The sequence below is a fragment of the Marinobacter nanhaiticus D15-8W genome, from assembly GCF_036511935.1.
In the GTDB taxonomy this organism is placed as follows: Bacteria; Pseudomonadota; Gammaproteobacteria; order Pseudomonadales; family Oleiphilaceae; genus Marinobacter_A; species Marinobacter_A nanhaiticus.
Genome location: NZ_AP028878.1, coordinates 690,689 through 748,359, shown reverse-complemented (window position 1 = coordinate 748,359; position 57,671 = coordinate 690,689). Strand labels below are relative to the sequence as shown.

Sequence of the window (57,671 nt, the reverse complement as noted above, 5' to 3'; positions counted from 1 at the left end):
CGTCCATGCCCTGTTCGCGCACGGTCTGCTGACGCTCGCTCACCGTGCTGAGGCAGAGGAAATCTATACGGCCTGCTGTCGGGCATTGCGCGACAGGCTGGATCCGAGCAATCGTGCGCATCGGGAAATCGTCGACGAGTTGAACGAGAAGCTCGCCGAGAAGCTGTTCATCAACTTTTCGCTGTTCCAGTCCCTGCCAGACGTGTGGGGTATCGATCAGATTTTCCCGGTACTGCCAATCTCCGGGCTGAACCAGCCGATCCGCCGCCGCGCGGTCATCCAGGATATTACCTGTGACTCCGACGGCCGGATCGACCGCTATGTGGACGGCCAGGGGCTGGAGACGACGCTCCCGCTACCAGAAACACCGGAAGGCGAATCCATGCTGATCGGCTTCTTCATGACCGGTGCCTACCAGGAAATCCTCGGCGACATGCACAACCTGTTCGGTGACACCAACTCCGTTGATGTCAGCCAGCGCCAGGACGGCAGTTATCAGATCCGTCACTTGGTGGAAGGCGACACGGTGGCCAAGATCCTGCGCTACGTGAATTTCGACCCGGAGGCCCTGCGCCGCATCTACCGCGCCAAGTTCGAGACCAGCGAATTGCCGGCAGAGGAACAGAACGCGCTCATCGCCGAACTTGAGCAGGGCCTGGAAGGCTACACCTACCTCGAGGACTGACGCGGCGCGGGATCAGCTTCCGCCGTCCTCCCTGCAACGCCCGCCGAATATCCGGCGGGCTTCGAACCTCTCGCCAGCCGCTCCACCATGCCTTTCTGGGCTTTGCTGATACCTGCTCCGAAATTTTTTTGCTTCAGTGATCCGCCGCATCTGGAACCCCGTATTCATCTTCACTGACAAACCGATGGCGAGCGCATAGAATGATGACATCAACAAGTGCCCCGGAAGCCACCACCGAGAGCCGTAAAGTGCCCCCACTGAATCCCAGGACCAATCGGTCGGAAGGAAGAAAGGACGCCTGGAGCCAGCTGCTCGAGAAAGTCGGACGCAATCAGGACAGGCAGGCCTACAAATCGCTGTTCGAACACTTTGGTCCGCAGATCAAGTACTACGCCATGGCCAATGGTTTGGCAGGCCAGGCGGAAGAACTGGTCCAGGAAGTGTTCGTATCCATCTGGCGCCGCTCCTGTCTCTATGACTGGCGTAAAGCCGCCGCCTCCACCTGGATCTTCACCATCGCCCGTAACCAGCGCATCGACATGCTGCGCAAGATGCAGCGCGCCAGTGCTGAAATGACGGTGGAGACCGAGGATCTCTGGCAGATTCCAGGCGAGCATGAGGACGACCCCGTCACCTCCCTGCACAGGCTCATATCCGAACGCCGCATCCGTGACTCCCTGCAGCACCTGCCCGAAGAGCAGGTGACCGTCATCGCCAAGGTCTACATGGAAAACAAGTCCCACCAAATGGTGGCGGACGAACTGAACATTCCGCTGGGCACGGTGAAAAGTCGTGTCCGGCTCGCATTGAACAAGCTCAAAGTAATCCTGCAGGACCAGAACGCATGACCCAGCACCACCCTGACAGTCACAGTCTGATGGAGTACAGCGCAGGGAATCTGAGCGACCCCCACGCCCTGTGCATTCGCCTCCATCTTGACCAGTGCCCCCACTGTCGCAGTCGCGTGGACATGTTGGACAGCCTGGGCGCAGTGATGATGGAACAACAGACAAGCGTGGATGTTTCCGAAGGCATGTTCGACCGCATCCTCGACACGATCGATCAGCAACCCGAAGCCGCGCCAACGCCGAAGAAGCCGGTCGGCAATCCGCTCGAACGCCTGCTGGGCTCGGATATCAATACCCTGCCCTGGAAGCGGCAACTGGCCGATGTCAGTGTGCTCGACATCACACACCTGTTCCCGAGTCAGCCGGAGCAGGTGGTCCTCCAGAAACTGACCGCTGGTGGCAAGGCTCCGGCGCACACGCATCGCGGCAGTGAAACCACAATCGTGCTGCAGGGCGCCTTTTCCGATCACAAGGGTGTATTCAAACAGTGGGATTTTGTAGTGCTCGACCAGAGCGACGAACATAAGCCGGTCGCGCTGGAAGGCGATGACTGCATAACCCTGTCGGTACTGAGCGCCCCGGTTAAGCTCACCGGTACGTTTACACGGTTACTGAACCCGTTCATCCGTTAGGCCGGAGAGAGGCAAGAATACGCGAGCAGGATGCTTAACCGGAAAAGCCCCGTAGCCGCCAGGTACGGGGCTTTTTCATATACGTACTCGTGATTTACCAGGGTAGCGTCGAGCCATCCCAACTCAGGAAGCTGCCGTTGTCGGCTGTATCCAGCTGCTCGAAAATGCGCATGAGGTTGTCAGCGGTGGCTTCGGGCTTATGGACTTCCAATTGGGCGAGGGATTGCTGGAATGGCTCGCTCAGCGCCGTCAGCGTCGTGCCCGGATGGACCGCAGCGCAGGTGACCGGCCGGATCCGGCGCGGCAGTTCGATCGAAAGGTTGCGGACCAGCATATTCAATGCCGCCTTGGATGCCCGGTAGGCATACCAGCCGCCGAAACCATTGTCGCTGATGGAGCCGACCTTGGCCGATATCGCCATTATCCGTTTCAGGTCGCGGTGGCGCATCCAGGGCATCAGCGACCGGACCAATAAGGGGAAGGCAGAGGCATTGATCTGGAAGGCACGCGCCAGGCTGGCCCCATCAAGGTCTTCCAGTCGCTTCTCGGGCGCAAGGCCCTCACCATGAAGCACGCCAGCAGCGTAGATCAGACCATCGACCGAAAACCCCTCCTGTATTTGCCCTGCAAAGGTTTGGTCGAGGCGGGCACGATCCTCCAGGGCGTCCCAAGGCAGGAGTTCGAGGCGGTCGCCCCAGGCTTCGGCCCAACCGCTCTGTTTTTCCGGATTCCGGCACAGACCCAGCACTTGCCAACGACCACCCTCCAACGCATTTTCGGCCAGGGCTCGACCGATTCCGCCGCTGACACCGGCAATAACCATCTATTGCATGCATTACCCCTTGGACGTTGATAGCAGGTTTCAATGCATACGCGCGCCGGTTCGGGGTGGACTCCCGCCTGAAAAGAGAGGCGAAGGATGGTTAGCGGACCGTTGACCGAAAATGACCGATATCTGTCTGATTTTGACCTTCTGTCCAACGCGGGAATCTGGAGAATAAGTGGTGTTGATTAGTGTCTCTGAACTAGTCAGGCTTGCGCCCTCAGGGGGCAAAGGCCTTCTTGCTTGTCCAGCCACGCCTTTTGGCGTGGCTTTTTTATGGCTCACCTCACTTTAGCGGAAATCCGTGTAACGGGAAGCCATTCCGGGAAAGGACAGCCCGGCGGGCTGCACCGAAGCTGAAGCGTCGGCTACATTTCCCAGATAACTCGAGCGTGTAGCAGATGCTTTAGCTTCTGAGGCACCGGAGGTGCCCATGCTCTTACGACTCCTGGCCTCCTGTCCCCCTAATCCGCAATGAACCTTTTTTATTTGCCCTTCCTGTCTCGTACACATCGTCCCGGTTTGCACGTACCCGCCAGCCATGGTTTCAGCCGGCGTGTCAGGTACAATCCGCTCCATCTGAAGACTGCGTGGCGCCAGGTCGCCTGGGGAACCAATGATGGACACCGACGATTACAGCTTCCGCTTTGGCGGCATCGAACGGCTCTACGGTCGACGTGCGCTGAAAGCTTTTCGCCAGGCTCATATGGCAGTGGTTGGCCTGGGCGGCGTCGGTTCCTGGGCGGCTGAAGCCCTGGCGCGCAGTGGCGTTGGCCGGATCACCCTGATCGACATGGACGATGTGTGCGTGTCGAACACTAATCGCCAACTGCATGCGCTGACCGGCGAATACGGCCGGACCAAGACCGATGTCATGGCCCAGCGCCTGAAGAACATCAATCCAGCGATGCAGGTGGATATCCATTTCGGCTTCCTGACCCCCAAGAACGCGGCGGATCTATTGAGCGAGGATCTGGCGGGCGTGGTGGACGCCATCGATAGCGTCAAGGCCAAAGCCGCCCTGATTGCCCACTGTAAACGGCGCAAGATCCCCATGGTCTGTGCCGGCGGCGCCGGTGGACAGATGGATCCCACCCAGATTCAGGTGGCCGACCTGAGCCGCACAACCCAGGATCCTTTGTTGGCGAAAGTCCGCAACCTCTTGCGTCGGGAATATAATTTCTCCCGCAATCCCAAGCGCCGTTTCGGCATCGAGGCCGTATACTCGCTAGAGCAGCTCACGTATCCTGCGGAAGACGGTGAAGTCTGCCTGCAGAAGCCGGATACCGACGGCCCGGTGCGCCTGGATTGCGCCACCGGCTTTGGTGCAGCCAGTCCGGTTACAGCCACATTCGGCTTCGTGGCCGCCTCGCGCCTGCTCAACCGTCTCGCCAGGAAGGCCCGGGATACGGCATCCGAGTAACGCCCTGTAGCGTATGTCGCTGTTGCGGTATGGATACCCACAAGGCGTGGCTGACGCTACGGCAGCCAGACTTGACCCAACGTAAAAACGACTTGATCGATCCATCGGAAATGGACCGCCCCCTCTATGTCAGAGAACATCGTCCTCCTACTCGCGAGCATCGGCGTACTGTCCCTGTTTTGCCAATGGCTGGCCTGGCGAGTGCGTATGCCTGCCATCCTGTTCCTGCTTGCGGGCGGTATTGCCGCCGGTCCACTCCTTAACTGGCTGGAGCCCCAACTCCTTTTCGGTGACTTGTTGTTCCCGCTGGTATCCCTGGCGGTGGCCGTCATTCTATTCGAAGGCAGCCTCACCCTCGACTACGCCGAGATAAAGGGCCATGGCAAGATGGTCCGCAACCTTGTGCCGGTGGGATCGCTTGTCACCTGGGCTGTGGGTACGCTGGCCGCACGCTGGGCGCTCGATATATCGTGGGAGGTCGCCTTGCTGTTCGGCGCCATTTCAGTGGTGACCGGCCCCACGGTCATCGCACCGCTGCTACGCACCGTCAAACCTGCGGCCAAGCTGGCCAACATCCTGCGCTGGGAAGGGATTATCATCGACCCGGTGGGCGCCTTGCTCGCGGTCCTGGTGTTCGAGGGGATCGTCTCCTGGGGCCAGGGCAACGTTTTCGGCCATTCCCTCTACATCTTCGGCAAGACGATCGCCATCGGCACCATCCTGGGAGCCGCCGCCGGCTGGCTCACCGGCATTGCCCTACGCAAGCACCTGGTTCCGCAATACCTGCACAATGCCGGCACACTCACCTTTATGCTTGGCGTCTATGCCCTATCCAACGAGATGGCCCACGAATCCGGTCTGCTGACCGTCACGGTGATGGGGATCTGGATGGCCAATATGAAGCAGGTACCGATCGAGAGTATCCTGGAATTCAAGGAATCCCTGAGCGTCCTTTTGATTTCCGCCCTGTTCATTATCCTTGCCGCACGGGTGGAATTCTCCGCCATTGCCGAACTGGGCTGGGGTCTGGTGGTCGTGCTGATCGCGTTGCTGTTGGTGGCGCGACCGGCGAGTATCTTCCTCTCGGCGATCGGCACGACCCTGAACTGGCGGGAGAAGCTTTTCCTGAGCTGGGTCGCGCCGCGGGGTATCGTTGCTGCTGCAGTGTCCGCGTTGTTTGCCTTCCAGCTGCAAAACATCGGCTACGAAAGCGCCGGCGTGCTGGTACCGCTGGTGTTCATGGTAATCATCACCACCGTCACACTGCAGAGTCTTACGGCACGGCCGGTGGCGCGTCTGCTCAAGGTGGCGGAGCCCGCGGACTATGGCTTCCTGATCCTCGGGGCCAACAGTGTCGCCCGCCAGATCGGCCAGGCACTGCAGAAGGTGGAAGTACCGGTGGTCTTGACCGATACCAACTGGGAAAACGTACGCCAGGCTCGCATGGATAACCTGCAGGTGTACTTCGGCAACCCGGTATCGGAGCATGCCTCCACCCACCTGGATCTGACCGGCATCGGCAACCTGCTTGTGATCTCGCCCTATAAGCAGCTCAACTCACTGGCGACATATCACTTCCTCGACTGGTTCGGCAACGGCAGCGTTTACAGCCTGTCCGAGGGCGATCAGGACCAGAAGGCCCGCCACCAGACTGCGGAGAAGATCCAGCAGACCCGCGGCTTGTTCGGCGACATGAGCTACGCCAAGCTGGCCAGCATGGTGAGCAAAGGTTACACGGTGAAGACCACGCAGCTCAGCGAAGCGTTCACCTACGAGAACTTCCAGAACCAATACGAGCATCAGGCCATCGTGCTGTTCGTGATCGATCCACGGGAACGCATTTACGCCGTGACCGCGGAGAACAATCTCAAGCCGGAGAAGGGTTGGGTACTGGTGAGCCTGGTTCCGCCGCAGAAACCGAAGGAACGTAAAGAGAAAGAAGCCGGGCCAGAACAGCCGACCGGCGCCACGACCGCCCAGGCCTGAAGACGAGCCCCAGGCCTGGGGAGCCTCGTCTATCGTGCCTGGCAGTCCAGCACGAGCTTGCCCCGGACGTGGCCGGCTTCCAGCTTCTGGTGTGCCGCAACCGCATGGGCCAGGGGGAATGTCTCATCAACATGCAGCCGCACGTCGCCATCCTCGATCAGCTCGGCGATTTCCTCCAGGTGGAACACGTCCGGTCGCACGGTCATGCCGTGGGCCCGGAGCCCCATATTTTCCGCAGCGGTAATGATCGGATCGGCAGTGACCGTGGGGATAGTCACCAGCACGCCATGTTCGGCGAGGGTATGCAGGGAGCGATGGCCGGTTTCACCGCCCACCAGATCGAGCACGACATCCAGTCCGTAGCACGCATCCACAAAATCATCACAGGTGTAGTCGATCACTTCGTCGGCGCCCAGGGTTGCCAGGAAATCCGCGTTCGAGGCTGAGGCGGTAGCAATGACATGGGCACCCCTTGCCTTGGCGAACTGGATAGCCAAGTGTCCCACGCCGCCAGCGCCGGCATGGATCAAGACCTTGTCCTCGGGCTTTAGCCCGGCCATCTCGAACAGTCCCTGCCAGGCGGTCAGTGCCGCCAGGGGGAGTCCACCCGCCGAGACCAGGTCCATCTCCTCGGGCACGATGATCAGTTCATCCTCCCGTGCCAAGGCATAATCGGCATAACCGCCACCCGCCCCGGGAAAACCGATCATTCCCATCACCCGATCGCCAGCGGATAGCGTGGTGACGTCATCGCCCACTTCGATCACCGTGCCGGCAAGATCGTAGCCAGGCGTCCACGGTAGCCGATCCTTGATCTGCTGGGCGGCAAACCCGAGACCTTTGCGGGTTTTCCAGTCAATGGGGTTGAGACCGGCGCCCGCCACACGGACACACACCTGGTTCGCCGAGGGCGTCGGCTGGTCGGACTCGACCAGTTTCAGCACGTCGGCCTCACCGAACTGTTCATAGACGATGTGACGCATGATGGCTCTCCACAGCTGATGGCTATCCATGACTGACGGTTGAACGATGTCGGAAATGAACCAGGCCGGCGTATGTGCCGAACCGGGTTTGAAAGAAGACTAGCAGAAATACATGATCCCGGAATAACACCTGGATTGCCTTGCACATCCCAGGTGCTGCGACGGCTGCAAGCGCATCGGACACTAGCACTTGTCCCTGCTTAAGGACTCGTAATCACTGCGTTACCGAGAATTTCACCGTACTCTTTGGGAACCCGCGCCGGACGCTGGGTCCTGAGATCGACGCAGGCATGCGTCGACAGTGCCCGGGCGAGACACTTTCCGTCGTCCTGACGAATCAACTGGAAGCGGCGTGCCGAGCGAAAGCGACCATCGAAATCCACCAGCCAGGTTCCCAGCAAGAGATGGTCACCTTCGTTGGCGGCTGCCAGGTAATCGATTTCGGTGCGGGTGATGGCCATGGCACGGCCGGTTGCCTCGTGGATATCCCAGGTCATACCCAAACTCTCGATATGGGCCCAGCTGACCTCTTCCAACCAGCGCACATACACCACATTGTTGGCGTGCCCCAGCCGGTCCACGTCCTCAGGCTTTACCACAATCGGCATGATGAACGGACCCGGCAGGTCCCAGTCGATCAGGTCTGGCACGTCTGTCACGGTGTTTGCTCCTTTTTTGGTTCCGGTACGGCATTCGGGCCGGATAAATCATCCAGGGCGGGCACCGCGCTCATCGGCAGACGCCCGATACGGTCATTGTGCAGTGAGCCGAAATACAGCATCCCTGCGTGCGGCTCGACGGAGGTGATTTCCTGCAGGTGCGCGCCACCGGGGTCATGCAGGCTGGCGATGATCTTCCCGTCGCGGTCCAGGGCCAGCACCAGCCCGTATTCCTCTGGCGGCGGCTTCAGGCTGTCCGGCAGCTTGGCAATCTGCTCCTTGACCCAGGGATAGGGATGGATGCGATCCATGAACGCATTGCGTGTCGTGGCCAGGGCCAACCAGAAGCGACCTTCGCTGTCCGCAGCAATACCGTCGGGGAAGCCCGGCAGGTTGTCCACGAACACCTCCACCGAGCCCGCCTTGGGGCCACCGAGCCAGTACCTCAGGGTGCGGTATTTCCAGGTTTCGTTCACCAGCACGAATTTACCGTCCCGAGAGACCGCGACACCATTAGCAAAATGGAGATCCCTGAGCAGCACTTCCGTCTTGCGCGTCGCCGGGTTGTACTGCAGCAGTCGACCATGGGGGCGCATTTCCAGGAGGTCGAGCATGTATTCGGACTGATTGAACCGTGAGCTGGCGTCGGTGAAATAGATCATACCCCGGGGACCGATATCCACGTCGTCGGTAAAACGAAAGGGCAGGCCCTCGGCCTCTTTTGACAGGGTGCGGATCGTGCCCGACGGCGGGTCGATGGACAGCAGTCCCTTATAGGCGTCGGCGACGATCAGGTTGCCGTTGCGGTCAAACGCCATACCCAGCGGACGGCCGCCGGTTTCCGCCCAAGTCTCGACCCGTCCGTCGGGCCAGACACGGACGATCTTGCCATCCTGGGTGCCGCCATAGACACGACCGGCGGGGTCCACGTCCACGTCTTCCGGTCCGTAGACATCGCCCACAGCCAGCAGCTCCGCCTGTTGCAGCAGCTCGTTGCGCGCCAGCTCGCCCTCAAGGGGCGGCGGTTCGGGCGGGTTCCATGCTCGGCTATCAACGGGCGACGGCGTAAAGAGAAATCCGCCGATCGCCAGAAAAATCACAACACAGACCGCATAGACCCAGCGCATGGGTGCTCCTTAAGTCAGCTTCGCAAATCCCCGTGATGAAACAGACGCCTGTCCGCCTGAAGGGCATATTCCAACCAATCTACCAAAAGCATAACGGCCCGACGAATGCCCTTGGGCGATCACTTATTGCTCAGCCTGTTGACGTCAAGTATCGTCGGCGCTCATTTTCTGGTCGGTTCGCCTCTTGGTGGCGAATCTCGACCCCCCTATTCCGGAGTGGGTCTCATGCTCTACGAGGTTGCCTCGCCCCTGTTCACAGTTGCGGGTCTGTCAGTGCTGTTCGGCGTTGTCTACAGTGCCAAGTGCTTCTTCGACAACCGCATGGCCGAGCTGGACCAGAAAGACGACGGCAAGACCCCGGCGACGGGCGCCTAATCGAACTCGCCGTCCAGGAAGCGGCGGCACAGCTTGGCAAACAGGTCGGCCTTTTCCGCATGCAGCCAGTGGCCGGTGCCCGGGATGATCCGCAACACTGCGTGGGGGAAGAGACGCGCCACCGTGTCACGGTGGCTGTCCTGGATGTAGTTGGATTCGCCGCCCTTCAGGAAGAGTGTCGGTCCCTCGTAGGGCCCTTGGGCCGTCGGGCCTTCGGCGATCTGCGGGTAGTCCCGCTCGATGGCCTCCAGGTTGATCCGCCAGCCAAAGCCCCCTTCGTCAGTGCGCACCAGGTTCTTTAGCAGAAACTGACGCACCGCTGGAGTCTCCACATACTTTGCCAGCCACTTGTCTGCGTCCCCGCGGGATTTGACGGACGCAAGGTTCAATCCGGTCAGCCCGTCGATAATCGCATCGTGATGCGGTGGGTAGGGCACCGGCGAGATGTCCGCCACGATCAGTCGTCCAACCCGATCCGGGTGCGCCAGCGCCAGCTCCATCGCCGTTTTTCCACCCATGGAATGCCCGAGCACCGCCGCCTGGTCAATGCCCTGACTATCCAGGTAGCGCAAGACGTCATCCGCCATTGCCGGATAGCCCATATCCTCTACGTGGGGCGAGCGGCCGTGGTTGCGAAGATCCAGCGCGTGAACCTGCCAGGTGTCCGACAAGCGTTGGGTAACACCACCCAGGTTCTCCAGGGAACCGAACAGACCGTGCAGCAGGATCAGGGGGTCACCCTCCCCAACCACTCGATGATGGAGATCGAGACTCATGATCGTCTCCTTAAAGCCAGGCGCGGAGTTCACCCAGCGCCGTTGAATTGATCAGGTAGGGAACTTCATGTGTCCGGGCCAGCTGTTGCACTTCGGCCGCGAGGGCATCGAGATCCTCAATCTGCGGACTCAGCGTGGCATGTTCCGACACATAGCCCCACATATGCTGCAGCGAATTGCGAACTCCTCCCTCCGGCGGTGCCACGCGGGAGGCATTGACCATCGCCAGCCAGAGCAGCTCCAGCGGCACCGATCGCGAGGCGACGCGCCGGCCGAAACTCTCGTACGCCTGGCGGTTGCGCGCCAGTAAACTGTATTTGTAGGTGGCCCAGAGTTCGTGGTCGTTCTTTGGTAGACGAATGCGCCCTTTCTTGCCCTCGGCTACCCGGTCGGCAATGTAACGAATCTCGTCTTTCAGCGCCTGATGCGCCAGCGGCGGCCAGATGATCGCTTCGGTAGTCACCTTGACCTCGCCGGGAACGGCCATGCCCCGAAGCGTCATCTCGCCCATCAATTGGTTGAGACGCAGGGTCAGGGCATCTTCGTGCCCCTGCCATTCCAGCGGCAGACGATCACCGGCGCTACGGGCCCGATCAGTACTGACCAACCCGACCAGCAACCGCATCTGGCCAGCCAGCAGCTCGTCATCGAGGAAGCCGGCATCGAGATCGAATATCCTGTTTTTCTGAATCAAGTCACGTCCTCCGGCAATTCATCAAGTCCGCCCCAAACAGAGCTTCACGGACACAGCCCGGCAATATGAGCATACTTTTCCAGTCGATAACAGGGAGATGCCGTGATCCCTTGACTGACACCTGCCGACCATCCGGCAGGACGGCCCGCTCATGCCCGAGGTAGTTTGCTATTGTTGGGCGGAATGTCAGGATAACGAAAGGCCCTGTCCCGGACGCATCGATAAGAGGCGCACCGATAAGAAGAACGCGAAGAAAAAAGGATGACCTATCCATGGAGACACCCAGCAAGAATCAGGAGCGCCGCCGCTTTCGCCGGCTACCCGCGGCAGAGCTGCACGCGGCCTGGCGCCCCCGAAAGGCCCTGTTCGGCGGCTATACGCCGACGCAAAGTCACGACTTTACCCGTGAGGGACTCTCCATTACCGAGAAGGCGGATACCTTCCAGATCGGCGATCGGGTTGAATTGAGGCTGCAACTGACAATGACGGCCAGCAGCATCAGCCTGGAACGCCTGATTGCCGAGGTCGTGAACGAACGTCCGTTGGAGGGAGACAGCAGCCTCACCCGCTTCGGTCTTGCCTTCGACTTCACCGGCAGCCGCCTGATGCGTTCGCAGCAAACCCGCGCTCAATTAGGCCGTATTGAAGGCATTCTCGAGCGGAGCGAAAAACTGCGTCTACGCCTGCAGCCTTTGGAGAACATCCACGGTCTTGCGGAGCAGGTATAAAGCGGCACTGGGAAAGGGACTAAAAAAGGCCGCCTAACGGCGGCCGACGTGCGAAGGGATTCAGCAATAGAAGATGCTGTTGAGATAGTCCTTGAGAGCCTCGCAGTTGCGGCGTTCAAGTTCCGTGCGGGGCACAAAGATTTCAAGTTCCATTCTGCACACCTCCTGACAACGTCAGACAACCCATGAAAGGACGTTCAGGTTAAACGTTCAAGCCATCCAGTGCGTTGACGCTCCGTCCCAACTGTTTGACATTTCGTAACACCCCCGTGAATCTTAAGGGACTGCCGCTTCGGAGGTTCCAATAAAAATATCGATGCCGAATACACCCACACGAACGCCTTCGCAACACACCGAACCCGCTCCGGATGAGCCGTTGGTAGCCGCCTCCACGGCGCTGGGGCTGATTCACTATCTGGACACCCGCGGCAAACTCGACAAATCCCAAGCTGAACACCTGTTGGGCCGCCCCCTGGACACACTCAGCGATCCGGACCTGCGCATTCCCGCCTGCAGCCACTACCGGCTCTGGCAGCACGCCGAGGAAGTCACCGGCGACGCGGCCGTCGGCCTCCATGTGGGCGAGGTGGTGGACCCGGACCGGATGGGCCTGTTGGGCCATGTTTTCTTCAACTGCGACACCCTGGGCGAAGCGGCCACGCAATACGTGCGCCTGCACCGACTGATCAATGAGAGCGTCAACCTGCAGTTCGAGACGGATAATGAACTGGCCATACTCACCTGGCAGGTAGACCAGCCGGACCACTACTGCCGCCAGGACATGGACCGCACGCTATCCGCTGCGATCAACCGGGCCCGGCATTTCATCCACCCACGACTGGATATTGCGTGGGTTCGCGTCAGCCACCCGGAGCCGGACTATGCCGACGAGTATCGGCGCATTCTCGACTGTCCAATCTCCTTCAATGAGCCGGACACGGCCCTGGCCTTCAGTGCGCACTACCTGAGCCGACCGATTCCCCATCGCAACCCCTACCTGCATTCCGCCATGCTACGCCAGGTCAACGCGCTGCTGGCCAAGGTGCAGACCCGCCGGCGCTTCAGCCGCAAGGTACGTCGGCTGATTTCCCAGCAGATGGCCTCGGAGCGGATCGATGCCGATAGTTTGGCCCAACAGCTCCATATGAGCCGCCAGACTCTCTACCGTCGCCTGAAGAAGGAAGGCATGAGCTTCCAGGAACTGGTGGAACACGTGCGTAAGGACAAGGCTTTGCGGTATGTTGCGTCTGACCGTTACGCGCTGGGGGAAATTGCCTTCCTTCTCGGGTTTTCCGAACTGAGCGCCTTCAGCCGGGCCTTCAAGCGCTGGACCGGTGAGTCGCCGGCCCAGTTCCGCGCCCGTCACCACTGATCCGGAGCATCCAGTGTCCCATTTGGTTAGTTCGCTGATCCACGTCGTTTCGCTGACAGCGCCGGCCAAGACGCAATGCCGTAGGCGGTACGATTTGAGAGCGAGCCACCGCAATGCAGCCGACGAGGCCCTCGGAGGCTTGGCAGGGCCGCGAATGAATCAGATGAGGCACTAACATGTGGGATCCGGTCTTACTCACCCTGCTACTCGGGACCGTCTACGGTCTCGCATTGTTCGGGGTGTTTCGCATCCTGCTGAACTACCGGACGACCCAGGGCGCCATTGCGTGGATCATCGCCCTGCTCGCGTTTCCCTACGTCGCTTTGCCGGTGTTTGTGCTGTTCGGTCGCAACCGTTTCGCAGGCTATATTCGCGCCCGACGCTCCGGCGACGAGGCACTCAACCAGCTGTTGACCGTTTTCGAGAACGAGAACGAACTGACCCGCATCCCAAAGACCGACGACCCCAGCCCGGAGCTGCGGGTACTCACGAGCCTGGTGCGCCAACCCTTCACCAGCGGCAACCACTGCACCCTCCTAAAGGACGGCAGGGAAACCTTCGACGCCCTGTTCGATGCCATGGAAAGCGCCCGGCAGTATATCCTGCTGGAGTTCTACATCGTTCGTTCGGACCGTGTGGGGCAGCGCATCAAGTCGATCCTCAAGCGAAAACTGGCTGAAGGGGTCAAGGTCTACTTCATCTATGACGACATCGGCAGCGTGTGGCTGTCGCGCAATTACCTGAAGGAACTGACCAATGCTGGGGCCCGGGTAGCAGCCTTCGGCGATGGCAACGTGCGACGGCGACGATTCCAGATCAACTTCCGCAACCACCGCAAGCTGGTGATCTGCGACGGCACGCTCGGGTTCGTCGGGGGCATCAACCTCGGTGACGAATACCTGGGCACCCAGTCCAACGCGCTCGCCTGGCGCGATACCCACTGCCGTATCGAAGGGCCGGCAGTGATGGGCTTGCAGTTGGCCTTCGTCGAGGACTGGTACTGGGCCGCCAGCGACCTGCCCGCCCTGAATTGGGCGCCCAAGCCTTCACCTCACGGCGACCAAGAGGTGCTGATCGTGCCCACAGGACCGGCAGACCGGTTCGATACCGGCACCCTTTTCTTTCTCAACTGCATCAACAGTGCCCGGGAGCGTATCTGGATCACTTCCCCCTATTTCGTGCCCGACCTGCAAATCGTCAACGCCCTGCAACTGGCCGCGCTGCGGGGCGTGGACGTACGCATCCTGATCCCGGAAAACCCGGATCATCAACTGGTCCGCCTGGCCGCGTACTCCTACCTTGTCCAGGCCCGTAAGGCGGGGATCAGCATCTACCGCTACCAGCCCGGATTCCTGCACGAGAAAGTGGTTTTGGTGGACGACCGCTACGCCGCCGTTGGCACCGCGAACCTGGACAATCGCTCAATGCGACTGAATTTCGAGATTGCAGCCCTGTTCACGGACGAGACCTTCATTGCCGAGGTCCGTCAGATGCTGGAGGAGGATCTGCGTCACTGCCGCCCCATGACCGAGGCCGACTACAGCGAACGCTCCGTCGCCTTCCGCCTGGCCTGCCGGGCGGTCAGACTACTGGCCCCGCTTCTGTAAAGCCGCCCTTGCAGTTATTGCGAAATGTGAGAGCATAACGCCAAGCTACTTTGGCTGCCGGATGACCGTTTCGCGCGGATCCGTCAGGAAGTGAACCGGTTATCAGGAATTATCCGGAAACCCTTGATGAAGCCTTTCAAGCCCCGCGAGACCCTGACTGAGCAGGTCGCCCAGCATATCGAGAACCTGATCGCCTTCGGCCAGCTCCGCTCCGGCGAGCGCATTTATGAAAGCGCCATGGCGAAGCAGCTGGATGTTAGTCACGGTTCGGTGCGCGAAGGGCTATTGCTGCTGGAGAAACGTCACCTGGTACGCAACGTGCCGCGCAAGGGCGCGTTCGTGACAGCGCTCGATAGTTTCTTCGTCCGCAGCCTTTACGAAGTACTGGAACTCTACCTCTGCCATACAGGCCGGCGTTTGGCGCGCCTATGGCAGCCGGAGGACATGGAAAAACTCGAGTCCCTCTATGCCCGCATGGACGAATGCTACAAACGGGGCGACCTGCTGGCGTTCCTCGATCTTGGTATCGAATACACCCAGGCCTCCCTCGCCTACGCCGATAACTACTTTATCCTCGAAGCCATCAAGGATCTCTGGCCTTCGGCCCGTCGCTGCGCCTTCCTCGCCTTCCAGCACGCCAACCAGCGCGTGCTGGAGGACAATCTCGCCCACATGCGCGAATCCATCGAAGCCATCAAGGCGCGGGATGAAGGGCTGCTGGTGGAAATCATGCGACGCTACGCCAACCAACAGTGCGAACAGGTACTTTCCTATATCGGGGATGATCAGCCGCGCAGCGATGTCGCCAATTGAGCGCCTCTGGGGTCGCCCGCTGGCTGTCGCGCTGTTGCTGACCCTCGCTGGCTGTGCATCCTCACCGCCCGAGGCGCCTCGACCCGAACCGGACTTCGACCCCATCCCCACGGTAACGCCGCCCGTTGAGGAGACCGACGCCACCGAAGCCGAGCCGGAACCCGAACCCAAGCCCCGCGATGAAAATGCGCGTGAGACCAGCGACGAGACACCGGCCCTTTGCGCCTGGTCGAAGATCCGCGGCGTTGCCTCGCTGCTGGCACGGGAAAAGGATGTAGGCACCTGGCAGTTCTTCCCAGGTGACGACATCCTTTTCCATCCGGTACCCAGTGACGCTAAAAAAGGGGCGGAGTACCGGGCCATACTGGAACGGCCGCTGAATGGGCCCTGCGAGAAAGAACGGCTGATCCTGGTCGCGCCGATCTAGACCTGTCACGGCGAGATAAACAGACTCTCCAGGGAATAGCCTACCGTCAGGAAGACGGTCACGTGCTCATCATCCGCATAGGCTGTGGAGAGTTGGACTGGGCCGAGGAAGGTATCCACGCCGGCAAAAAGGCTCCAGGAATGGATCAGGTCTCCCCAGCTGGCATCACTGACATCCTGCCAAGCGTTGCCAGCCTCATAGCCGACACCCGCAAAATAAGGAACGAAGGGGCCGCCGAAGCGACGGTAGGCATAAAAGGTCAACAGTCCCGCATCCGGCCCCGTAATCTCGCCCCGCGCGTAGGAAGACAGGCGCCGGAAACCGCCCATGGAAATGTAGTTTTCGACCCCGGCCTCGCCATTGGTGACCGCACTGGCATACGCCTGCCCCACCAGTACGTTGCGAGCTCCGAATTCCATTGCCTTGGCGGCCAGCAATGTGGAACGATCGAAGTGGCGGTCCGATCCCAGACCGGGCCGCTCATAGCGTCCGCTAAGACCGAAAAAAGCACCATCGGTGGGCAGGAATGGATCATTCAGGGTGTCGAAGGTCAATTGCAACGTCCAGGCACCCTGATCGATCTCACTCTCAGAGAGCGAAGAATCGCCAAGGACATCATCGACCGATGCCACCCCCCGTCGGACCCCGGCACGCACCTCTCCCGCTGCGCCAAGCTCCAGACCAATACTCATATCCACGGCGTACTCGTCGACTTCGACCTCCCCCACCCGGTCACCCTGCTCGTTGAATACGGAAAAACTGTCCCGCTGGTAGTCGGCACCGGTCAGCAGGAAGCGCCGATAACCGTAATCCAGTGGCTGGAACCACTCCGTGCGAAGGTAGGGCTCTGTACCTAACTGCAGCCCGGTGGTCCACTCCCCGCCCAACGGATTGAGCTCGGTCAACTGGTAGGAGCCGGCGACATTGAACCGGGTATCGCTCTCGAAATTGTCCTCGTAGCTGAGACCGAAACGCAGGTAGTTCGGCCCCCAGGTTTTTTCCTGCACGTCAATGACGAGGACCGAGCCTTCCTCATTGTTTTCACTTGGGGCCAGCGAATAGGTCACCGTCTCGTAATATCCCAGTCCGTAGATGCGCCGTAGATCATCTTCCAACTGCTCCACGTCCAACGGTTGCCCCGCGTCCTGGCGGATACGCGAGCGCAGGAATTCCCGGGACAGTCGGGAGTCGTGGTCGATCCGGATATCGCTGATCAGGTCCGGGGTGAAGCGGGCATGGTAGCGCTCGCGCTGGTAGTCCGCCCAAGCCACAGGGTCGACCCGCAGGTCGTTGAGGCTGACCGCCTTGTTACGGGCTGCTGTGGCGCCTGCCTCGATAATTTCGGTGGCGTCAAAGAAGTCCGCGGAGGTCAGCCCTTCCAACTTGGGACGGATCAATACGTCCTGGTCGTCCAGGCGATCGAGCTGATCATCCACGTTGCGACGGGTCATCAGGGTCGTCAGCTGCCCCACCACTGAAAAGGCACCGGTGAGTTTTTCTCCCGCCAGAAGCGCATCGCTGATATCGACGGCGATCACCACATCCGCTCCCATTTCCTGGGCGACGCTGATCGGCAGGTTGTTGGCGATGCCACCGTCTACGAGTAGCCGGTTGTCGATTTCCATGGGCGCGTAAACACCGGGGATGCTCATGCTGGCACGAATGGCCTCGGCCAGGGCGCCGTCACGGATCACCACTTCGTCCCCGGTCTCCAGGTCCGTCGCTACTGCACGGAAGCGGATGGGCAACTCGTCGAAATCACGCACCAGGGCTGCGCGGCGGGTCAGCTCGTTGAGGATGAAGCCGAGGTTCTGGCCCGCGACCAGACCGCGGCCAACGGAAATGCCGTTCGGCCCCAAACCGATACCCGGATCGACAGGATAGCGCCAGTCATCGATCTTGCGCCTGACCGGTTTGTAGGCGCGGCCGGGACTGTCCTGGAAGCTCGACAACCAGTCCATTTCGACGAAGCGATCCTCGATATCGTTGACACTCATGCCAAGCGCGTACATGGCGGCTACTGCCGAACCCGCGCTGGTGCCGACGACGATGTCGATCGGAATGCGCATTTCCTCAAGCACCCGCAGTACGCCGACGTGGGCCATCCCCTTGGCCCCGCCGCCACTGAGTACAAGCGCGATGACTGGCCGCGCCCCGGGTTCGGCAACCGATCGGGATTCAGCAGCGGCCGGGGGCTCGGAGGACGACTGAGCCAATGCCTCCAGCGCCAGACAGGACATCAGGATAGCTGCGAGGATTCGAGTCAAACGGCACTCCTTTCCATTATCCGTTTCCATGGGAACCTCTGGTTAAGTCTATTAACAGTTCCGCGAGCCTCAAGGGTCTTCCCAGAAAGGCAAGAATCGCCAATAGACTTAACCGAATGTTCCTTTGCTCGGCACGCTAACGGGTCGGCAAAGGTCTACGTAGACCATCCGGGACGTCGTCGAAACACAAAGGTTAGCGGCCAGAAATGACAGCGCCGTGAGAGGCTCACGGCGCGGCAGGTATTATTTTCGATCCTCGTCGTTGTCGACCAGTGACAAATGGGAAATATCCGGTACCACCGGCGGCACCTCGTCTCGCGTCTCCACCAGCGTGGAGCCCGGCGGCGCAAGGGTCCAGTCATCCAAATGGTCGAATAAGGGCGGTTCCACCTCCCGGGTCTCGCTTAAGCGATCGTGGGCACCATCCAGTTTGAGAGAGGAACCCGCGAGGATGCTATCGACCTTTTCCCCAGCGACCTGCAACCGATCGCCGGGTTCTACGGGAACGCCACCGCCGCTCGCGGCTGGCTCGCTCTCGGCGGTTTCAGGCTGGGCCCGGGATAGCGGTTCGGATCGCGGAGCCGGTTCCGGCCTGGCCGGCTGAGCTGCGGGAGCAGGTGAAGGCGCTGTTGACGTCGGCGCGCCGCCCATGGGTTCGACGTGGACGACCATACCGTGCTTGCGCAGCACGGCCTCGTACTTGGCCGCCTGGGCTTCGTCGAGTTTGTTGCGGATGACAACGCGGTTGCCACTGAACATCCGGTCCACCTGGTCCAGCGTAGCCTTGAACAGCGCCATGGCATTGCGCCGCGCCGTTTGCTCGTCCGTGCCGGGGACGCACTCCCCCTTGAATACCAACTGATACATGACTTCGTCTCCGACAATCACCTAACCGGCCCGAAAATAGACTACCGCCGGTGTTCTCATGTTCCCAATCCTAGCGCATCCATACCATCCGCCATAGGCCCGGAAGACGATGGATATGGATTCCACAACAGCAGCAATTCGCGTAGGATGCGTCAATTTGGTGCAGATAGTGCTAGCACTTCGTGCGCATTGCCCAACAAAGACAACGATAAGAACATCAACAAGGAATGGACGTATGGCGCTGCTGATCATCAAGATCGCCGTTACCCTGGCTACCGTACTGGCGCTGGCCTGGCTTGCAGAACGGCTGAGCACCCGGGTCGCCGGTGTGCTGGCCGGGTTCCCACTGGGCACAGGCGTCGCGTTGTTCTTCCTGGGTTACGAGCAGGGTCCGGCCTTTGCCGCCGATGCAGCCCGGGGGACACTGCTCGGCTTTATCGGAGCCCAGGCATTGGCCCTGGCGTTTGCCGCAAGCGCCGGCCAAAACCGCATCAAGACACTGGTGCTCTCACTGCTTGCGTTTGTCGTCGTAGCCCTGCCCCTGTCGTTGCTCGACCTCCCCCTCTGGGCGGCGCTGCTAGCCAGCATTGCCTTCACGCTGGTAGCCCATCGCCTAATGCGGCACCTGGCGGATACTGCGATCACCCTTAAACGGCGTCCCGGTTGGGGTGTGCATATTGCGCGCGGTGTCATTTCGGGCCTGATCGTGGTTGGCATCACTTCAGCCGGTTATTGGGGTACTGCTGCCTTGAGCGGCGTGCTCGCCGCGTTCCCGGTGACCTTCTTTCCCTTGCTGGCGATCATCTTCTGGCAACATGGCCCGGCACCCGCACAGACCCTGGTCAAACATTACCCTGCGGGCCTGGGGTCGCTGATTACCCACACCGTTGCCGTATTCTGGCTGTATCCGCTGATAGGGGTGTACTGGGGGACTCTGGGCGCGCTGGCGCTGGCCACGCTCTGGTCGTTCGGCTGGCTGGCCTGGCAGCGTAGGAATGCCCTTGCCTGAATGGCGAGTGTCCCGCATTTTATTGCAAAAAATTGAAAAAAAGAGTGAACGAGGCCTAAGCAAACGACTGTCACTCTGCGATAATGCGCCGTAACAACCCATAACGTTCTGTTACATTTCTCTTGGGAGATTCGTGATGGAAGGACAGGTACGGCGCCAGCGGATCGGCCTTCTACGTTTATTCTGTGTACTTGCGCTGCTGCCCATCGCTGCCTGCGTCCAGTCCGCCCGTGCGGAAAACATCGACCTGCTCATGAGCGATCTGTTCACCGGCGAAGGCCCCACCTATATCGGCGCGACCAGCATCAGCCGCGAAGATATCCCCGCAACGGCGAACTATGAGCGCAAATACCTTATCGTCGACTTCCGCTTCGGCAACCAGCCGCCGGAACCGCACCTGCAGAAGAGTATCCACACCATCTGCATGGCGATGGTCCACGATCGCGATCTGATGCGGCGTTTGACCCAGCAGGGTTACGACATGGTGTCCGTCGCATTCGACCGCCGCTCCCAGTACGACTGTCTTTGATCCCTCGGATGTAAGGCCCGGCCTCTCACTCAGGTCGTCGCTGGCTGATCTCCCAGCAATTCCGGGAAGGCTTCGAGCCGGTCGTGCACACTGTCCAGATCGAAGGACTCCACATCGCTGAGCAGCTCCCGACCGTATTCCACCACTTCCAATACTCGATACCGCTTGCCCCACTCCACCAGGCGCCCGGCAAAGTCCGACAGTTGCTCCGGGTCGCCACTACCGCGCATCGATTCCCAGTCATCGGCAAAGGTGGCCTGGAGGTCCTGCGCCAGCCGCCGGCGCTGGTAGCGATTGGTAATAGTGTAGAGTACCGGCTCGTCGTCTTCGTCCAGTTCCTCTTCCTCAAGGTTCAGCTCGTGGTCGAGGAAGCGCGCCAGTTCCTGCATTAACACATGCCGACTCACCGGCTTCTGCAGGAAGCCGTCGAAACCGGCATCCTTGATGCGCGAAGCATCCCCTGGCATCACCGAGGCCGTCAGCGCGACAACCGGAATATGCGCCAGCGCCTCATCGTCGTGCATTGCCTTGCGGCAGGCGAAACCGTCCATAATCGGCATGCGGATGTCCATCAACACGGCATCCGGCTGGCGCTCCCGCGCGACGGTGAGTGCCTGGGCGCCATCACCGGCGTCGATCACGCGGAGGCCGGCTGGTTCCAACATGTCGCGAACCAACTGGCGGTTGATCTGGTTATCGTCCACCACCAGCACCTGCCCGCCGGCAAAGGTGAAGCCCGGACCGCCTTCGCCTTGGGTGTCAGGCCCGGCAGAAGAGGTCTCTACATCATGCAATACCACGCGGAAGCAGGAGCCCTCGCCCGATGTACTGGTCACGCTCAGCTCGCCCCCCATCATGCGCACCAGCTTGCGACTGATGGCCAGACCCAGGCCGGTGCCACCGTACTGCCGGTTACTCTGACCTTCCTGCTGTTCAAAGGCGTCAAAGATACGGGCCTGCTGATCGTCGGGAATGCCGATGCCGGTATCCTGGACCTCGATCACCAGTTGGCAATCGTCTCCGGAGTCATCCGTATGGCAGCGCTCGGTGTGGGCACTCAAGCGAATGCCCCCTTCATGGGTGAACTTGATGGCGTTGCCCACGAGGTTGAACAGCACTTGGCGCAGCCGCGTCTCATCCAACACCATGGCCGCGGGCATATCGTCGGATAGGGTGACCTCAAGCGTCAGACCGCGCGCCTTGGCTCGCATCTCGAATATCCGGCGCACATCTTCCAGCAAGCGCTGCAGATCCAGGGGACCAAACTCGAGACGCATCTTGCCGGCCTCGATGCGTGAGAGATCGAGAATGTCGTTGATTAGCGTCAGCAGGCTGCGGCTACCCGCCTTGATGGATTCGATGTACCCACGCTGGCGCGGGTCGGTGACGCTACCCTCGAGCAACTCGCTATAGCCCATCACCGCATTCATCGGCGTGCGAATCTCGTGGGACATATTGGCCAGGAACTCACTTTTGGCCCGGTTGGCTGATTCCGCCTCACGAGCCAGTTTTTCCGCCTCCAGCTTGGCCGCCCTCAGTTCGTCCTCACTGCGCCGCAGCGCATCCTCGGAGCGGATCCGTTCGTCCACTTCCCGGGACAGCTTGCGGTTCCAATAGAGGAAGATCAGCACCACCACGACCGCGATCAGCACCACGCGGCGCACGACGGTGTAATCGATGTCCTGTTCGATATCCAGGTGGATCCAGCGATTGTAGATGCTGTCGTATTCCTGTTTGCTGATAGCCCCCAGTCCCTTGTTAAGGATACGCAGCAACTCGGGCTCGTCCCGGCGGACGGCCAACCGCAACTCGTACTGATAGGGGGTGATACTGGTGATACGCAGGTTAGAGAGTCCCAGCCGCGCAACGGTGTAACTGACTCCGGGAATATGGGTCACCATAACGTCCAGGTCGCCGTTGGAAAGATCCAGCAACCCCTGCTCCAGGTTATCCACCGGAAACATATTCAGTTCCGGATGGTTGATAAGCAGGTATTCATGGCTGGCGTGCTGGCGCACCACGCCGACACGCTCATCCCGTAGCTCCCGCAAATCACCGACGAAGCGACCGTCTTCACGGATGACCAGGGCGATGGGCAGGCTCAGGTAGGCGCGGGTGAACAGGAACAGGTTCTCGCGACGCGGCGTACGCGGCAATGCCGGGATAACGTCGATCTCGCCCTCCTGCAGCATGGTTTCCGCCCGCGACCAGTCCTCGATGGTGCGGCTGTCAAAACGCACATCCAGGCGTTCGGCCAGATTGTTGGCCAGGTCGGGCACCAAGCCGCTGGGGCGATCGTCTTCAATGAATTCGAAGGGCGGCCAGTCGGTACGGTACGCGATGCGCAAATCCGGATGGCGCCTGAGCCAGCTGCGCTCTTGCGACGAAATCGCCACATCGTTTTCCGTATCGACGCCCGGTAGCTCGAAGGAGATCCACTGCTGCTGGATGTTACGGCTCTCGCTGCCACTGATCGCCTCTACTCCCGCATTGAGGATACGCTGCAGCCGTTCGTCGCCCGCCGCCACGGCAAAGGCAACTTGGGCCGGTTGATTATTGAGCACGGTTACCAGCGACAGCTGGTCGATCAGCCCGGCGCGCAGGTAGTCGGATATTACCGGCATGGGCGCGAAGAAGGCGTCTGCCCTTCCGGAAAGGATAGCGTTTACCGCCTCGCTCACTGACCGGACGGGTGTCGGGCGGAAGGAATCCACCGCATCGAGCAGCATATACTGGTGGGCGTCGCCGGCTATCAGCGCAACGCGCTTATGCTCGAGGTCCGACAGACGCTGGACGGACGCATCCTCCACATTGGCGAACAATCCATAGTTGAGGCTCATCACCGGATCGGTAAACAACAGGTCCGGAGCGCTTACCGGTGGCTGACGGGTGGTGATGATTGCATCCAGCTCACCTTCCTTGAGCCGGGCCTCCAGGGATACCGGTGCTCCCGGCACGAGGGTGACATTGACGCCAAGCTTTCCACCGACCAGGCGCGCGAAAGCAGGGTGGGTACCGGCCATTTCTCCGTCCGGCGCCAGGAATGCCAGTGGCTTGCGCTGGCCGGCGATGCCGATCTTCAGACTGTCCTGCTGCGCCAACCAGTCGAGATCCGCAGCTCCCAGGACAGGCTGCGGAGACTCCAGCCTGGGCTCAGCGATCGAAGGCTCGTTCAGGACGCAGGCAAGCAGCGCAAGGACGAAAAGCGCAAAACGGCGGATCGAGGCAAATCCTTGGAAAGTTCGGGTGTTCACACAACGCTCGGGATCGACTGTTCGTTCAGGATTAACGGTTCAGGACTAACGATCTGTTCATGATTCTGACCGCCCTGAGCCTGGATTTTTCATGGAACGGGCCATTAGACTTCACCTAGGGAAGGCTGCCCGAGAACTGTGCAGGCTTCCAGCCGTTTTTCGTATGACTTTTTTATATGACTTTCTTTCGATTGACTTTCAGGTGATCTAGGCAGAGAGGACTTTAGCACCATGGACACGAGTCAGCACAATTTGCACACGCTTTTCGAACAGCTCGGCTTACCGGCAGACCAGGAAAGCATTGAGACGTTCATCGCCAAGTACGCCCCACTCCCCCAGGAAGTGGCCCTGCCCGACGCCACCTTCTGGACGGCCGCCCAATCCAGCTTCCTGCATCAGGGTATCGAAGACGATTCCGACTGGGCCGAAGTGATCGACGAGCTGGACGCGTTACTACGGCATTAAGGCCCATCCTGCTACGGAACCAGGTCGATCTTCAGGCCCGAACAACCCGGTTCCGTCCTTCGTGCTTGGCCCGGTAGAGCGCCTTGTCACCCAGGTCAAACAGCTCTTCCGGGCTATCGCTGCTGCCAAAAGGCACAATGCCCACAGAGACGGTAATCGTCACTGGCTGGTTCTGGAAATGGAACGGCAAACCGGCGATGTGCATGCGCAAGTCGTCCAGAACCCTGTAAGCCACGTCAATGTCCGTCTCGGGCAACAGCATGACGAATTCCTCACCACCGTAGCGGGCCACGAAATCGGTGGTACGCAGACGATCACAGAGGGCTTTGGCCACCAACTGGATCACCCGGTCGCCGGCCTTATGCCCAAAGGAGTCGTTGACCTTCTTGAAGTGATCGATATCCAGCACCGCCAGGGTGATCGGATGGCGATAGCGCCGCCAGCGGTCGAACTCCAGTTGCAGTCTTTGCTGCCAGGCTTCGCGATTGGGTAGCTGGGAGAGCGTGTCAGTCAGTGCCCGCGAGCGTTCGGTGCGCAGCTGTTCCTGGACCTGCTCGGAGTAGGCTTCCATACCCGCCAGCTTTTCCTGCATGGCGACCAGCTTTTCCTCCAGCACTTTTTCACGCCGACAGTCTTCATCGCGGTAGTCGCGGAAGGAATCGGAAATCGATTGGATATTGCGGGTAACCGACGCCTTCAACTGGTCCAGGCTCGTCGACCGCGAGACCGCGGTACCCATATCCTCAAGCTGGGTGCTCAGCACCTGATCCAGGGCCTCTGTCGCGCTACGGCGATCGGCGCCCGCCTCCGCCTGCGCCTCACAGTTTGCCTTTAGGGCTGCAAGCCGCTCATCGAGACGCTTGAGGAAGTCCTCGAACTCGCTCCGACCACGGCTCACCGCCGCGATGACCAGGTCGACGATCTCGTTGAGGGCATCCCGCAGTTCGCTCCATTCGTAACTCTGATCGAGTAACTGCTTGAGGTGCACGGCTCGGGCATGAGCATTGGGTTCAAGGCTGACCTGCTCGAGCACATGGCCGAGCAATTCCCCGATTCGGCGGGCGATTCGCAGACGCTGCTCCGACTCGGAGTCCTCCGACGCCGTGGGCTGGAGCTGCGCAGTGGGCTGTGGCGCAGCCGACTCGGGCTCGTCTTCATGGCGAGAGAAAAGGCGCCGCCAACCGCGAGCCTCTTGCCTGGAAGTCCCGGCTTCCTCTGACGTGGGCGCGTCGGGATGGCCTGCCAACGCCGCCAGATCCACGAGCCAGGTGGTGATGGCTTCGCCATCCAGTTCCAGTTTGTCGATCTGCTTTTCCAGCGCCCGGTACTGCTTGCGGGAGGTCTCGCCAGTCTCTTCGAATACCGCAAGGAGGCTGGTCAGCGATAGTTTCAGCTGGCGCTCGGTGTGGGCACGCTTACCATCAAGGCGCTCCAGTGCCTCGTCCAGGTCATGCTGGAGCCGGCGCAGGCTATCGAGCTCACAGGATTCGTGGCGCAGGGCGTTACGCAGGTTGTCGAGCAGGGTGTCGATGGTCCCGTCCTGACCCGCCGCGAACAGGCTGGTGCGCACCAGCAAACGCTGCAGCGTATATCGTTCTTCCTGCCAGTCGTGGGGAGCAGCGTCATTGAGATCCATATTTACAGCCTTATGATCTCCGTTGGGTTTTCACGGGCGCCATGTTGTCAGATTAACAGTATAGAAGGATTCGTCGTTGCGACCAGAGGCATACCCGGCGCAGCTAACGTTTACGATTCCGCCGGGCCCTCGGGTTTGCGCCGCTTTGCCCTGGGATGGGCCCTGTCGTATACCCGCGCCAAGTGCTGGTAATCCAGGTGGGTGTACACCTGGGTTGTTGAGATATCCGCATGGCCCAGGAGTTCCTGGACTGCTCGCAGGTCACCGCTGGATTCAAGGAGATGGCTGGCGAAGGAATGCCGGAACAGGTGTGGATGCAACCGCTGGTCCGCACCCTTGTGCAGCCCCCAGCGATGCATACGGGCCTGTACGCTACGCGGACTCAGCCGGTCGCCGTTGCGGCTCAGGAACAGGGCCCGTTGACCGTCTAGCGCCAATTCGCGGCGAACCCGCTGCCATTCCTCCAGGGCCTGCCAAGCCTGACGCCCAACCGGCAGGACCCGCGTCTTGCTGCCTTTACCCAACACCCGGATTTCCCGGTCCACGGGGTCGAGGTTATCCAGGTCCAGCCCGACCAGTTCCGCCAGACGCAGACCCGACGAATAGATCAGCTCGAACATGGCGCGATCGCGCACTTCCAGCGGATCGTCCGGCGACGCATTCAGCAGGTGGTTGAGCTGGTCTACGTCGGCGACGCGCGGAAGCTTCTTGCCGGACTTCGGCGCCCGGACATCCAGGGCCGGGTTGTCCTTCACCTCACGCTCGCGCAAGAGGAACTCGTAAAAACGCCGGATGGACGACAGGTGGCGGGCGACACTCCTTCCCCCAAGGCCCGCGCGGCTAAGGTTGGCCACGTGGCGCCGCAAGCCATGCACATCGAGGTCGGACCAGTGCTTGCGGTCGTCCTCGGCCAGCGCGATGGCAAGGCGCTCGATATCACGCCGGTAGTTGGAGCAGGTATGGGCCGAGTGACGTCGCTCGGAACGCAGGTGTTCGACGAACCGGGCCAGCGGCTCGGTCAAGGTGTCGGGCAACTCGCTCATGGGTGTGGTCCGCTAGCGCAAGGGGTCAGCGTGATTCGGCAACCTTTTCCTCGGCTTCAGCCACTGTGGCGTGGGCACTGTGGCGCGCCATCAGGGGCGGCAGCAAACGGCTCAAGGTGTCGCTGATATAGGTCAGGAACAGCGAGCCCATACTCTCGTCGAAATAGCCCGCCTGCTCACTACCGATGGCGAACAGTCCCAGCAAGTCACCATGCCGCAACGGCACCAGTGCGACCGAAGCAATGGGATTTTCCCGACGTGGGAACAGGAATGCACGCTGATCCATGCGGAACTGGCCGCATACGGCACGCTGACCATCCAGCAGGGCGCCAAGCTGGGACTGTGCAGCATCGCGGGCCACCCGGACCAGGGCACCTTCCGGTTCGGCAGCAGTATCGACATCGTCGAACACGATCAGGGAAGCCGCATCCAGGCCAAAATCGCCGCGGATACTGTCGTCGATGACCGATGCCATCTCATTGAGGGAACGGGCTTCGATTACATGGGTAAGCAGGCGCTTACTCTTTTCGAACAACCGGTCGTTGTGGCGGGCAATCTCAATCAGCTCGCCCAGCTCATGACGCAGCATGTCCCGCTGCTCACGGAACAGGTGTACCTGGCGCTCCACCAGGGAAATCGCCCGGCCACTGTCATGGGGCAATTTCAGGCTGCGCAACAACTCGTCCTGACGCACGAAGAAGTCGGGATTGTCCTTCAGGTACGCCACGACGTCCTGCTCGGTCACGGTTACGGCCGGATTCGTCGACGCCTGGTCAGTCATCCGAGGATACCTCCTGTTGCGACCGCCTTACCTAGTGGAGGCGGCTCTTTTTATCGGCGCCTCCGCTTCGGGAGTACGCACACGCTAGCTCTTTTTCTGTCTCTGACGACCCGACCCACGTCCGGAACGGGCACGGCGGGGCGCTTCTCCCGGCACACGAACCTGACCTTCGAACACTCGGGCGGTCGGTCCTTCCATCATAACAGGGGCCCCTTCCCCCTGCCATTCAAGGCTGAGAGGCCCACCCCGCAGCTCTATTCGCGCCTTCTCGTCCAGCAGTCCCCGCAGCCTTCCGGCCACCATTGCCGCGCAGGCACCGCTGCCGCAGGCCAGGGTTTCACCGGAGCCTCGTTCGAAAACCCGCAAGCGCGCATTCTGCCGATCGACGATTTGCAGGAAACCGATGTTGGCTTTTTTCGGAAACGCTGGATGCACCTCCAGCAAGGGCCCCAGCTGTTCCACGGGTGCGGTGTCCACGTTATCAACCACGAGCACTGCATGGGGATTGCCCATGGAAACGGCGGAAAATACGACGGTATGTTCGGCGACCTCAAGGGTGTAGGTATCGGCACGCTCATCAGCCTGGAAGGGAATCTTCGACGGTTCCAGCTCTGGCACACCCATGTTCACCGTCACCCACCCCTCCTTGCCGGCGCGCAATTCGATCACGCCGCCAGCAGTCTGGACCCGGATAACCTTCTTGTTGGTCAGTCGCTGGTCGCGTACGAACCGGGCAAAACAGCGGGCGCCGTTGCCGCACTGCTCCACTTCGGAGCCGTCGGCATTGAAGATGCGGTAGCGGAAGTCCACGTCCGGGAGGCCAGGCGGCTCCACCACGAGCAACTGGTCGAAACCGATACCGAAATGGCGGTCCGCCAGCCTGCTGATGAAATCCGGGCGCAGGCGGAAGGGCTGGCTAATGGCATCGACCACCATGAAGTCGTTGCCCAGACCGTGCATCTTGGTGAACTGGAGCATGCCGCCGCCCCGGCGTCTGGCATCGGTCATCGCGGTTACTCCGGCAGACAGGCTTCGAGCCGCATCTGGTCGTCAAGGGTTTCCCGCTGGCGCACCACATGGACCTGGTCGCCATCCACCATCAGCTCGGGCGGACGGTTGCGGGAGTTGTAGTTGGAGCTCATGACGAAACCATAGGCACCGGCGGACCGCACGGCCAGCAAGTCACCCGGCGCCAGCGCCAGTTCGCGCTCCTTACCGAGAAAATCGCCGGTTTCGCAGACCGGGCCGACCAGATCCCAGGCCTTGGTCTCGACATCCGTACGCGGCGTTGCCGGAACGATGGCCTGCCAGGCGCTGTAGAGCGCCGGACGGATCAGGTCGTTCATGGCGGCGTCGATGATCGCGAAGTTGCGATGGTCGGTGCACTTGAGGAATTCGACCCGGGTCAGCAGGATGCCGGCATTGGCGGCAATGGAACGACCCGGCTCCAGGATGATTTCCAGCTTGCGGTCGCCCAGGCGCTCTTGCACCTGCGCCATGTATTCGCTGGGCGAGGGGGGCTTCTCCTGGTTATAGGTCACGCCCAGGCCACCACCCAAGTCCAGGTGATGGATATGGATCCCATCGCCGGCGAGCTCGTCGATGAGTGCCAGCACCCGGTCGAGAGCATCGAGGAAGGGCGACACGTTGGTGAGCTGGGAGCCGATATGGCAATCCACACCTATAATGTCGAGATTCGGCAAACGGGCCGCACTCGCGTAGATGCGACGCGCCTCGGCGATATCCACGCCGAACTTGTTCTCTTTCAGGCCCGTGGAAATATAGGGATGCGTGCCGGCGTCCACGTCCGGATTGACCCGCAGGGAGATTGGCGCCTTCTTGCCGAGCTCACCGGCCACCTGGTTGAGGCGGTCCAGCTCGGTCTCGGACTCGACATTGAAACAACGCACACCGGCTTCAAGCGCCCGGCGCATTTCTGCAGGCTGCTTGCCCACGCCGGAGAATACGACCTTGGACGCTTCGCCGCCGGCACGAAGGACACGCTCCAGTTCGCCGACTGAAACGATATCGAACCCGGCGCCCAGGCGCGCCAGCACATTGAGCACCGCCAGGTTACTGTTGGCCTTCACCGCATAGCGCACCAGGTGTGGACGGCCGGCCAGGGCGTCGTCGTAGGCGCGGAAATGGCGTTCCAGCGTCGCACGGGAATAGACGTAGGCCGGCGTGCCAAACTGCTCGGCGATCCGGGTGACAGGCAAATCCTCCGCAAACAGCGTGCCGTCTCGGTAATTGAAATAATCCATCGGCAATCCTGTATCAGTGCGCCCTTACAGCGCGGCGAATCCGATCAGCGGGACTGTTCGTCACCGCCCTCCTCGCTCTGGTCGTTGCCCTGCGCGGTACTACTCTCAACTGTCGCTGGGGGCTCAGGGGCCGGATGGTATAGCGGTCCCTTCTGGCCACAGCCGGCCAGCATGAGGATCAGGCTGACGGTGGCGATCAAACGACCTGTCATATCGGACTCGCTCCGGTGAAATTGATCGCGCCAGTATACCGGCCATGCCGGACCCGTGCGAGACGGAAACGGGTTTCTCGGGGCCCGGTCGGTCAGCGAATTAACCGAACGGCGCGCTAACCCCCAGCGCCTGATTCAGTTCCGCTTCCAGACGGATGCGGTAATGCAGGTACTGGCTGGTCTGCAGATCGTGCTGATAGACCTGCGGGTCGAGGTCATGGGGCAGGTGCAGGTCGGTCAGGTAGAGCGGATAGCCGCCACCCTCGCGCCGGCGGGAGTTGACGTAGTGCACCACCGCCGGAATCAGCTGGTCGCCGTATTCCAGCGCCGTGAACTCCTGCTCCTCGCAGAAGATGTCAAACCGGACGGGCTGATCGCCCTCCTGGACACCGACGGCCTGCAGCTCGAAACCGTCGATCGGCAGTTCGTCGTTGGTGACCAGCCGACGTTCAGCGACCCAGTCGGCGCCCCGACGCACGACCTCGGCACAGGTAATCTCCAGCTCGCCACCCGCCTCGGCCAGGGTGCGCCGTAACTGTCGACGCTCGGAGACGTTCGCCAGGAAGCGCAACACCGGCGCCAGCAGATGGCGGCGGGAGAAGAAAGGCTGCTCCCAGTGACTCAGCGAGCCATGCTCGTCGACGACCCAGACCCGCGCCCGGTCGTCGCGGATATGGAAGAACACCTGGATATTGTCCGGCTGGCTCGCCTGGCAGACCGCATTGAGCGCCGGGTCCTCTCCCAGGGCATGACGGTCGAGGACAATCGGTACATAACCGGGCTGGGGCTTCTGCAAATGATCGAGCAGTGCGGACCAGGATTCCAGGGCGACGAAACCGGGCTGGCCATCATGGAACTGGAGCACGAAATACCGGCGCTCCATCTGGATAATGTAGCGTAACGGATGCGGGCCCCGGTCGCCCACAAAGAAGACACGCTGGACGTCCTGGAACAGGATCTGCAGCCGACGCTCGATGGAGCCGGCGTGACCGGCATCATGGCAGTGCACCGTGAGCACCGGTGGCCGATCCGGCGCGGCGACTCTCGCTGCCAACAGGTTCTTCAGGCACTGGATCAGCGTGTCACCGACTTCGTAGCGATGGACACTGACCTCATGCCAGCTGTTGAGGATGACCTGATCCAGGGTCAACACCAGGTTCTCGCGCCCCCCACTGAAGCCCAGGGAATCGTGGCGCCCACTCAGTTTGTGCAGGCCTTTTTCCGTCAACGGCGCTTGGGGATCCACCGCCACATTGACGAACAACAACACCCGTAGGGGGCGGCTTTCCTCGAGCAGTATTTCCCGGGTGGCCGGGGCCTCGGGCACCGGCAGATGCGACTGCAGGTCTTCGATCATGCCGCGTAGACCGCCCAGGCTCAGAGCACTATCCCCGGCACGCAGGTTAAGGCGCGTCGCCCGGGTTAGCAGGCCGTTGCAGTGACACCAAACCAGCATCTCCACCAGGCTACTCGAACGACGGATAACCGGCTGCCAGAATGCATCGGAGGGCGTTTCCAGGTCCCGGTAAAGCAGCCAACCCTGCCCCGGCACATTGCCGGAAGGATGACTGCTCTGGTGGTGGAACGATAGGTTCTCTTCCGCCAGCGTAGGGGCAATGTTCGGGTTGATCAGCTCAACCTTGCCCGCCTTGCGCTGGAATGCCGCGTACAGCTTGCGCCCGAGCAGACTCATATCCTCGGGGCGGATAGCGGCCTTCACCGCATGGGTGCGCGCCAATCGCGACAGGAAGCGATAGCTATGGGTCAGCTCGGAGACGATAATGCGGCGCAACGCCTGCACGTCTCCAGCACGCCAGCGTTGCCGGTCGTCCAACACGCCGATACGCCTGCGATCCCAACCCCAACCTTCCACCAGCTCCGTCAGCAGGGCCGACTGCCAGCTCCGGCTCACCCGCTCCAGCCGGGTCAAGGGGATGCCCGTCTTGAGGTACAGACTCTGGCGCACCAGGTCCAGCCGCTCCGTTGCATCCAGCGACTGCAGCCATTTTTCCAGGCGCTGGTAGAGCATGACGTAGGGATCGAGCCGATCCGGAGCCGTCATGCCCCGATAGACCCGCGCCTTGAACTCCAGCGATAGAGGCCCTTCTTCCCGGGTACGCGCGTAGCACTCGATCAGCAGGAGCTTGAGTAGCGACTTCCAGGGCGCATCAATGCCCTTATAGAGTTGCCAGACACCCGCGCCGAGGAATTCAGCAGGCGGGATCGCCGGTACGGACCCCAGATCGATGTACTGGTCGGCGCGAATAAAGCGAAAATCCCGCAACTGGTCGGCAAGCAGGTCGTAATCCGCCTCCTGGTCCGACGGCACCAACCACCACAAGGGATAACATCCGGCAAGGTAAATGCCCGTACGGTAGAACTCGTCGAGCAGCAGGTAATGCTGGGCGCTCCCACAGTTCTCGCCATTGACCTCGACCCGCTGGCGCCCCTCCCGGAATTCCGACGCTGAGAATACGAACACATGGAGTTCGAGGCCCAGGGTTTCAGCCCAACGGGAAACAGCTTCCGCCTTTCGTTCCAGACGCTCGATGCCCCGGGACTCCAGGTCAGGTTGGTGGCAAAGCCACACATCCAGGTCACTGGCCACGGAATGCCCGAGCGTACCGGGGCTGCCCATGACGAACAGCGACTGGATGTCCGGCGGCCGGCGCCCTGCCGACCTCATGCGGAACGAGCGGGCCTGGCGCTGGGCTGCGGCCAGGGTTTCACCGTCAGGCTGGTAGTGGGCGATACCGTAGGGGCAGTCGTGATGGAGATAGCCGGGAAGCGAAGGGTGATTGAGATGGAAGATCAGCGGCAACAGGTCGAGCACTACCTGTTGCCGCGTCGCCAAAGCCGCCCGCGCACGCTCCACCCGGACTGCATTGACCTTGAGGAAACGGTCGGTCAAACGCTTCAGCGTCTTGCGATCGATGCCGTCGGCAAAGTCCAGGTTAATAGCGGTTACAGCAGTCACAGGGTGGGTTCTTCCCAACGGCGGCAATCAGGTTGTATGTATAGCTTCGACATTATCGTTATGATGTTAGCCTGCTTTCAAACCACAATGACAAAACAACACAATAAAGAGGCCCGGGCCAACGGCATCGGTCTTCGCACCAACGGGAAGTCACCGTGAAGGAATTCCTGATTAGCCGGCATCGCCGCGATGCCACGGCGACCGACGAACGACGCACGCTGGTCCGCATCGACGACAGCGGCATCATTACCTACGCCGATGCCTACGCCGACTCGGTCCTGGGCTATGACCCACAAGACCTAATCGGCAGATCGCTGGCCAGCCTGGCCGCTACCCGGCAGGACGATCCGCTCGGCCCCACACCGCGGGAAGCCTTCGAGCGTGGTGAACCGGCACTGTTGACCCTACGCCATCATGAGGGCTTCTTCTTTACCGCCCGCTTTTCCGTCCGCGTCGCCATCGCCGACGCCGACCAGGCCGCCACGGCCGCCATCCAGCCCCGCGGCCGGGATCCGCTGGATCCTCGCCTGCTGCAGATGGCTGAAACCTCCGGTCAGTTCGGGATCTGGCAGTTGGATACCTACAACAACCAGATGACCTGGTCCGATGGGCTCTACCACCTGTTCGACCTGCGTCCCGGAAGCGACATTACGCCGGAGCATGCCCTGTTCTACTTCCAGGAATACCAGCATCGGGTACGCGCCCTTTTTCGCCGCTGCATCCGCTCTGGAGCACCCTTTACCCGGGATCTGCATATCCTGACGGCAAAGCAGCGACTGCGCCCGGTGCGCATCACCGGGCAGGCGCTCAAGGCCGGGGAGAAGATCATCGCGGTCGCCGGCACCCTGGTCGACCTGTCCGAGCGACTGCATCAGCGCCGGGCCCGCACCGAAATCGAACAGGTGCTGCAGGGCATCATGGCGGCCACCGACGACCTGGTCCTGGCGCTGGATCCGAATCATCAGATACTGGCGATCAACCACGCCATGGCCGCCCAGTTCGAAGCCACCTTCGACGTGCGGCCCCGAGTCGGCGAGGACCTGACTCGCCTGCTCGCCGAATTCCCCAACGAACGACGTCTGGCCCAGCGCCTATGGGATAAGGCCATGAGACGGGACCAATTCACCGTGGAGATGCCCCTGGCCCAGCAGGAGCGAGACCTGCCGGTCTACGAGGTACGCTTCCAGCGCCTGAAAGACCGACAGGGCCACACCATCGGCGCCGTCCATATAGCCCGTGACATCAGCCACCGCTTGCGCACCCGGGACAATCTCAACTACCTGAGCAGCCATGATCCCATGACCGGCCTGCTCAACCGCCGGGAACTGCTCCATCGGCTCCAGCGGGCGATCGACAAGACCAGTCACGAATCGCCTGGCCACGCCCTGCTCTATATCGACCTGGATCACGTTACCCGCTTCAACGAGACCGCCGGTGCCGGCGCTTGTGATCGCTACCTGCGCGAACTGGCGACCATGCTCAGTAGCCGGGTACGTCAGCGGGACGCCCTGGCCCGGGTCTCCGCTGACAAGTTCGTCCTGGTGCTCGACACCTGTGCCGAACCGGAAGCCCGCCGCGTAGCCCAGGCCCTGACCGACCAGATCGGCCAGTTCATGTTCGAGTGGCAGGGCTACCCGCTGCAGACGACCGCCAGTGGTGGTCTGGTTCCCTTCGGCCCGAACGCTGGCCCCTCCTCTGCCGAAGAGCTGCTCACCCTGGCAGCGGACCTTTGCCAGACCGCCAAGAACGCCGGACGTAACCGCATTCATGTCCACCGGGATCCCGGCTCCAACATGCTTGAGAGCGAAGCCCAAAAATTGCTGGGCCAACTACAGGAATGCGTGCGCGAGGACCGAATCGTATTGATGCACCAGGCGTTACGACCGGTCACGAGCGCCACCTGGGGCGAGCACATCGAGATCCTGGCACGACTCGAACACGACGCTGCCGAAGGATTCTGGCTACCCAACGATTTCCTGCCGGTAGCAGAACGCTTCGACCTCGCCCGAGACATCGACCGCCGCGTAATCCGCAAGACGCTGGACTGGCTGCGCCAACATCCTCTGCTCGAGCCACGGCTGAAACTCTGCAGTTTCAACATTTCCCTGGCCAGCGTGCTGGACGAGGACTTCGCCAACTTCATGTCGCGGGAGCTCGCCCGGATCGCCTTCGCACCGGACCGCTTCTGTTTCGAGATCCGCGAGAGTGACGCGACACAATATCCGGATGAAGTCAGCGTGTTCTGCGATGTCGTGCATGAGGTGGGCTGCAAGGTCGCTTTGGACGGCGCAGGCGCGTCGGTTCAGAGCTATGCCCTGGCCGCCAGGCTGCCGGTGGATGTGATCAAGCTGGACCGCAGCCTGATGCGTGACCTGCACGAAGACCCGGTCCAGCAAGTGATGGTCGAGGCCTTGCATCGGATCGCCGAAACCGCCGGGAAGACCACGGTGGCGACGTTTATCGAAAGTGACGAAACCTTACGACAGGTGCGGCGATTGGGGGTGCATTTCGGGCAGGGTTTCCGACTGTCGCCACCTCGGCCATTGGAGGATTTGGCGCCCGCAGCGGTGGACTTGAGCATCGGTCGGATTGGGACGTGATAAACGGCGAACACATGCCGTGAGGTTGCTGTTTGAGCTTCGGAGAGATCGAGGGAGTGCCCGACTGAAACGGGGCACCTTCGGTGCCTCAGAAGCTGAAGCTTCTGCTACATGCTCGAGTTAACCTCAAATGTAGCCGATGCTTCAGCTTCGGAGCAGCCCGGCGGGGTGCCTGACAATATCAGACAATGACAAGGGTCAGGGTTCGATGAGACCGAAACTAACCCTCCATCGCCGCCCTGGCCCTAGCCACCGCTTCACGCACCTGCCGCGGCGCCGTCCCGCCTATATGATCCCGCGCCTGCACGGAACCTTCCAGAGTCAGCACATCGAACACATCGTTCTTGATCACGTCAGAGAAGCGGCTCAATTCGTCCAGGGTCATATCCGACAGGTCGCGCTCTTCAGCCACACCAAAGGCCACGGCCTTGCCGACGATTTCGTGAGCATCACGGAACGCCACGCCTTTCTTGACCAAATAGTCCGCCAGGTCGGTGGCGGTGGAGAAGCCGCGCTTGGCAGCAACGCGCATGTTCTCGGCCTTCGACTCGATGGCCGGCACCATATCGGCGTAGGCCTTCAGGCAGCCCTTGACCGTATCGACCATGTCGAAGAGCGGCTCCTTGTCTTCCTGGTTGTCCTTGTTGTAGGCCAATGGCTGACCTTTCATCAAGGTAAGAAGGCTGATCAGGTGGCCATTGACCCGGCCGGTCTTGCCCCGCACCAGTTCCGGCACGTCGGGGTTCTTCTTCTGCGGCATGATTGAGGACCCCGTGCAGAAGCGGTCCGGCAGATCGATGAAGTCGAACTGGGCCGACGTCCAGAGCACCAATTCTTCACTGAAACGGGACAGGTGCGTCATCAGCAACGCGGCGAAGGAGCCAAATTCGATAGCAAAGTCGCGGTCACTGACGGAATCCAGGGAATTTTCAGTCGGGCGATCGAAGCCCAGGAGTTCGGCGGTGTAGGCGCGGTCGATGGGATAGGTGGTGCCCGCGAGCGCTGCCGCGCCCAACGGCATGATGTTCACGCGCTTGCGGCAATCCAGCAGCCGCTCGGTATCCCGGGCCAGCATTTCGTACCAGGCCATCAGGTGATGGCCGAAGGTGACCGGCTGAGCGGTCTGCAGGTGGGTAAAGCCGGGCATGATGGTTTCGGCCTCACGCTCGGCCAGGTCCAGCAGCCCCTTGCGCAGGCGCACCAACTCTTCGTGAATGACGTCGATTTCGTCCCGCAGGTACAGGCGGATATCGGTGGCCACCTGATCATTGCGGCTGCGACCGGTGTGGAGTTTCTTGCCCGTGATACCGATACGGTCAGTCAGGCTTTTCTCCACGTTCATGTGAACGTCTTCCAGGCTCACCGACCACTGGAATTCACCGGCCTCGATTTCAGCCTTGACGACCTTAAGTCCCTCGACGATCTGATCGCGCTCATCCCCGGTCAGTACGCCGACTTTCGCCAGCATGGTAGCGTGGGCGATCGAGCCAGTAATATCATGATGATATAAGCGCTGATCAAACCCGACGGAGGCGGTAAAACGCTCGACAAACGCATCGGTCGGCTCGCTGAAACGGCCGCCCCAGGGTTTTTCGGAGGACGTATTCTGATCAGTCATGGTCTATCTTTACCTGCTAGCTGGAAGAGTGTTGAACAGCCCCTGAACGAAAGCCAGAACGCCGGCGCGCTCGGGATTGTAACACTCTCGAGAGCGGCTCTGTATCAATAGCATCTTTAGAAGTCATGGGCGGAGGCCGGCACGGCCTGTCGTTCTGCCCATAGCACCCACGAACAACAGGACACCGAATGCCGCCAGCCAACCAACGACGTACCGACGGCAACGAAGAACTCCCCAGCGCCGATTTTTTCGTGCCCGACCTCTGCCGCGTGCGGGCGGTGTTCCTGCTGCTGATGACCAGCGAACTGATTGTCCTGTTGCTGTCGATCGTGCACGCGGACATCGGCTGGATCGACTGGCACTACTTCGGCCTGGTATCCCTGTTCGTGCAGTGGACAGTGCTGACCAGCGCCGCCCTGATCTGCAGCATGCGGCGCTGGCTGCGGCGGTTTTCCAATACCGGCGTGGTGATGATCATCACCGCCGTCGTCCTGCTGGACGTACTGGTGTTTACCGTCGCAGCCAACGGCGTCCTGATCGCCGGCGACGTCCCCATACCGCCCCACCTGATCGGTCGCAACCTGCTGGCCGCGCTGATCATCACGCTGATGGTCCTGCGCTACTTTTTCCTGCAGCACCAGTGGCGCCAGCAGAAGCAGGCAGAAATGCAGTCGCGGATGACCGCCCTCCAGGCACGTATCCATCCACATTTCCTGTTCAACAGCATGAATACGATTGCCAGCCTGATCGCCTCCCGGCCGGAGCAGGCGGAAGATGCGGTGCTCGACCTTTCGGAGCTGTTCCGCGCCAGTCTGCGCACCCAGGACCGGTTGATTACCCTGGGCGAGGAACTGACGCTATGCCAACGCTACCTGCATATCGAAGCACTGCGCCTGGGTGATCGCCTGACCCTGACCTGGGACCTGGACCCTGCGCTGGCCAGTCAGGCAATCCCGCCACTGACATTGCAGCCACTGGTGGAGAATGCGATCTACCACGGCATCCAGCCCCGGCCCGAAGGGGGCGAAGTGCGGGTGCACACCTACCGCAAACGCCATTCGGTCTATATTGAGGTACAGAATCCCGAGCGCACGTCCACCGCCGATCAGGCGGGCCACCGTGGTAACCGGATCGCCCTGGCCAACATCCGCGCGCGACTGGACACGGTTTTCGACGAGCAGGCGCTGCTCAAGCACAGTGTCCATGAGGGCCGTTACACGGTGACGCTGCGGCTACCTTGGCGTACTATTTCTAACAACAGTGGTTCTGGCAACAGTGGTTCCGACAAAAATGGTTCCAGCAAGAACGGGTACGACAAGAGCAGTTCGGGTAAAAGCATTTCCGGCCGGAGCGGTTCGGGTCAGAGCAGTTGAGGCAGTAAGGACGTTAACGATGGGCCAACGAGTACTGATCGCCGATGATGAACCCCTCGCCCGCGAGCGCCTGCAGAGGCTGGTTAAAGGACTCGACAATTATGAGATCTGTGGGGAAGCCGGCGACGGCCATGAGGTGTTGCGGAAGATCGCCGAAACCCAGCCGGATATCATCCTGCTCGACATCCGCATGCCTGGACTCGATGGCCTCGCCACCGCCGAGCAGATCAACGCACTGAACAACCCACCCGCCATTATCTTCTGCACCGCGTACGACCAGTACGCCATCAATGCCTTCGAAGTGCAGGCCGTAGCCTATCTACTCAAGCCGGTGCGCCAGGAGAACCTCGGCGACGCCCTGGCGCGCGCCGGCCGGGTCAACCGGGTCCAGCTCCAGGCCCTGCAGGCCGCAGGCGAGTCCGATCCTGGCCAGTTGGCGGTGCGCACCCATCGCGGCACCGAGCTGATCGATATCGGTAGCATTCGCTTCTGCGAGGCCGACCAGAAGTATGTGAGCATCTTCCACGACCGCGGCGAAACGGTGAGTGACTACACCCTCAAGGAGCTGGAGCAAAGCTACCCAGAGAGCCTGTTACGCATACACCGCAATACGCTGGTGGGTTGCCGCTTTATCGAAGCCATGACCCGAACGCCCGAAGGACAGTACGTGATCCGTCTCAAGGACCGCGATACGCGCCTGCAGGTCAGTCGCCGCCACGCGAGCTCAGTTCGCGAGTGGCTCCAGAGCCAAGGACGATAGACGCCTGCATCACCCTGAATAAGCCGCCAGCCGCGACTTTTCGACCCATAAACGTTAGGCTATGGGTTCCATTTTCCGGATACGCCAACTGCATCGCCCATGACAGAACGCACCCTTCGCATTGCTACCCGAAATAGTGCGCTTGCCCTCTGGCAGGCTGAATTCATCAAGGCCGAACTGGAGCGGATGCACCCGCAGGTCACGGTCGAACTGCTGGGCATCAAGACCCGTGGCGACAAGATCCTCGACGTCCCGCTGGCTAAAATCGGTGGCAAGGCCCTGTTCGTGAAAGAGCTGGAAGAAGCCATGCTCGACGGGCGCGCGGACCTCGCGGTGCATTCCATGAAAGACGTCCCCATGACGTTCCCCGAAAGTCTGGGCCTGGTGGCCATCTGCGAACGAGAGGATCCCACGGATGCGTTCGTCAGCAACCAGTTCGAAAACGTCGATGCCCTGCCCGAAGGCGCCGTGGTCGGCACCGCCAGCATGCGCCGAGAGGCCCAGCTTCGGGCCTATCGACCGGACCTCAAGGTCCACACCCTACGTGGCAATGTAAATACCCGTCTGGCCAAGCTGGATGCCGGCGAATACGACGCTATCGTACTGGCCAGTTCCGGCCTCAAGCGTCTGGGTTTCCATGAACGCATCCGCTACAACATGCCTGATACCGTATCCCTGCCGGCCGTCGGTCAGGGGGCTCTGGGCATCGAATGCCGTATGGATGACGCCGAACTCGTCGAGCTGCTCAAGCCGCTCAACCACCAGGACTCAGCCGATCGCGTGCACGCCGAACGGGCCCTGAATAAACGGCTGGAGGGTGGATGCCAGGTGCCTATTGCGTCCTACGCCCTGCTCGAAGACAACGATACCCTCTGGCTGCGGGGCCTGGTCGGCAAAGTCGACGGCACCGAAATCCTGCGGGTGGAAGGCCGGGCACCCCGCGCCGAAGGCGAGCGGCTCGGGCGGGAACTGGCCGAGGACCTGCTGGCCATGGGGGCTGATCGCATCCTTGCCGATATCTATGGCTACGAGATCGAGTAAGCCGCTGGACGGGCTCCGCGTCCTGATCTGCCGCCCCCAGCCCGAAGCTGACAAGCTGGCTCTCCGGCTCCAGGAAGAAGGGGCAAAAACCCGTGTGCTCCCGCTGCTCCAGCGCCGCACCCTGCCGGACACGCCAGAGAAGCGCACGCTGATCATGGGCCTGGACCTGTACCAACACGTGATTGCCGTGAGCCCGAGCGCCGCCCGGGAATTCATCGACTATGCCGAGAATTGGTGGCCACAGTGGCCTGTCGGTCTAAACTGGTATGGTGTGGGAAGCGGCACAGCCGACGTATTGCGCGAAGCCGGTCTGACAGTTACTGCGCCCTTGGACGGGTACACCAGCGAACACCTGCTCGCCCTGCCCAAACTAGCCACGCCGGCTGACGAGCGGGTATTGATCGCCAAGGGCGTAGGCGGACGCGAATTACTGGGCCAGACACTGCAGCTGCGCGGGGCCCGGGTGGACAACCTGGAGCTCTACGAGCGGTCCTGCCCGAAGCATGACCCGGAAACGCTGGACAGCGCACTGAATGGTTTCGATCCAAATGCCATTATCGTGCTGTCTGGAGAAACGTTGAACAATCTCGTCGCGCTAGGTAAGAATACTGATCATAATCTTGAACATCGCAACCTGCTGGTGCCGGTCGATCGAGTGGCAGAAGCGGCGCGGGTGGCAGGTTTTGAGCACGTGCATATCCCGGAGCAGATAACGCCGGATGGGCTGGTCGAGTGCCTCCGGCAGTTTAACTGAAGTCGCCCGGACGCTGCCGGCCCCAGACACCGGCGCGCTGGAATACCCATTAATGAGTAAGGACGCCTGTGACTGAGTCAAAGAATAACCTACCCGCCACGGTTCCCCCGTCCTCATCGCAGCCGAGGCGTCTCTGGCCCCTCTGGCTCCTTATCGTCATCACCCTTGCTGCTCTCGTCCTGATGGGACTGTGGAGCTGGCATCAGTGGCAACAGCAGCAGTCGCTACGCCAGACTATCAGCCACCTGCAATCGACCACAGATAGTCTGGACCGCAATTACAGCCAGACCGGCAGTCAGCTCGACAGCCGCCTCCAGTCACTGCAAGGCGAGCTCAACGAACAGCAACAGTTGGTCGCCGACATGCGGCGCCAGATCGACCACAATGCCCAGGCGTTGCTGGATGCGGGCAACCGCGACCGCACGGACTGGTTGCTGGCCGAGGCGGAATACCTGCTACGTATTGCCAACCAGCGTTTGCAGGTAGAGCAGGATATCGACGGTGCCCTGTCCGCTCTCCAGGCGGCAGACGAAGTGCTGAACGAAACTGACGATCCGGGCACCTATCCAGTGCGCAAGCAGGTCGCCAAGGAGATCATGGCGCTCAGGAGCATCGAGGATGTAGACCAGACCGGCCTGTACCTGGAGCTTGAAGCCGCTATCGACGCCATCAACAACCTTACCGACGAAGCCCTGGCAGCACTGGACACCAGCACTGAAAATGATGAATCCGCGACCCGGGAGAACCCAGGGGAAGAAGGCAATACCCTGGCTCGCGGCTGGAGCCAGATCAAGTCGACCCTGAACGAAGCCATTGCCATCCGCCGGCTGGACGAACCGGTTAAACCGCTGCTCTCTCCCCAGCAAAGCGTCTATGCCCGCCTCAACATGCGGTTGATGCTGGAAGAGGCACAACTGGCCCTGCTACGCGGCAATCAGACCCTCTACGAACGCGCCCTGACCAAGGCTCGCGACTGGCTGGACACCTGGTACGACGGCAGTCATGCGCCGGTACGCGCCCTGCGCGAAAGACTGGCCGAACTGAGCCAGATGGACATCAATCCGCAGTTGCCGGACGTCAGCCAATCCCTGAACCTGCTCAAGGCTCGCCTGGAGGGTCGGCTCAACGCCACCAGCGGCGAAACCACGCCAACCGGGAACTCGAACAACAGCGCCTCCCCCAATAGCAGCCCGTCGCAGTCGTCGGAATCCGCTCCGTCCGGAGATAAGGCGGGCGACGCATCATGAGACGCCTTTTCCTCCTCCTACTTGTCGCACTGCTGATTGGCGCGGGCCTGAGCCTCGGCCTCCAGTACGACAGCGGGTACATCCGCATCAGCCTGGGCAATTACCTGATCGAGACCAATTTCTGGATTGGGGTATTGCTGATTCTGGTGGTCACCCTGGCACTGCAAGTGGTGTTGGCCATGGCCCGTCGCCTGCGCAGCGGGACGGGCATCGTCAGTGGCTGGCTCAACCAGAGCGCCGAGCGCAGGGCTCGCCGGCGCACCACCCGCGGCCTGCTCTCCCTCGCGGAAGGCAACTGGCCGCGTGCCCGCAAACTGCTGGAAGCCTCGGCGGACAAAGCCGACACGCCATTGATCAACTACCTGGCAGCCGCCCAATGCGCTTTCGAATGCGGCGACCACGATGCGGTCGACGACCTGCTGCGCAAGGCCTTCGAAAGTACGCCCGGCTCGGATCTGGCAGTGGGCATCACCCAGGCCCAGTTGCAGATCGCCGGCAACCGGATGGAACAGGCGCTGGCGACACTGATACGTCTGCGCAAGCAGGCACCCCATCATCCGTTCGTACTCAAGCTGCTGCGCACCGTCTACGAACGTCTGGAAGACTGGCGCGAATTGTCGGCGCTGATTCCGGAACTCCGCAAGCGGGAACTGGTGGACAAGGATGAATTGCAACGACTGGAACGTATAACCTGGCACAACCTGCTGGAGCGGGCTGCAGAGGATATCCGGCGCCAGGATGGCGAAAGACGCGACCTGACACCCCTGATCAAGCTGTGGGACGAGCTGCCCGGCTCCATGCGCCGGGACGAGTTCACCATCCGTGAGTATGCCCGCCACCTGTCCCTGCTGGGAGACGAACATCAGGCGGAAACCCTGCTGCGCAAGGTGCTCCGCAATCACTGGAGTGACGAACTGGTTAATCTCTACGGCCGGATAGGTGGGGAGAAGCCGGACGAGCAACTGCTGGTGGCGGAACGCTGGCTGCAGGACCGCCCCAACAACCCTGAACTCCTCCTCGCCCTGGGCCGACTGAGCCTGCGTAATGAGCTATGGGGCAAGGCGCGGGAATACTTCGAAACCAGTCTGCGACTGAAGCGCAGCCGCGAGACTGTTGCCGAGCTGGCGCGCCTGAATGCGCACATGGGGCAGCAGGAGCAGAGTAACCAGATGCTGTTGCAGAGCGTACTCAAGGATAGCGGGTTGCCGAACTTGCCGATGCCGAAGGCGTGAGCTCTATGCACTAATGTAGGTTGGGTTCACGCCCACGGGTAGGATGCGGTGAGCAAAGCGAACCGCATCAATCTGTCGTCGGCATCCGCATCACCTCGATAACACTGATGCGGTTCGCTTTGCTCACCACATCCTACGGGTGAAACTGTCGTCCTAGCCCCGCGGGGCGTACTCAAGCACGTCCGAATAAAACGCCGACTCCGGCAACCCTGCCTCAACCAGCGCATCCATCAACGTATACACCATCGGCGGCGAGCCGCTGGCCATGACTTCGACCCCGGACCAATCGTGGCCGCCCGCGAGAACGGCCCTGATGAGCTGGTCGTGGTGGCCACTCCAGTCGTTATCGTCGTCATCACCCACCACGGGCAGGAAGGAAAACACCGGCCACTGCTCGTGCCATTGCTGGGCCAGGGAGCGTAAGTACATGTCCTCGTGCCGACGAACGCCCCAGTAAAGCAGGACCGGCTGCGACACTTCGGCTTCATGCAGGTAATCGACGATGCTCTTCATCTGGGCAAAGCCGGTACCTGCTGCGATAAGCAAGAGCGGCTTGTCTGGAACGGAAGCCAGGCAGGCTCTACCGTGCGGCAGCTCCAGGGTCACCTGACCCTCTTCGTGAAAGGTATCCATAACCCGTTGTGCGGAGGCCCAGTCCGTCGCGGCCTGCACATGCAGTTCGATGGTCGACTCGGTCGGACTGCTGGCAATGGAGAAATAGGACGGAGCGGCACCGGGCAAACGCACGGACAGGTACTGACCGGCATGGAAGTTGATTTCCCGACGCCGGGGCAGTTCCAGGGTAACGCGGTAGACATCATGGTTCAGCGGAGTGATGTCTGCAACCTTCGCCTGCACCTGCTGCGGCGGATTAGAACCTGGGGCCATAACCTCCTCGATCTCCAGTTCGACCGGCCCGCATGGCTGGCTACGGCACAGCATAATGATGGCGGGCGGGAATTCGTTGTTACGGGTGCGGGTGTTGAACACCTGCCCCTGTGTCAGCCGGGCTTCGCAAAGTTCGCAGACGCCATTTCGGCAGGCCCAGCGAAGGGCGATTCCGGCGCGGCGGGCTGCGGTCAGCAAGTCGTCCGAAACCGGGGCGATGAATTCGAGACCTGCCGGCTCAATCCGAACCGGTACCGGGTCCTCGGTGCTCATCGACTAGGTGCGCTCATCGATACCCAGACTCGACCAGATCTCGTCGACCCGCTGTTTGACGGCAGGATCCATGGTAATGGGCGTCCCCCATTCCCGATCAGTCTCCCCTGGCCATTTAGTGGTGGCGTCCAAGCCCATTTTCGACCCCAGACCGGCCACCGGTGAGGCAAAATCCAGGTAATCGATGGGCGTATTCTCCACCAGCGTGGTGTCACGTGCCGGGTCCATCCTTGTGGTAATGGCCCAGACAACGTCCTTCCAGTCCCGGGCATTCACATCGTCATCGGTCACGATCACGAACTTGGTGTACATGAACTGCCGCAGGAAAGACCATACGCCCATCATCACACGTTTGGCATGGCCGGCATACTGCTTGCGCATGGTCACCACTGCCATGCGATAGGAGCACCCCTCGGGGGGAAGGTAGAAATCCACGATCTCGGGAAACTGCTTCTGCAGGATCGGCACGAACACCTCGTTCAGCGCAAGGCCGAGAATAGCCGGCTCGTCCGGGGGACGCCCGGTATAGGTGCTGTGGTAGATCGGGTTCTTGCGATGGGTGATGCGCTCGACAGTGAAAACCGGGAAGGTCTCCACCTCGTTGTAATAACCGGTATGGTCGCCGAAGGGCCCTTCCGGCGCGGTATCGTCCGGATAGATAAAGCCTTCCAGCACGATTTCGGCGCTGGCCGGCACCTGCAAGTCGGACAGTTGTGCCTGGACCAGCTCGGTCCGGCTGCCCCGCAGCAACCCGGCGAAGGCGTACTCCGACAATGAATCGGGCACCGGCGTCACGGCGCCCAGGATGGTCGCCGGGTCCGCGCCCAAGGCCACCGCTACCGGATAGGGTTCCCCGGGGTGGACCTTTTGCCATTCATGGAAATCCAACGCCCCGCCGCGATGACTGAGCCAGCGCATGATCAACCGATTACGGCCGATCAGTTGCTGCCGGTAGATGCCCAGGTTCTGGCGTTCCTTGTGGGGCCCGCGGGTGATCACCAGGGGCCAGGTTACCAACGGACCCGCATCGCCCGGCCAGCAATGCTGGATCGGCAGCTTGTAGAGATCCACATCGTCTTTCCCGATGACCACATCCTGGCACGGCGCCGAGCGCCGGACCTTGGGTCCCATCTGCATAACCTGGCGGAAGATCGGCAGCTTTTCCCAGGCGTCCTTGAAGCCCTTGGGCGGATCCGGCTCTTTCAGGAAAGCCAGCAACTTGCCAACTTCCCGCAGGCTTTCCACATCGTCCTGCCCCATGCCCAAAGAAACACGCTTCGGGGTACCGAACAGGTTGCCGAGCACCGGCATGTCGTAACCCTTGGGGTTCTCGAACAGCAACGCCGGGCCGCCCGCACGCAGGGTCCGGTCGCAGATCTCGGTCATTTCAAGGTGGGGGTCAATCTCGGTCTTGATGCGCTTGAGTTCGCCCAGCTTTTCAAGCTGATCGATGAAGTCACGCAGGTCGTCGTATTTCATGAGGCGATCCTGTGGGGAAGACGCTCAGATGTACGGGGGAGAAGGGTGAATAGCCCACCCGTCGTTGACGGTGCAAGACGGATGGGCATAGGCGCGATCAGCGCTTCTTCATGGACAGGAAGAACTCGTCGTTGGTCTTGGTGTCGCGCAGCTTGTCCAGCAGGAACTCCAATGCCGCGGAATCGTCGTCCATGGAGTGCAGCAGCTTGCGCAGGATCCAGACGCGCTGGATATCCGCCTCGGCCATCAGCAGGTCCTCGCGACGGGTGCCGGAGCGACGGATGTTCATGGCCGGATAGATGCGCTTCTCGGCAATGCGGCGGTCCAGGTGGACCTCCATGTTGCCGGTGCCCTTGAACTCTTCGTAGATAACCTCGTCCATCTTGGAACCGGTATCGACCAGGGCGGTGGCGAGGATAGTCAGGCTGCCGCCTTCCTCGACGTTACGCGCTGCACCGAAGAAACGCTTGGGCTTCTCCAGGGCATGGGCGTCGACACCGCCGGTCAGCACCTTGCCCGAGGACGGGATCACGGTGTTGTAGGCACGGGCCAGACGGGTGATGGAGTCCAGCAGGATCACCACATCCTTCTTGTGTTCGACCAGGCGCTTGGCCTTCTCGATCACCATCTCCGCAACCTGCACATGGCGGGCCGGCGGCTCGTCGAAGGTAGACGCTATCACCTCGCCGCGCACTGTACGCTGCATTTCGGTGACCTCTTCCGGCCGCTCGTCGATCAGCAGCACCATCACATGACATTCGGGATTGTTGCGGGTGATGGACTGGGCAATGTTCTGCATCAGCAGCGTCTTACCGGCTTTCGGCGGGGAGACGATCAGGCCGCGCTGGCCCTTACCGATCGGGGCGACAAGATCCAGGACCCTCGAGGACAGATCCTCGGTGCTGCCGTTACCCGCTTCGAGCGTCAGACGCTCGTCCGGAAACAGCGGCGTAAGGTTCTCAAACAGAATCTTGTTGCGGGCGTTATCCGGCTTGTCAAAGTTGATCTCGTTGACCTTGAGCAGCGCGAAGTAACGCTCGCCGTCCTTCGGCGGACGAATCTTGCCCGCGATAGTATCACCGGTACGCAGGTTGAAACGCCGGATCTGGCTAGGCGACACGTAGATATCGTCCGGACCCGCCAGGTAGGAGGCGTCCGCCGAACGAAGGAAACCAAAGCCGTCCTGGAGGATCTCCAGCACGCCGTCGCCGTAGATGTCTTCACCGCTCTTCGCATGCTTTTTCAGGATCGAGAAGATCACGTCCTGCTTGCGGGAACGCGCGAGATTGTCGAGCCCCATTTCCTGGGCAATATCCAGCAGCTCGGGAACGGGTTTCTGCTTGAGTTCAGTAAGGTTCATATTGTGTTTGACGAATCGGAATGGAATATCATTCAGGTTTGCGAAGACAGGGGAAGGTCCCCTGGACGTATAAAGTGATGCTTTTAGTTGGGACAGAAACCGTGAGGCGGGCGCCAAGACGGCTTTTCTAAATGGAAGCGTGAAAACGTGCCGGCCATTATAGCAACAACTTTGGCCATTACCACCCCTTCCAAAATTGCGGTGACAACAGGATACTCTTTAACAAGTAACAAGATACGCTTAACCGATAGCGACCTAGCGGGTCTTTCACTACCTGGCTGACTGCATCACTGTCTGAAAGCCAGGAACGACATGCCATCACTATCCCTTGTCTCGGTACTCTGAAAAGTATCGGTGCGGTGAAAACGCGCTATCGTGTGCTCAATAAAAAAATAAATCGCGCAATTCATCGCTGGGCACGGTTACGGTATAGCGTTTTTTCAAGACCCTGGCAAGTCACCTATGTACTAATAACCCCAAACTTGACGCTATTGGCTCAAAACCAATGCCTTTACCTCTAACCTGTAGTGGAATCTGCTGACCCATGGCCAACTTCGATACCTTCAAACCGTTGAACATTGCCATCCTCACCGTATCCGATAGCCGCGGACCGGAAGAGGACACCTCCGGCCAGTACCTGACCGACCAGGCCAATGCTGCCGGCCATCGCGTCATCGCCCGTCGCCTGTTGCCGGACGACGTCTACCTGATCCGCGCCCTGATCGCCCACTGGATTGCCGACAGCCGCATCCAGGTGGTGCTGATCACCGGCGGCACCGGCTTCCACGAACGGGACAGCACGCCAGAGGCGGTCCGCCCGCTGTTCGACAAGACCATCGACGGCTTCGGCGAAGAATTCAGACGGCTGTCGGCAGCGGATATCGGTTCGTCCACAATCCAGTCCCGGGCTTTCGGCGGCTTATCCAACCACACCGTGATTTTCTGCCTGCCCGGCTCCACCGGTGCCTGCACTCTCGGCTGGGAGAAGATACTGCGCGAGCAGCTGGATAGCCGCCATAAGCCCTGCAATTTCTCCGCGCTGGTTAACCGAAAGCCGGAAAGCCCGCTGCACCGCCTGGATGAACCGCTGGATACAGGAGCCCGCCATGGGACCGACTGAAGGCCTGACTCGACTGGAAGATGCCCTGGATCATCTGCTGCCCCGCGCCAAACCGATCGAAGGCACGGAAACACTGCCCCTGACCCAAGCCCTGGGCCGTATCCTTGCCGGCGATGCCAAGGTTCCGGCTGACGTGCCACCGGCTGATAACAGCGCTGTCGACGGCTACGCGGTCCGCATTGCAGACCTTGCCGGCCAGCCATTGCCCATCAGTCAACGGATTCCCGCGGGTGAAGCGTCCGTACCGCTGGAACCAGGCACCGCTGCACGCATCTTTACCGGCGCCTCGATACCTGCGGGCGCCGATGCTGTGTTGATGCAGGAGCATGTCGAACTGATCGACAAGAGCATCACTACCGGACGGACCCCCGAGCCCGGGCAGAACATCAGACCCCGGGGGCAGGATCTGAGCGCTGGCAGCACCGCACTCGAAGCAGGCACCCGGCTGCGTCCCCAGGAACTGGGTTTGTTGGCTTCGATTGGCGTTGCCAACGTCACCGTGCAGCGAAAGGTCCGGGTCGCGATTCTCACAACCGGCGACGAACTGGTCGCGCCGGGTCAGCCGCTGCAAGCGGGAAAGATCTACAATACCAACCGATTCACCCTGGACGCGCTGCTGCAACAATTGCACTGCGATGTCATCGCCCTGGGCGATGTCGCAGACACCCGCGAGGACACGCTTTCCGCACTGGAGCGAGCCAGCGCCGAAGCCGACCTGATCCTCTCCAGCGGCGGCGTTTCGGTAGGGGAAGAAGACCACGTGCGTGCGGCCATGGAAGCCCTGGGAGACGTATCCCTCTGGCGGCTGGCATTGAAACCAGGCAAGCCACTGGCTTTCGGGTCGGTCAAGGGAACGCCGATGCTGGGGCTGCCCGGCAATCCGGCCGCGGTACTGGTCACCTTCCTGGTCGTAGCTGCACCGTTTATCCACCGCCAGCAGGGACGGACCAACAAGCCTGCCGCGCCCTACGTATTGCCGGCCAATTTCACCGTCGAGCGTGCTTCGCCCAGACGGGAATTCGTGCGCGCACGCCGTGTCGAAATCGATAACCAGAGCTGGATCGAACCCCACCCCAACCAGAGCTCAGGCATGCTAAGCTCGGCGTGCTGGGCTGAAGGTCTTGCCGTGGTTCCCGAGGATCGGACGATCGCCCGGGGTGACCGATTGGACTTCTATTCCTTCAACGACTTACTGGGATGATGATGAGCGCTTCACCACAAGCCGAGCCGACGATCACCGTCAAGTTCTTCGCCAGCCTGCGCGAGCGTCTGGGTACGGACGAACTCACGGCCCCACTATCCGCGGGAGCCACTGTCGCGGACCTGATCGGCACGCTCGCCGAACAGGGGACGCCCTGGGACAGCCTCAAGGGCGATCGCCCGTTACTGGTCGCGGTAAACCAGGCCATGGTCAAGCCATCTCATCCGCTCAAGCCGGGCGACGAAGTAGCGCTGTTTCCACCGGTCACCGGAGGCTAAGACTCACCATGATTCGCATCCAGACCGAAGATTTCGACGTCGGTACCGAAATAGCCGCTTTGGAGAACAACGGCCGCTCCGGCGCCATCGCCACGTTCACCGGATTGGTTCGCAACCGTGGCGACCGGCAAGACGTAGCAGCCCTTTTCCTTGAACACTACCCCGGCATGACCGAAAACGTCATCGCCGACCTGATCGACCAGGCCCGCGGCCGTTGGACCATTGACGACGCCCGCGTGATTCACCGGGTCGGCCATCTGCCCCTGGGTGATCGTATCGTCTTCGTCGGCGTATCCAGTGCCCACCGGCAAGATGCCTTCGCGGCCTGCGAGTTCATCATGGATGCCTTGAAAACCTCTGCCCCCTTCTGGAAGAAAGAAATCACGGCTGACGGCGAATCTCACTGGGTGGAGCAGAAGGACAGCGACCGGGAAAAGGCGAAAGGTTGGGGTAACGGCTAGAGGCCCGTCGACGACCAGTCTTCTGGGCTATTCAGATTGCGGAAGATATCGGCAGAAACGGGCAGGTCGAGAAAAAGCGGCTCATGGCGTTCGGCGAAGCCCATCACCTTACGCTCGCCCCCCTCCAGATAGCTCTCCAGATCGTCGGCGAGCTTCACGGGGTAGTAGCCGTGCAACGGATGCGCCCGATGTTCCACCCGGGCCAGCACGATACGATCCGCGTCGACTGCAGCAGCAGTAGCAACCTGTTCCATCACAGCCGCCGTCACACCCGGCGTGTCGCAGGGCATAACCAGCATACCCTGCAAACCAAGCGTCCGGGCTTGCCGCATGCCCGCAAGAAGACCGGCAAGCGGCCCAGCGTCCTCGAAGCGCTCATCATCGCGCACCACCGCATCCGCCCACTGGCGATAGTCATCCAGACGACGATTGGCGCTCACGATAATTGTCGTGCAGTTTGACTCGAGTGCTTCGCGGACAAAGGCCACCAGGGGGTGCCCCTGCCAAGGCTCAAGCCCCTTTTCGACGCCACCTAAACGCCGAGCTCGACCACCAGCAAGAATAAGACCGCAACAGGTGTCGCGAAAAGTCGAATCAGCCATTAGTCCGCTCCCTATTCCCGGCGGCCAGAACTCCAGTTAGAACGAACCGGAACCATAAAAAAAGCCACCCCCGAAACAGGAGGTGGCCTTCACTAACCTATAGTCGGCTAACGCAACAAATCAGAGATTGCTATCGAGGAAAGCCGCCAGCTGGGACTTGGACAGTGCACCCACCTTGGTCGCATCCACGTTGCCGTTCTTGAACAGCATCAGCGTGGGAATACCACGGATATTGAACTTGGGTGGCGTCTGCTCGTTCTCGTCGATGTTAAGCTTGCAGACCTTCAGCTTGCCTTCGTACTCCTCGGCGATTTCTTCCAATACCGGAGCAATCATCTTGCACGGCCCACACCACTCGGCCCAGTAGTCAACCAGAACCGGGGTATCGGCCTTCAGCACGTCCTGCTCAAAGGATGAATCGGTAACGTTTACGATATTTCCGCTCATTACATTTTCCTGATTGCGGCAGCGTACACGCCTTGCACGCCACACCTAGACGTTTTGACCCGTCACCTTGACCGGCCACTTCAAAAATCACAGCCTCACTTTACGCGAAATGCCAGTCGCCCGAAAAGTCCTTGAGGAGCCGGGGCATGATCCATTACTGACAGGTTGGCGGGGTTTGACTTATAGTAACCCGCAGTGTCGGCTCGCCGTGAAGAGCCACACACAATATAAGGAACCTCTGACTAAGTCTATTGGCGATTCTGGCTCACCCTGACAGCCGGAATCAAGGCGCAACACAGAGGCTCCAAGCCCGGCAAGAGGATTTCAAGACACGTGACGGCCCGCAACCCCGCCACCGAACCCGAGCTGCTGGCAGCCATCGACATGGGTTCCAACAGTTTCCACATGGTGATCGCCCGCCTGATCCACGGCGAAATCCGAACCCTCGAAAAAATGGGAGAAAAGGTCCAGCTCGGTGCCGGCCTCGACGCCAACAACAACCTGACCGAAGAGGCCCAGGAACGAGCGCTGGATTGCCTGCGGCGATTTGCCCAACGCCTGCAGGGCATGCCCACCGGCGCGGTGCAGATCGTCGGCACCAACGCGCTGCGTATCGCCCGCAATGCCCACGCCTTTATGGACCGGGCGGAACAGGTCCTGGGTTTTCCCGTGGAAATCATCGCCGGCCGTGAAGAAGCGCGCCTGATTTATCTGGGCGTGTCCCACACCCTCTCGGACGACACCGGGCGACGCCTGGTGATGGACATCGGCGGCGGCAGTACGGAATTCATCATTGGCGAGCGATTCGAGGCGCAGGAGCTGGAAAGCCTGCACATGGGTTGCGTGTCGTTTCGCAACCGCTACTTCCCCGATGGCAAGATCCAGCGCAAGCAGATGGACAAGGCGCTCACCCATGCCGCCCAGGAACTACTCAACATTCGCCATCGATTCCGCGCTTTGGGCTGGCAAAGTGCCGTGGGCTCCTCCGGATCGATCAAGGCGATCTCATCCGTGCTCGCTAACCTCAAGCTGACCAACGGCACCATTACACTGGATGCATTGCGAGAACTGCGACAGCGTCTGGTGGACATGGGTTCGGTGGATCGATTAGCCGACCTTGGCGTTCGCTCTGACCGCCAAAGTATCTTCCCTTCGGGACTGGCCATCCTCCTGGCCGCCTTCGAGTCTTTGGAGATCGAATCGATGACCTACAGTGACGGCGCCCTGCGCGAAGGTCTGCTTTACGATATTGTCGGCCGCATCCAGCACGAGGACGTACGCGAGCGCACGATCCAGGCCCTGAAAGGCCGCTACGATGTCGACAACGCACATTCGGCAGCCGTCGAAGAGACGGCGATAACGGCTTTCCGACAGGTCGCCGATGCCTGGGGCATCAACACTGAATTCGATGAGGAACTGCTACGCTGGGCTTGCCGACTCCACGAGATTGGCCTGACCATCTCCCACAGCCAGTACCACAAGCACGGCGCCTACCTGTTACGCTACTCCGATCTTTCCGGCTTTTCGCAACAGGCCCAACGGAATCTCGCAACCCTGGTCCGCGGACATCGCCGCAAGTTTTCCAGCGCGGTATTCGAGGACTGCGACCCGGATGACGTACCGCGCCTGCAACACCTGTGCATCCTGCTGCGACTGGCCGTGCTCCTGCAGCACCCGCGCAACATGGACCAGCCGGCCGGCTTCAAGCTGGTCGCAAACAGCGACATGGAACTGACTGTGAGCTTTGCCGAAGGTTGGCTGGAAGAGCGCCCGCTCACGCTAGCCGACCTGGAGAATGAGCGCGAATACCTCGCTCGCCAGAAGTTCGTGCTGAACGTCGGCTAGCGTCGAAGGTTCCTAGCGACCTTGAAGACAGCGGGCCGTCAGGACAACGCGCTTTCCATCTCCTCAAGAGCCTCGGAGATCTCCAGCCACTCGATCTCGATCTCATCGAGCTCACTCCGGGCCTGGGCCTGCTCACCCAGGGCTCGCTTGAGCTCGTCCTTGCGGGCGGCCTCGTAGAGCCCGGCATCACCCAGCGTCTCTTCCAGTTGCTTGAGCTGGGCCTGGAGCTCACCCATTCGTTTCTCGATGCTCTGCTGGCGTTTGCGGTAGGGGCTCATCTTCTGCCGGATCTCCGCTTCGGCCCGCTTGCGCGCCTTGCGATCATCGGCGTTCTCAGTGTCGACGGCCTTGGCTTTCGTTTCTTCAGCCTCACGCCGGGGCGCTTTGGCCTCGTCTGTACGCCGATCCGCCAGCCAGCGCTCGTAATCCTCCAGGTCCCCGTCGTAGGTCCGCACCTGCCCCTCGTTGACCATCAGGAACTCGTCCACGGTATTGCGCAGCAGATGCCGATCGTGGGAGACCACCACGACGGCGCCTTCGAATTCCTGCAGGGCAATAGTTAGGGCCTGGCGCATCTCGAGATCCAGGTGGTTGGTGGGCTCGTCCAATAGCAGGAGATTGGGCCGTGCCCAGGCGATCAGCGCCAACGCAACCCGAGCCTTCTCGCCGCCGGAGAAATTGCGGATGCTCTCCAGCGCATCGTCACCATGAAAGTCGAAGCCGCCCAGGAAATTACGGATCGACTGCTCCGAGGCCTTGGGCGCCTCACGCTGCAGGTGCAGGAACGGACTGGCGTCCAGATCCAGGGATTCCAGCTGATGCTGGGCAAAATAGCCGACCGCCAGATGTTCGCCGGTCGTGCGTTCACCTGTCAGCAAGCTATTGCCGCCCAGCAATGCGTTGATCAACGTCGACTTGCCCGCCCCATTGGGGCCCAGCAGCCCGACGCGGGTCCCCGGCAACAGCGTCAGGTTAATGTTCTGCAGGATAACCTTATTACCGTGACCGGCGGAGCCATTGCGGATGGACAATAACGGGCTGCTGAACTTCTCGGGTTCGGGAAAGCGAAACTTGAACGGCGAATCCACGTGGGCCGGCGCAATCCGCTCCATGCGCTCCAGCGCCTTGATCCGGCTCTGGGCCTGGCGCGCCTTGGTGGCCTTGGCCTTGAAGCGGGTAATGAACTGCTCGATCTCGGCAATGCGCGCCTGCTGGCGCTCGTAACCGGCCTGCTGCTGGGCGAGGCGCTCGGCACGCTGGCTCTCAAAGGCGGAAAAGTTGCCGGTGTACATGACCAGCGTCTGCTGGTCGAAATGCATTATATGCGTGGCCACCCGGTCCATGAAATCCCGATCGTGAGAGATAAACAGCAACGTGCCCGGATAGCGGCGCAACCAGTTTTCCAGCCAGAGACAGGCATCCAGATCCAGATGGTTTGTGGGCTCATCCAGCAACAATAAATCGGACGGCCGCATCAGCGCCTGGGCAAGATTGAGGCGGATACGCCAGCCGCCGGAGAAAGACGCTACCGGCTTGTCGGCATCCGCATCGACGAAGCCAAGCCCGCGCAGCAGCGCCTCCGCCCGCCGCGAAGCGGACCAAGCCTCGTGCAGGTCCAGTTCACCATGAATACGCGCCTGGGCAGTATCGTCTCCACGCTGTTCGGCTTCCGCCAGTTCGCGTTCGAGGCGGCGCAGTTCGACATCGCCATCCAACACAAAATCCCGCGCGCTGCGGTCCGTGGCGTCAACTTCCTGCGCCATGTGCGCCAGACGCGTGCCTCCGGGCAGGTCGATACCGCCGGCTTCAGGAGCCAACCGCCCCAAGATCAGACTGAACAGGCTGGACTTGCCCGCACCATTGGCACCGACAATACCCACGCGCTGCCCCGGCTGGATGGTCGCCGAGGCGTTTGCTAGCAACCATTGGCCGCCGCGTTGTAGACTAAGATTCGTTAATGTCAGCATGCGCGCATTCTATCAGGGAATCTGGATGACCTGTCATTGCTGCAATGTGCCATTCCCCTGTTTCGGACGGTTATGCGACCACCTGACGACCTCGAGCTCGACAATCCTCTCTGGCAGTTTGCCCTGGGCCTCTGGTCAGCGCCGGCAGTGGCCGAGGCCTGCCTGGCGCTTCAAGGACTCGGCTGGTCAGTCTCGCGCATCCTGACGGCCCTGTGGCTGACCCGACTTTCCATCGAATGGCAGGGGGATGAAGCGGCGGAAGTGACGGAATGGCGCAGCCACTGCACCGAAACACTGCGCGGCCTGCGCCAACAATTGGCGAAAGGGACGCCGGCCGATCGCCTGCGGGAACAGATCAAGCAGGCCGAACTGCAGGCAGAGCGCGTCGAACTGGCCTGGATTTATAAGGGATTTCATCAACGCGGTCATAATGTGTCCGGATTTTCGGGCTATAATGAAACCCTGTTAATCCGTAACCTGCGCGCTGCGGCCCCAGACGGGGAAAATAGATCTGTACTCGAAGCCGGCATGAATCAACTCATTAGTGCTCTGCATCAGTTTAGCGCTGTGCAAAAAGCCGATCCCGCCGCGCGTACGAACGCCAAACAAGGGAGCAACTCCCAATGATGCTGCGCCGCTGGGCTTTCAGGCTCGCATTCCCTGCCCTGGGTTTGCTTATCGTCCTGATGTTCGTGGGGATAAAGGACCCTGTGCCGGAATCCACGAGCACCGGCAAATCCGAACCGCCACCCTCCTTTGAAGCCGTGGTCCCCAATCCCGTGCCCGACGATGGCCCGGATATCGTGTTCAAGTGGCAGGATACCGACGGCAGCTGGCACTACGCGGACAAACCACCCTCCGATGGTGCGTGGAACGCGCTGGCCATCGACCCCTCCGGTGCGCGCCTCAATGCTGAGCCCGAAGTGATGACCGAGCCGGACTGGAACTCACCCTACGCCGCCCCCTATTCCCTGAGTTCGGGCAACATCGACCGGATGCCGAACGCGGCGACACCCTGAACCGGTTCACACTTCTGGGCAATCCGGTCGTCAGGGCAAATATTCCTTAAGGATCAGTCATTGGCACCCTGTCGCCAAAAGCGTTACCTTTGCCCTTCCAAGGAACATCTGAGCGAGTCCATTGTCGATTCTCGTAACCCTCAAGCGAACGCAATAGCCTCGCTCAGAGGTTCCCAATAAATGCATCCGGAGTCAGCCGAAATAAGGCCTCGAACCGCTTGGTGTATAAGCGGCCCGCTTCGGAATCTCCTAAAAGCAAAGGATACTCCATGAAAAAATCCCTGATTTCGATCGCACTGGCAGGCGCCGTTGCCGCCACTGCCTTCGGCGTCGTCACTGCTTCAGCCGAACCCGCACTGGACAACCAGGACCAGAAGGTCAGCTACGGCATGGGGCTGGTACTGGGCGAGCGCATGAAGAATGACCTGCCCGACCTGCAGATGGAACAGTTTGTCCAGGGGATCCGGGATGGGCACGCGGGTGGCGATGCCGCCAAGATGACGCGCGAGGAGATTCAGGCCGCCCTGCAGCAGTACCAGAAGGACATGCAGGAAGAGCAAATGGCCAAGATCCAGGAGATGGCTGACGAGAACAAGAAGAAGGGTGAGGCCTTCCTCGAGAAGAACGCCCAGCGCGACGAGGTCAAGACCACCGACTCCGGTCTTCAGTACGAGGTGATCGAAGAAGGGGACGGCCCCAAACCTGAAGCCTCCGACAGCGTGACCGTTCACTATACAGGCGAGCTGATCAACGGCGACGTGTTCGACAGCTCACGTGAGCGCGGCGAACCTGTCACCTTCCAGCTGTCCCAGGTCATTCCGGGCTGGACCGAAGGCTTGCAGCT

General features: G+C 60.9%; 52 protein-coding genes (2 of these 52 running past the window's edge). 29 read left to right on the top strand and 23 right to left on the bottom strand.

Annotated elements, in window-relative coordinates; genetic code table 11:
• From speA to RE428_RS03285, 3 genes are all read left to right on the top strand, one after another.
• Positions 1–685, top strand: partial view of a biosynthetic arginine decarboxylase gene (gene speA / locus RE428_RS03295; RefSeq protein WP_004578961.1) — the final stretch only. The gene continues 1,226 nt to the left of window position 1, outside the view; the window shows 685 of its 1,911 coding nt (coding positions 1,227–1,911); its start codon lies beyond the left edge, outside the window; it ends in the stop codon at positions 683–685.
• A gap of 200 nt (positions 686–885) precedes the next feature.
• The gene (locus tag RE428_RS03290) at positions 886–1,533 is read left to right on the top strand and encodes a sigma-70 family RNA polymerase sigma factor (protein ID WP_004578962.1); all 648 of its coding nucleotides are present in this window, start codon (positions 886–888) and stop codon (positions 1,531–1,533) included.
• On the top strand, positions 1,530–2,165 hold the full coding sequence (locus RE428_RS03285; protein ID WP_004578963.1) for a ChrR family anti-sigma-E factor: 636 nt from the start codon (positions 1,530–1,532) through the stop codon (positions 2,163–2,165). Before RE428_RS03290 ends, RE428_RS03285 begins: the two co-directional genes overlap by 4 nt.
• A 94-nt stretch (positions 2,166–2,259) precedes the next feature.
• On the opposite strand, the gene RE428_RS03280 is transcribed toward RE428_RS03285, so the two are convergent.
• The gene (locus RE428_RS03280; protein ID WP_004578964.1) at positions 2,260–2,988 is read right to left on the bottom strand and encodes an SDR family NAD(P)-dependent oxidoreductase; all 729 of its coding nucleotides are present in this window, start codon (positions 2,986–2,988) and stop codon (positions 2,260–2,262) included.
• A gap of 619 nt (positions 2,989–3,607) precedes the next feature.
• Here RE428_RS03280 and tcdA point away from each other — a divergent pair.
• Complete coding sequence (gene tcdA, locus RE428_RS03275) at positions 3,608–4,411, top strand: tRNA cyclic N6-threonylcarbamoyladenosine(37) synthase TcdA (RefSeq protein ID WP_004578965.1); 804 nt, start codon at positions 3,608–3,610, stop codon at positions 4,409–4,411.
• Between the two features lie 126 nt (positions 4,412–4,537).
• A complete protein-coding gene (locus tag RE428_RS03270) occupies positions 4,538–6,397 on the top strand; it encodes a cation:proton antiporter (RefSeq protein ID WP_004578966.1) in 1,860 nt (619 codons plus the stop codon).
• Positions 6,398–6,426: 29 nt separating this feature from the next.
• On the opposite strand, the gene RE428_RS03265 is transcribed toward RE428_RS03270, so the two are convergent.
• The 3 genes from RE428_RS03265 to RE428_RS03255 all read right to left on the bottom strand — a co-directional run bounded on the left by RE428_RS03265 (position 6,427) and on the right by RE428_RS03255 (position 9,166).
• The gene (locus tag RE428_RS03265; RefSeq protein WP_004578967.1) at positions 6,427–7,380 is read right to left on the bottom strand and encodes an NADP-dependent oxidoreductase; all 954 of its coding nucleotides are present in this window, start codon (positions 7,378–7,380) and stop codon (positions 6,427–6,429) included.
• A gap of 200 nt (positions 7,381–7,580) precedes the next feature.
• On the bottom strand, positions 7,581–8,018 hold the full coding sequence (locus RE428_RS03260; RefSeq protein ID WP_227500259.1) for an acyl-CoA thioesterase: 438 nt from the start codon (positions 8,016–8,018) through the stop codon (positions 7,581–7,583).
• A gap of 17 nt (positions 8,019–8,035) precedes the next feature.
• A complete protein-coding gene (locus RE428_RS03255) occupies positions 8,036–9,166 on the bottom strand; it encodes an SMP-30/gluconolactonase/LRE family protein (protein ID WP_004578969.1) in 1,131 nt (376 codons plus the stop codon).
• 225 nt (positions 9,167–9,391) lie between these two features.
• On the opposite strand from RE428_RS03255, the gene RE428_RS03250 reads away from it, so the two are divergent.
• Positions 9,392–9,541, top strand: a complete 150-nt coding sequence (locus RE428_RS03250) for a hypothetical protein (RefSeq protein WP_154660717.1) — start codon at positions 9,392–9,394, stop codon at positions 9,539–9,541.
• Here the strand turns inward: RE428_RS03250 and RE428_RS03245 are convergent.
• Together RE428_RS03245 and RE428_RS03240 are read right to left on the bottom strand one after the other, a co-directional pair.
• Complete coding sequence (locus RE428_RS03245) at positions 9,538–10,317, bottom strand: alpha/beta fold hydrolase (RefSeq protein WP_004578970.1); 780 nt, start codon at positions 10,315–10,317, stop codon at positions 9,538–9,540. The genes RE428_RS03250 and RE428_RS03245 overlap by 4 nt on opposite strands.
• Positions 10,318–10,327: 10 nt before the next feature.
• Entirely contained in the window at positions 10,328–11,011 is a 684-nt protein-coding gene (locus tag RE428_RS03240; RefSeq protein ID WP_004578971.1) for a hypothetical protein, read from the bottom strand.
• Positions 11,012–11,283: 272 nt separating this feature from the next.
• Between RE428_RS03240 and RE428_RS03235 the strand changes: the two genes are divergently transcribed.
• The 5 genes from RE428_RS03235 (at position 11,284) to RE428_RS03215 (ending at position 15,958) form a co-directional block, all read left to right on the top strand.
• Positions 11,284–11,739 (top strand): PilZ domain-containing protein, encoded by a 456-nt coding sequence (locus tag RE428_RS03235; protein ID WP_004578972.1) that lies wholly within the window; start codon positions 11,284–11,286, stop codon positions 11,737–11,739.
• 316 nt (positions 11,740–12,055) lie between these two features.
• The gene (locus RE428_RS03230; protein ID WP_051079741.1) at positions 12,056–13,111 is read left to right on the top strand and encodes an AraC family transcriptional regulator; all 1,056 of its coding nucleotides are present in this window, start codon (positions 12,056–12,058) and stop codon (positions 13,109–13,111) included.
• A gap of 176 nt (positions 13,112–13,287) precedes the next feature.
• The gene (gene cls / locus RE428_RS03225) at positions 13,288–14,718 is read left to right on the top strand and encodes a cardiolipin synthase (protein WP_004578974.1); all 1,431 of its coding nucleotides are present in this window, start codon (positions 13,288–13,290) and stop codon (positions 14,716–14,718) included.
• Positions 14,719–14,844: 126 nt separating this feature from the next.
• Positions 14,845–15,531 carry a GntR family transcriptional regulator gene (locus tag RE428_RS03220; RefSeq protein WP_004578975.1) on the top strand — a complete coding sequence of 229 codons (687 nt, stop codon included), beginning with the start codon at positions 14,845–14,847 and terminating at the stop codon, positions 15,529–15,531.
• Positions 15,518–15,958 carry a hypothetical protein gene (locus RE428_RS03215; protein ID WP_004578976.1) on the top strand — a complete coding sequence of 147 codons (441 nt, stop codon included), beginning with the start codon at positions 15,518–15,520 and terminating at the stop codon, positions 15,956–15,958. Before RE428_RS03220 ends, RE428_RS03215 begins: the two co-directional genes overlap by 14 nt.
• 5 nt (positions 15,959–15,963) lie before the next feature.
• Here RE428_RS03215 and RE428_RS03210 read toward each other — a convergent pair whose 3' ends face one another.
• Together RE428_RS03210 and RE428_RS03205 are read right to left on the bottom strand one after the other, a co-directional pair.
• Positions 15,964–18,225, bottom strand: coding sequence for a patatin-like phospholipase family protein (locus RE428_RS03210; RefSeq protein ID WP_004578977.1), 2,262 nt, complete (start codon positions 18,223–18,225; stop codon positions 15,964–15,966).
• Positions 18,226–18,468: 243 nt separating this feature from the next.
• Complete coding sequence (locus RE428_RS03205) at positions 18,469–19,092, bottom strand: hypothetical protein (protein ID WP_004578978.1); 624 nt, start codon at positions 19,090–19,092, stop codon at positions 18,469–18,471.
• A gap of 235 nt (positions 19,093–19,327) precedes the next feature.
• On the opposite strand from RE428_RS03205, the gene RE428_RS03200 reads away from it, so the two are divergent.
• Both RE428_RS03200 and RE428_RS03195 read left to right on the top strand, forming a co-directional pair.
• On the top strand, positions 19,328–20,101 hold the full coding sequence (locus RE428_RS03200; RefSeq protein WP_004578979.1) for a hypothetical protein: 774 nt from the start codon (positions 19,328–19,330) through the stop codon (positions 20,099–20,101).
• Between the two features lie 136 nt (positions 20,102–20,237).
• Positions 20,238–20,630 (top strand): hypothetical protein, encoded by a 393-nt coding sequence (locus RE428_RS03195; RefSeq protein WP_004578980.1) that lies wholly within the window; start codon positions 20,238–20,240, stop codon positions 20,628–20,630.
• A gap of 29 nt (positions 20,631–20,659) precedes the next feature.
• Here RE428_RS03195 and RE428_RS03190 read toward each other — a convergent pair whose 3' ends face one another.
• Positions 20,660–23,884 (bottom strand): transporter substrate-binding domain-containing protein, encoded by a 3,225-nt coding sequence (locus RE428_RS03190; protein ID WP_004578981.1) that lies wholly within the window; start codon positions 23,882–23,884, stop codon positions 20,660–20,662.
• Between the two features lie 231 nt (positions 23,885–24,115).
• Here RE428_RS03190 and RE428_RS03185 point away from each other — a divergent pair, with 231 nt between their 5' ends.
• Positions 24,116–24,349, top strand: a complete 234-nt coding sequence (locus RE428_RS03185; RefSeq protein WP_004578982.1) for a DUF2789 domain-containing protein — start codon at positions 24,116–24,118, stop codon at positions 24,347–24,349.
• 31 nt (positions 24,350–24,380) lie between these two features.
• Here RE428_RS03185 and RE428_RS03180 read toward each other — a convergent pair whose 3' ends face one another.
• The 7 genes from RE428_RS03180 to RE428_RS03150 all read right to left on the bottom strand — a co-directional run bounded on the left by RE428_RS03180 (position 24,381) and on the right by RE428_RS03150 (position 33,262).
• The gene (locus RE428_RS03180) at positions 24,381–25,985 is read right to left on the bottom strand and encodes a sensor domain-containing diguanylate cyclase (protein ID WP_004578983.1); all 1,605 of its coding nucleotides are present in this window, start codon (positions 25,983–25,985) and stop codon (positions 24,381–24,383) included.
• A 110-nt stretch (positions 25,986–26,095) separates the two neighbouring features.
• Complete coding sequence (xerC, locus tag RE428_RS03175) at positions 26,096–27,028, bottom strand: tyrosine recombinase XerC (RefSeq protein WP_004578984.1); 933 nt, start codon at positions 27,026–27,028, stop codon at positions 26,096–26,098.
• 25 nt (positions 27,029–27,053) lie between these two features.
• Positions 27,054–27,809 carry a DUF484 family protein gene (locus RE428_RS03170; RefSeq protein ID WP_004578985.1) on the bottom strand — a complete coding sequence of 252 codons (756 nt, stop codon included), beginning with the start codon at positions 27,807–27,809 and terminating at the stop codon, positions 27,054–27,056.
• A gap of 84 nt (positions 27,810–27,893) precedes the next feature.
• Complete coding sequence (gene dapF / locus RE428_RS03165) at positions 27,894–28,817, bottom strand: diaminopimelate epimerase (RefSeq protein ID WP_004578986.1); 924 nt, start codon at positions 28,815–28,817, stop codon at positions 27,894–27,896.
• 5 nt (positions 28,818–28,822) lie between these two features.
• Positions 28,823–30,073, bottom strand: coding sequence for a diaminopimelate decarboxylase (gene lysA / locus RE428_RS03160; protein ID WP_338381162.1), 1,251 nt, complete (start codon positions 30,071–30,073; stop codon positions 28,823–28,825).
• Positions 30,074–30,117: 44 nt separating this feature from the next.
• Positions 30,118–30,285 (bottom strand): LPS translocon maturation chaperone LptM, encoded by a 168-nt coding sequence (lptM, locus tag RE428_RS03155; protein ID WP_004578988.1) that lies wholly within the window; start codon positions 30,283–30,285, stop codon positions 30,118–30,120.
• A gap of 100 nt (positions 30,286–30,385) precedes the next feature.
• Complete coding sequence (locus RE428_RS03150) at positions 30,386–33,262, bottom strand: class I adenylate cyclase (RefSeq protein WP_004578989.1); 2,877 nt, start codon at positions 33,260–33,262, stop codon at positions 30,386–30,388.
• A 155-nt stretch (positions 33,263–33,417) separates the two neighbouring features.
• On the opposite strand from RE428_RS03150, the gene RE428_RS03145 reads away from it, so the two are divergent.
• The gene (locus RE428_RS03145) at positions 33,418–35,862 is read left to right on the top strand and encodes a sensor domain-containing protein (protein ID WP_004578990.1); all 2,445 of its coding nucleotides are present in this window, start codon (positions 33,418–33,420) and stop codon (positions 35,860–35,862) included.
• 220 nt (positions 35,863–36,082) lie between these two features.
• Here the strand turns inward: RE428_RS03145 and argH are convergent, their stop codons facing one another.
• Positions 36,083–37,480 (bottom strand): argininosuccinate lyase, encoded by a 1,398-nt coding sequence (gene argH / locus RE428_RS03140; protein ID WP_004578991.1) that lies wholly within the window; start codon positions 37,478–37,480, stop codon positions 36,083–36,085.
• Positions 37,481–37,668: 188 nt separating this feature from the next.
• Between argH and RE428_RS03135 the strand changes: the two genes are divergently transcribed.
• The 6 genes from RE428_RS03135 to RE428_RS03110 all read left to right on the top strand — a co-directional run bounded on the left by RE428_RS03135 (position 37,669) and on the right by RE428_RS03110 (position 43,887).
• Positions 37,669–38,853, top strand: coding sequence for a sensor histidine kinase (locus tag RE428_RS03135; RefSeq protein ID WP_004578992.1), 1,185 nt, complete (start codon positions 37,669–37,671; stop codon positions 38,851–38,853).
• A gap of 19 nt (positions 38,854–38,872) precedes the next feature.
• Entirely contained in the window at positions 38,873–39,613 is a 741-nt protein-coding gene (locus RE428_RS03130) for a LytR/AlgR family response regulator transcription factor (protein WP_004578993.1), read from the top strand.
• Positions 39,614–39,712: 99 nt separating this feature from the next.
• Complete coding sequence (gene hemC, locus RE428_RS03125; protein ID WP_004578994.1) at positions 39,713–40,654, top strand: hydroxymethylbilane synthase; 942 nt, start codon at positions 39,713–39,715, stop codon at positions 40,652–40,654.
• Entirely contained in the window at positions 40,635–41,408 is a 774-nt protein-coding gene (locus tag RE428_RS03120; protein ID WP_004578995.1) for a uroporphyrinogen-III synthase, read from the top strand. Before hemC ends, RE428_RS03120 begins: the two co-directional genes overlap by 20 nt.
• A 68-nt stretch (positions 41,409–41,476) precedes the next feature.
• Positions 41,477–42,655 carry a uroporphyrinogen-III C-methyltransferase gene (locus RE428_RS03115; RefSeq protein ID WP_004578996.1) on the top strand — a complete coding sequence of 393 codons (1,179 nt, stop codon included), beginning with the start codon at positions 41,477–41,479 and terminating at the stop codon, positions 42,653–42,655.
• The gene (locus RE428_RS03110; RefSeq protein ID WP_004578997.1) at positions 42,652–43,887 is read left to right on the top strand and encodes a heme biosynthesis HemY N-terminal domain-containing protein; all 1,236 of its coding nucleotides are present in this window, start codon (positions 42,652–42,654) and stop codon (positions 43,885–43,887) included. Before RE428_RS03115 ends, RE428_RS03110 begins: the two co-directional genes overlap by 4 nt.
• 153 nt (positions 43,888–44,040) lie before the next feature.
• On the opposite strand, the gene RE428_RS03105 is transcribed toward RE428_RS03110, so the two are convergent.
• From RE428_RS03105 to rho, 3 genes are all read right to left on the bottom strand, one after another.
• Entirely contained in the window at positions 44,041–45,048 is a 1,008-nt protein-coding gene (locus RE428_RS03105) for a 2Fe-2S iron-sulfur cluster-binding protein (protein WP_004578998.1), read from the bottom strand.
• A 3-nt stretch (positions 45,049–45,051) separates the two neighbouring features.
• Positions 45,052–46,527, bottom strand: a complete 1,476-nt coding sequence (ubiD, locus tag RE428_RS03100) for a 4-hydroxy-3-polyprenylbenzoate decarboxylase (protein ID WP_004578999.1) — start codon at positions 46,525–46,527, stop codon at positions 45,052–45,054.
• 97 nt (positions 46,528–46,624) lie between these two features.
• Positions 46,625–47,887, bottom strand: coding sequence for a transcription termination factor Rho (rho, locus tag RE428_RS03095; protein ID WP_004579000.1), 1,263 nt, complete (start codon positions 47,885–47,887; stop codon positions 46,625–46,627).
• A gap of 544 nt (positions 47,888–48,431) precedes the next feature.
• Between rho and moaB the strand changes: the two genes are divergently transcribed.
• Genes moaB through moaE form a run of 4 tightly spaced genes read left to right on the top strand, consistent with a single transcriptional unit; the run spans position 48,432 to position 50,947 of the window.
• Positions 48,432–49,007 carry a molybdenum cofactor biosynthesis protein B gene (gene moaB, locus RE428_RS03090; protein WP_004579001.1) on the top strand — a complete coding sequence of 192 codons (576 nt, stop codon included), beginning with the start codon at positions 48,432–48,434 and terminating at the stop codon, positions 49,005–49,007.
• Positions 48,994–50,208, top strand: a complete 1,215-nt coding sequence (locus tag RE428_RS03085) for a molybdopterin molybdotransferase MoeA (RefSeq protein ID WP_004579002.1) — start codon at positions 48,994–48,996, stop codon at positions 50,206–50,208. The genes moaB and RE428_RS03085 overlap by 14 nt, the downstream gene beginning before the upstream one ends.
• 2 nt (positions 50,209–50,210) lie before the next feature.
• Positions 50,211–50,486: a molybdopterin converting factor subunit 1 gene (gene moaD / locus RE428_RS03080; RefSeq protein WP_227500174.1), complete on the top strand. Its 276-nt coding sequence runs from the start codon at positions 50,211–50,213 to the stop codon at positions 50,484–50,486.
• Between the two features lie 8 nt (positions 50,487–50,494).
• Positions 50,495–50,947 (top strand): molybdopterin synthase catalytic subunit MoaE, encoded by a 453-nt coding sequence (moaE, locus tag RE428_RS03075; RefSeq protein WP_004579004.1) that lies wholly within the window; start codon positions 50,495–50,497, stop codon positions 50,945–50,947.
• Here the strand turns inward: moaE and mobA are convergent.
• Together mobA and trxA are read right to left on the bottom strand one after the other, a co-directional pair.
• Entirely contained in the window at positions 50,944–51,549 is a 606-nt protein-coding gene (mobA, locus tag RE428_RS03070; protein WP_004579005.1) for a molybdenum cofactor guanylyltransferase MobA, read from the bottom strand. The two genes, moaE and mobA, sit on opposite strands and share 4 nt — an antisense overlap.
• 120 nt (positions 51,550–51,669) lie before the next feature.
• Positions 51,670–51,996 (bottom strand): thioredoxin TrxA, encoded by a 327-nt coding sequence (gene trxA, locus RE428_RS03065; protein WP_004579006.1) that lies wholly within the window; start codon positions 51,994–51,996, stop codon positions 51,670–51,672.
• A gap of 333 nt (positions 51,997–52,329) precedes the next feature.
• Here trxA and ppx point away from each other — a divergent pair, with 333 nt between their 5' ends.
• Positions 52,330–53,841, top strand: coding sequence for an exopolyphosphatase (gene ppx, locus RE428_RS03060; protein ID WP_004579007.1), 1,512 nt, complete (start codon positions 52,330–52,332; stop codon positions 53,839–53,841).
• 38 nt (positions 53,842–53,879) lie between these two features.
• On the opposite strand, the gene RE428_RS03055 is transcribed toward ppx, so the two are convergent.
• Positions 53,880–55,808, bottom strand: a complete 1,929-nt coding sequence (locus RE428_RS03055) for an ATP-binding cassette domain-containing protein (RefSeq protein WP_004579008.1) — start codon at positions 55,806–55,808, stop codon at positions 53,880–53,882.
• 72 nt (positions 55,809–55,880) lie between these two features.
• Here RE428_RS03055 and RE428_RS03050 point away from each other — a divergent pair, with 72 nt between their 5' ends.
• The 3 genes from RE428_RS03050 to RE428_RS03040 all read left to right on the top strand — a co-directional run.
• Complete coding sequence (locus RE428_RS03050; protein WP_154660718.1) at positions 55,881–56,435, top strand: TIGR02444 family protein; 555 nt, start codon at positions 55,881–55,883, stop codon at positions 56,433–56,435.
• The gene (locus RE428_RS03045; RefSeq protein WP_004579010.1) at positions 56,432–56,827 is read left to right on the top strand and encodes a hypothetical protein; all 396 of its coding nucleotides are present in this window, start codon (positions 56,432–56,434) and stop codon (positions 56,825–56,827) included. The genes RE428_RS03050 and RE428_RS03045 overlap by 4 nt, the downstream gene beginning before the upstream one ends.
• Before the next feature lie 269 nt (positions 56,828–57,096).
• Positions 57,097–57,671, top strand: partial view of a BamJ family beta-barrel-assembly machinery protein gene (locus RE428_RS03040; RefSeq protein ID WP_004579011.1) — the 5' portion only. Its footprint extends 166 nt past the window's final position; only the first 575 of its 741 coding nucleotides appear in the window; it begins with the start codon at positions 57,097–57,099; its stop codon lies beyond the right edge, outside the window.

Bases quoted from the DNA above. Each gene is read 5' to 3' on its own strand.
- RE428_RS03220 (WP_004578975.1), top strand. From the start codon at position 14,845: ATGAAGCCTTTCAAGCCCCGCGAGACCCTGACTGAGCAGGTCGCCCAG.
- hemC (WP_004578994.1), top strand. From the start codon at position 39,713: ATGACAGAACGCACCCTTCGCATTGCTACCCGAAATAGTGCGCTTGCC.
- trxA (WP_004579006.1), bottom strand. From the start codon at position 51,996: ATGAGCGGAAATATCGTAAACGTTACCGATTCATCCTTTGAGCAGGAC.
- RE428_RS03185 (WP_004578982.1), top strand. From the start codon at position 24,116: ATGGACACGAGTCAGCACAATTTGCACACGCTTTTCGAACAGCTCGGC.
- ubiD (WP_004578999.1), bottom strand. From the start codon at position 46,527: ATGAAATACGACGACCTGCGTGACTTCATCGATCAGCTTGAAAAGCTG.
- RE428_RS03170 (WP_004578985.1), bottom strand. From the start codon at position 27,809: ATGACTGACCAGGCGTCGACGAATCCGGCCGTAACCGTGACCGAGCAG.
- RE428_RS03245 (WP_004578970.1), bottom strand. From the start codon at position 10,317: ATGAGTCTCGATCTCCATCATCGAGTGGTTGGGGAGGGTGACCCCCTG.
- RE428_RS03290 (WP_004578962.1), top strand. From the start codon at position 886: ATGATGACATCAACAAGTGCCCCGGAAGCCACCACCGAGAGCCGTAAA.
- RE428_RS03200 (WP_004578979.1), top strand. From the start codon at position 19,328: ATGGCGCTGCTGATCATCAAGATCGCCGTTACCCTGGCTACCGTACTG.
- moaD (WP_227500174.1), top strand. From the start codon at position 50,211: ATGAGCGCTTCACCACAAGCCGAGCCGACGATCACCGTCAAGTTCTTC.
- mobA (WP_004579005.1), bottom strand. From the start codon at position 51,549: ATGGCTGATTCGACTTTTCGCGACACCTGTTGCGGTCTTATTCTTGCT.
- lptM (WP_004578988.1), bottom strand. From the start codon at position 30,285: ATGACAGGTCGTTTGATCGCCACCGTCAGCCTGATCCTCATGCTGGCC.
- RE428_RS03105 (WP_004578998.1), bottom strand. From the start codon at position 45,048: ATGAGCACCGAGGACCCGGTACCGGTTCGGATTGAGCCGGCAGGTCTC.
- moaE (WP_004579004.1), top strand. From the start codon at position 50,495: ATGATTCGCATCCAGACCGAAGATTTCGACGTCGGTACCGAAATAGCC.
- RE428_RS03280 (WP_004578964.1), bottom strand. From the start codon at position 2,988: ATGGTTATTGCCGGTGTCAGCGGCGGAATCGGTCGAGCCCTGGCCGAA.
- xerC (WP_004578984.1), bottom strand. From the start codon at position 27,028: ATGAGCGAGTTGCCCGACACCTTGACCGAGCCGCTGGCCCGGTTCGTC.
- RE428_RS03285 (WP_004578963.1), top strand. From the start codon at position 1,530: ATGACCCAGCACCACCCTGACAGTCACAGTCTGATGGAGTACAGCGCA.
- RE428_RS03255 (WP_004578969.1), bottom strand. From the start codon at position 9,166: ATGCGCTGGGTCTATGCGGTCTGTGTTGTGATTTTTCTGGCGATCGGC.
- RE428_RS03250 (WP_154660717.1), top strand. From the start codon at position 9,392: ATGCTCTACGAGGTTGCCTCGCCCCTGTTCACAGTTGCGGGTCTGTCA.
- RE428_RS03045 (WP_004579010.1), top strand. From the start codon at position 56,432: ATGATGCTGCGCCGCTGGGCTTTCAGGCTCGCATTCCCTGCCCTGGGT.
- RE428_RS03270 (WP_004578966.1), top strand. From the start codon at position 4,538: ATGTCAGAGAACATCGTCCTCCTACTCGCGAGCATCGGCGTACTGTCC.
- RE428_RS03135 (WP_004578992.1), top strand. From the start codon at position 37,669: ATGCCGCCAGCCAACCAACGACGTACCGACGGCAACGAAGAACTCCCC.
- RE428_RS03195 (WP_004578980.1), top strand. From the start codon at position 20,238: ATGGAAGGACAGGTACGGCGCCAGCGGATCGGCCTTCTACGTTTATTC.
- RE428_RS03205 (WP_004578978.1), bottom strand. From the start codon at position 19,092: ATGTATCAGTTGGTATTCAAGGGGGAGTGCGTCCCCGGCACGGACGAG.
- moaB (WP_004579001.1), top strand. From the start codon at position 48,432: ATGGCCAACTTCGATACCTTCAAACCGTTGAACATTGCCATCCTCACC.
- argH (WP_004578991.1), bottom strand. From the start codon at position 37,480: ATGACTGATCAGAATACGTCCTCCGAAAAACCCTGGGGCGGCCGTTTC.
- rho (WP_004579000.1), bottom strand. From the start codon at position 47,887: ATGAACCTTACTGAACTCAAGCAGAAACCCGTTCCCGAGCTGCTGGAT.
- dapF (WP_004578986.1), bottom strand. From the start codon at position 28,817: ATGACCGATGCCAGACGCCGGGGCGGCGGCATGCTCCAGTTCACCAAG.
- RE428_RS03085 (WP_004579002.1), top strand. From the start codon at position 48,994: ATGGGACCGACTGAAGGCCTGACTCGACTGGAAGATGCCCTGGATCAT.
- RE428_RS03265 (WP_004578967.1), bottom strand. From the start codon at position 7,380: ATGCGTCACATCGTCTATGAACAGTTCGGTGAGGCCGACGTGCTGAAA.
- RE428_RS03215 (WP_004578976.1), top strand. From the start codon at position 15,518: ATGTCGCCAATTGAGCGCCTCTGGGGTCGCCCGCTGGCTGTCGCGCTG.
- RE428_RS03235 (WP_004578972.1), top strand. From the start codon at position 11,284: ATGGAGACACCCAGCAAGAATCAGGAGCGCCGCCGCTTTCGCCGGCTA.
- RE428_RS03130 (WP_004578993.1), top strand. From the start codon at position 38,873: ATGGGCCAACGAGTACTGATCGCCGATGATGAACCCCTCGCCCGCGAG.
- cls (WP_004578974.1), top strand. From the start codon at position 13,288: ATGTGGGATCCGGTCTTACTCACCCTGCTACTCGGGACCGTCTACGGT.
- RE428_RS03055 (WP_004579008.1), bottom strand. From the start codon at position 55,808: ATGCTGACATTAACGAATCTTAGTCTACAACGCGGCGGCCAATGGTTG.
- RE428_RS03110 (WP_004578997.1), top strand. From the start codon at position 42,652: ATGAGACGCCTTTTCCTCCTCCTACTTGTCGCACTGCTGATTGGCGCG.
- RE428_RS03180 (WP_004578983.1), bottom strand. From the start codon at position 25,985: ATGGATCTCAATGACGCTGCTCCCCACGACTGGCAGGAAGAACGATAT.
- RE428_RS03050 (WP_154660718.1), top strand. From the start codon at position 55,881: ATGCGACCACCTGACGACCTCGAGCTCGACAATCCTCTCTGGCAGTTT.
- tcdA (WP_004578965.1), top strand. From the start codon at position 3,608: ATGGACACCGACGATTACAGCTTCCGCTTTGGCGGCATCGAACGGCTC.
- RE428_RS03120 (WP_004578995.1), top strand. From the start codon at position 40,635: ATGGCTACGAGATCGAGTAAGCCGCTGGACGGGCTCCGCGTCCTGATC.
- RE428_RS03230 (WP_051079741.1), top strand. From the start codon at position 12,056: ATGCCGAATACACCCACACGAACGCCTTCGCAACACACCGAACCCGCT.
- lysA (WP_338381162.1), bottom strand. From the start codon at position 30,073: ATGGATTATTTCAATTACCGAGACGGCACGCTGTTTGCGGAGGATTTG.